The organism is Paenibacillus terrisolis (assembly GCF_056171975.1).
Map to the genome: position 1 here is coordinate 115343 of NZ_JBKFGG010000008.1, position 57671 is coordinate 173013.

The 57671-nt window shown below is 51.1% G+C and carries 44 protein-coding genes (2 of these 44 running past the window's edge); 7 read left to right on the top strand and 37 right to left on the bottom strand.

All coding sequences use genetic code 11. The features are described from left to right. The 8 genes from ACI48K_RS09875 to ACI48K_RS09910 form a co-directional block, all read right to left on the bottom strand. Nucleotides 1–648, bottom strand: the 5' portion of a protein-coding gene (locus ACI48K_RS09875) for a hypothetical protein (protein WP_475027432.1). 972 nt of this gene lie to the left of the window's left edge; only the first 648 of its 1620 coding nucleotides appear in the window; the start codon lies at nucleotides 646–648; its stop codon lies off the left edge, out of view. Nucleotides 649–893: 245 nt separating this feature from the next. Next, nucleotides 894–1358, bottom strand: coding sequence for a phage tail assembly chaperone (locus ACI48K_RS09880; protein ID WP_475027433.1), 465 nt, complete (start codon nucleotides 1356–1358; stop codon nucleotides 894–896). Nucleotides 1359–1378: 20 nt separating this feature from the next. Beyond that, nucleotides 1379–1795 (bottom strand): phage tail tube protein, encoded by a 417-nt coding sequence (locus tag ACI48K_RS09885; RefSeq protein ID WP_475027434.1) that lies wholly within the window; start codon nucleotides 1793–1795, stop codon nucleotides 1379–1381. A 22-nt stretch (nucleotides 1796–1817) separates the two neighbouring features. After that, the gene (locus ACI48K_RS09890) at nucleotides 1818–3275 is read right to left on the bottom strand and encodes a phage tail sheath family protein (protein WP_475027435.1); all 1458 of its coding nucleotides are present in this window, start codon (nucleotides 3273–3275) and stop codon (nucleotides 1818–1820) included. A gap of 1 nt (nucleotide 3276) precedes the next feature. Continuing rightward, on the bottom strand, nucleotides 3277–3621 hold the full coding sequence (locus ACI48K_RS09895) for a YqzN/YkzM domain-containing protein (protein WP_475027436.1): 345 nt from the start codon (nucleotides 3619–3621) through the stop codon (nucleotides 3277–3279). A 5-nt stretch (nucleotides 3622–3626) separates the two neighbouring features. Then, nucleotides 3627–4496, bottom strand: a complete 870-nt coding sequence (locus ACI48K_RS09900; RefSeq protein WP_475027437.1) for a hypothetical protein — start codon at nucleotides 4494–4496, stop codon at nucleotides 3627–3629. A gap of 204 nt (nucleotides 4497–4700) precedes the next feature. Further along, nucleotides 4701–4856, bottom strand: a complete 156-nt coding sequence (locus ACI48K_RS09905; RefSeq protein WP_475027438.1) for a hypothetical protein — start codon at nucleotides 4854–4856, stop codon at nucleotides 4701–4703. Between the two features lie 1051 nt (nucleotides 4857–5907). Beyond that, a complete protein-coding gene (locus tag ACI48K_RS09910) occupies nucleotides 5908–6402 on the bottom strand; it encodes an ArpU family phage packaging/lysis transcriptional regulator (RefSeq protein WP_475027439.1) in 495 nt (164 codons plus the stop codon). A 331-nt stretch (nucleotides 6403–6733) separates the two neighbouring features. On the opposite strand from ACI48K_RS09910, the gene ACI48K_RS09915 reads away from it, so the two are divergent. From ACI48K_RS09915 to ACI48K_RS09925, 3 genes are all read left to right on the top strand, one after another. Beyond that, nucleotides 6734–7090: a helix-turn-helix domain-containing protein gene (locus ACI48K_RS09915; protein ID WP_475027440.1), complete on the top strand. Its 357-nt coding sequence runs from the start codon at nucleotides 6734–6736 to the stop codon at nucleotides 7088–7090. A 225-nt stretch (nucleotides 7091–7315) separates the two neighbouring features. After that, nucleotides 7316–7888, top strand: a complete 573-nt coding sequence (locus tag ACI48K_RS09920) for an ImmA/IrrE family metallo-endopeptidase (protein WP_475027441.1) — start codon at nucleotides 7316–7318, stop codon at nucleotides 7886–7888. A gap of 1 nt (nucleotide 7889) precedes the next feature. Continuing rightward, a complete protein-coding gene (locus tag ACI48K_RS09925) occupies nucleotides 7890–8225 on the top strand; it encodes a hypothetical protein (RefSeq protein WP_475027442.1) in 336 nt (111 codons plus the stop codon). Nucleotides 8226–8227: 2 nt separating this feature from the next. Here the strand turns inward: ACI48K_RS09925 and ACI48K_RS09930 are convergent, their stop codons facing one another. The 8 genes from ACI48K_RS09930 to ACI48K_RS09965 form a co-directional block, all read right to left on the bottom strand. Beyond that, nucleotides 8228–9415 carry an oxalate decarboxylase family bicupin gene (locus tag ACI48K_RS09930; RefSeq protein WP_475027443.1) on the bottom strand — a complete coding sequence of 396 codons (1188 nt, stop codon included), beginning with the start codon at nucleotides 9413–9415 and terminating at the stop codon, nucleotides 8228–8230. Nucleotides 9416–9861: 446 nt separating this feature from the next. Continuing rightward, nucleotides 9862–12681, bottom strand: coding sequence for an alpha-mannosidase (locus ACI48K_RS09935; RefSeq protein WP_475027444.1), 2820 nt, complete (start codon nucleotides 12679–12681; stop codon nucleotides 9862–9864). Between the two features lie 23 nt (nucleotides 12682–12704). Next, nucleotides 12705–13688 (bottom strand): HAD family hydrolase, encoded by a 984-nt coding sequence (locus ACI48K_RS09940; protein ID WP_475027445.1) that lies wholly within the window; start codon nucleotides 13686–13688, stop codon nucleotides 12705–12707. Between the two features lie 40 nt (nucleotides 13689–13728). Further along, complete coding sequence (locus tag ACI48K_RS09945) at nucleotides 13729–14553, bottom strand: carbohydrate ABC transporter permease (protein ID WP_475027446.1); 825 nt, start codon at nucleotides 14551–14553, stop codon at nucleotides 13729–13731. A 6-nt stretch (nucleotides 14554–14559) separates the two neighbouring features. Further along, the gene (locus tag ACI48K_RS09950; RefSeq protein WP_475027447.1) at nucleotides 14560–15444 is read right to left on the bottom strand and encodes a carbohydrate ABC transporter permease; all 885 of its coding nucleotides are present in this window, start codon (nucleotides 15442–15444) and stop codon (nucleotides 14560–14562) included. Between the two features lie 36 nt (nucleotides 15445–15480). Further along, a complete protein-coding gene (locus ACI48K_RS09955; protein WP_475027448.1) occupies nucleotides 15481–16821 on the bottom strand; it encodes an ABC transporter substrate-binding protein in 1341 nt (446 codons plus the stop codon). 302 nt (nucleotides 16822–17123) lie between these two features. Next, complete coding sequence (locus ACI48K_RS09960; RefSeq protein WP_475027449.1) at nucleotides 17124–18230, bottom strand: GntR family transcriptional regulator; 1107 nt, start codon at nucleotides 18228–18230, stop codon at nucleotides 17124–17126. A 370-nt stretch (nucleotides 18231–18600) separates the two neighbouring features. Beyond that, on the bottom strand, nucleotides 18601–19944 hold the full coding sequence (locus ACI48K_RS09965) for an extracellular solute-binding protein (RefSeq protein ID WP_475027450.1): 1344 nt from the start codon (nucleotides 19942–19944) through the stop codon (nucleotides 18601–18603). A 418-nt stretch (nucleotides 19945–20362) separates the two neighbouring features. Between ACI48K_RS09965 and fucO the strand changes: the two genes are divergently transcribed. Then, nucleotides 20363–21514 carry a lactaldehyde reductase gene (fucO, locus tag ACI48K_RS09970; protein WP_475027451.1) on the top strand — a complete coding sequence of 384 codons (1152 nt, stop codon included), beginning with the start codon at nucleotides 20363–20365 and terminating at the stop codon, nucleotides 21512–21514. Nucleotides 21515–21861: 347 nt separating this feature from the next. On the opposite strand, the gene ACI48K_RS09975 is transcribed toward fucO, so the two are convergent. From ACI48K_RS09975 to ACI48K_RS10000, 6 genes are all read right to left on the bottom strand, one after another. Next, nucleotides 21862–23958 (bottom strand): FtsX-like permease family protein, encoded by a 2097-nt coding sequence (locus ACI48K_RS09975; RefSeq protein ID WP_475027452.1) that lies wholly within the window; start codon nucleotides 23956–23958, stop codon nucleotides 21862–21864. Next, on the bottom strand, nucleotides 23955–24713 hold the full coding sequence (locus ACI48K_RS09980) for an ABC transporter ATP-binding protein (RefSeq protein WP_475027453.1): 759 nt from the start codon (nucleotides 24711–24713) through the stop codon (nucleotides 23955–23957). Before ACI48K_RS09980 ends, ACI48K_RS09975 begins: the two co-directional genes overlap by 4 nt. A gap of 83 nt (nucleotides 24714–24796) precedes the next feature. Beyond that, nucleotides 24797–25801 carry an ATP-binding protein gene (locus tag ACI48K_RS09985; RefSeq protein WP_475027454.1) on the bottom strand — a complete coding sequence of 335 codons (1005 nt, stop codon included), beginning with the start codon at nucleotides 25799–25801 and terminating at the stop codon, nucleotides 24797–24799. Next, nucleotides 25776–26456, bottom strand: a complete 681-nt coding sequence (locus ACI48K_RS09990) for a response regulator transcription factor (RefSeq protein WP_475027455.1) — start codon at nucleotides 26454–26456, stop codon at nucleotides 25776–25778. The genes ACI48K_RS09985 and ACI48K_RS09990 overlap by 26 nt, the downstream gene beginning before the upstream one ends. A gap of 339 nt (nucleotides 26457–26795) precedes the next feature. Continuing rightward, nucleotides 26796–27374, bottom strand: a complete 579-nt coding sequence (locus ACI48K_RS09995) for a TetR/AcrR family transcriptional regulator (protein WP_475027456.1) — start codon at nucleotides 27372–27374, stop codon at nucleotides 26796–26798. A 23-nt stretch (nucleotides 27375–27397) separates the two neighbouring features. Next, nucleotides 27398–28126 carry an MBL fold metallo-hydrolase gene (locus ACI48K_RS10000; RefSeq protein ID WP_475027457.1) on the bottom strand — a complete coding sequence of 243 codons (729 nt, stop codon included), beginning with the start codon at nucleotides 28124–28126 and terminating at the stop codon, nucleotides 27398–27400. Nucleotides 28127–28309: 183 nt separating this feature from the next. On the opposite strand from ACI48K_RS10000, the gene ACI48K_RS10005 reads away from it, so the two are divergent. Next, nucleotides 28310–29290 carry a glycoside hydrolase family 43 protein gene (locus ACI48K_RS10005; RefSeq protein WP_475027458.1) on the top strand — a complete coding sequence of 327 codons (981 nt, stop codon included), beginning with the start codon at nucleotides 28310–28312 and terminating at the stop codon, nucleotides 29288–29290. 143 nt (nucleotides 29291–29433) lie between these two features. Next, nucleotides 29434–29880, top strand: a complete 447-nt coding sequence (locus ACI48K_RS10010) for a hypothetical protein (RefSeq protein WP_475027459.1) — start codon at nucleotides 29434–29436, stop codon at nucleotides 29878–29880. A 2-nt stretch (nucleotides 29881–29882) separates the two neighbouring features. Here ACI48K_RS10010 and ACI48K_RS10015 read toward each other — a convergent pair whose 3' ends face one another. The 9 genes from ACI48K_RS10015 to ACI48K_RS10055 form a co-directional block, all read right to left on the bottom strand. Beyond that, a complete protein-coding gene (locus ACI48K_RS10015) occupies nucleotides 29883–31064 on the bottom strand; it encodes an SGNH/GDSL hydrolase family protein (RefSeq protein ID WP_475027460.1) in 1182 nt (393 codons plus the stop codon). A gap of 68 nt (nucleotides 31065–31132) precedes the next feature. After that, complete coding sequence (locus ACI48K_RS10020) at nucleotides 31133–33595, bottom strand: glycoside hydrolase family 95 protein (protein ID WP_475027461.1); 2463 nt, start codon at nucleotides 33593–33595, stop codon at nucleotides 31133–31135. After that, complete coding sequence (locus ACI48K_RS10025) at nucleotides 33588–34253, bottom strand: SGNH/GDSL hydrolase family protein (protein WP_475027462.1); 666 nt, start codon at nucleotides 34251–34253, stop codon at nucleotides 33588–33590. The genes ACI48K_RS10020 and ACI48K_RS10025 overlap by 8 nt, the downstream gene beginning before the upstream one ends. A 508-nt stretch (nucleotides 34254–34761) precedes the next feature. Then, nucleotides 34762–35526: a response regulator transcription factor gene (locus ACI48K_RS10030; protein WP_475027463.1), complete on the bottom strand. Its 765-nt coding sequence runs from the start codon at nucleotides 35524–35526 to the stop codon at nucleotides 34762–34764. A gap of 45 nt (nucleotides 35527–35571) precedes the next feature. After that, nucleotides 35572–36063, bottom strand: a complete 492-nt coding sequence (locus ACI48K_RS10035) for a hypothetical protein (RefSeq protein ID WP_475027464.1) — start codon at nucleotides 36061–36063, stop codon at nucleotides 35572–35574. A gap of 146 nt (nucleotides 36064–36209) precedes the next feature. Beyond that, complete coding sequence (locus ACI48K_RS10040; protein WP_475027465.1) at nucleotides 36210–37157, bottom strand: type 2 periplasmic-binding domain-containing protein; 948 nt, start codon at nucleotides 37155–37157, stop codon at nucleotides 36210–36212. Between the two features lie 43 nt (nucleotides 37158–37200). After that, a complete protein-coding gene (locus tag ACI48K_RS10045) occupies nucleotides 37201–38082 on the bottom strand; it encodes a carbohydrate ABC transporter permease (protein ID WP_475027466.1) in 882 nt (293 codons plus the stop codon). A 46-nt stretch (nucleotides 38083–38128) separates the two neighbouring features. Further along, nucleotides 38129–39115 carry an ABC transporter permease gene (locus ACI48K_RS10050; RefSeq protein ID WP_475027467.1) on the bottom strand — a complete coding sequence of 329 codons (987 nt, stop codon included), beginning with the start codon at nucleotides 39113–39115 and terminating at the stop codon, nucleotides 38129–38131. Nucleotides 39116–39206: 91 nt separating this feature from the next. After that, the gene (locus ACI48K_RS10055; protein ID WP_475027468.1) at nucleotides 39207–41018 is read right to left on the bottom strand and encodes a sensor histidine kinase; all 1812 of its coding nucleotides are present in this window, start codon (nucleotides 41016–41018) and stop codon (nucleotides 39207–39209) included. A 416-nt stretch (nucleotides 41019–41434) separates the two neighbouring features. Here ACI48K_RS10055 and ACI48K_RS10060 point away from each other — a divergent pair, with 416 nt between their 5' ends. Continuing rightward, nucleotides 41435–42673: an RICIN domain-containing protein gene (locus tag ACI48K_RS10060; RefSeq protein WP_475027469.1), complete on the top strand. Its 1239-nt coding sequence runs from the start codon at nucleotides 41435–41437 to the stop codon at nucleotides 42671–42673. Nucleotides 42674–42873: 200 nt separating this feature from the next. On the opposite strand, the gene ACI48K_RS10065 is transcribed toward ACI48K_RS10060, so the two are convergent. The 6 genes from ACI48K_RS10065 to ACI48K_RS10090 all read right to left on the bottom strand — a co-directional run. Next, nucleotides 42874–46365: an S-layer homology domain-containing protein gene (locus tag ACI48K_RS10065; protein WP_475027470.1), complete on the bottom strand. Its 3492-nt coding sequence runs from the start codon at nucleotides 46363–46365 to the stop codon at nucleotides 42874–42876. A gap of 289 nt (nucleotides 46366–46654) precedes the next feature. After that, nucleotides 46655–47776 (bottom strand): response regulator, encoded by a 1122-nt coding sequence (locus tag ACI48K_RS10070; protein ID WP_475027471.1) that lies wholly within the window; start codon nucleotides 47774–47776, stop codon nucleotides 46655–46657. A 36-nt stretch (nucleotides 47777–47812) separates the two neighbouring features. Then, a complete protein-coding gene (locus ACI48K_RS10075; protein ID WP_475027472.1) occupies nucleotides 47813–50752 on the bottom strand; it encodes an ATP-binding protein in 2940 nt (979 codons plus the stop codon). 735 nt (nucleotides 50753–51487) lie between these two features. After that, nucleotides 51488–52612: a response regulator gene (locus ACI48K_RS10080; protein ID WP_475027473.1), complete on the bottom strand. Its 1125-nt coding sequence runs from the start codon at nucleotides 52610–52612 to the stop codon at nucleotides 51488–51490. Nucleotides 52613–52831: 219 nt separating this feature from the next. Continuing rightward, nucleotides 52832–56710 (bottom strand): S-layer homology domain-containing protein, encoded by a 3879-nt coding sequence (locus ACI48K_RS10085; RefSeq protein ID WP_475027474.1) that lies wholly within the window; start codon nucleotides 56708–56710, stop codon nucleotides 52832–52834. Nucleotides 56711–57038: 328 nt separating this feature from the next. Then, on the bottom strand, nucleotides 57039–57671 hold the final stretch of the coding sequence (locus tag ACI48K_RS10090) for a carbohydrate-binding protein (RefSeq protein WP_475027475.1). It continues 2010 nt past the right edge of the window; the window shows 633 of its 2643 coding nt (coding positions 2011–2643); its start codon lies beyond the right edge, outside the window — the gene reads right to left on this strand; it ends in the stop codon at nucleotides 57039–57041.

The window sequence follows — 57671 nt, forward strand, 5'->3', positions numbered from 1 at the left end:
ATATACCGATCCGTTTTGAACCGGCAGAGTGTTTTTCTCTAAGATGTTGTTTTTCTGACCCGTTATGATGGATTTGGAGAATTCCTCAAAGAAATTCGGTTTCCGATAATAACCGCCCTTTTGCCCTAAACCAGGGAACTTTAATAAAGGTGACAATTGACTCGGGGGTAAGTTGGTATCCTCCATCTTCGGGGCATCCCCCAACCCAATCGCATCCATAATAAAACCCTTCATCCCGCTTCCGAGCGCGGTGCCGATGGAAGATGAGATCGCCTGCATCGTCTTCTTCCCGCCGGATCCCATCCATCCGTCAAACGAGTCTCCGACTACCGCATCCCAATCCACCCCTGCGACCGAAACGCGCCAGGGCGTGCCGGTGAGTCCGGCCAAGGAAGAGCGGATTCGCCGGGCGACTGCGGATGCGTTATCCAAAAGCGTCACGACCGGCTTTGCCGTCGTGCGGTTAATCCGTCTTAAGGTATCGTCGATTTTGCGGGCAACCGGGGTAAAGCGGTCGTTCAGCGTAATCGACGGTTTGATCCTGGTTTTGCCCAAAAGCCCGGCACGACGCTGGGTTTGCTGAAGCAGCTTGTCCAGGCCGCGGAGCTTTTTCTCCGTATTGTCGATATCCCGGCTGTCGATGTTCACGTCAAGCTCGTAAATCTCTTTGTCAGGCATAGGTTACCTCCTTTCTTGCATGGTGCGCCCAGCCCGGCCTGAGCCGGAAAGAGGGATGTCCGGAGCGGGCAATCAAGCCTACATCTCCAGTTCCCTCTCCGAAAAAGCCCGGAGCAGCAGGCGCTCTCCCTTAGGGAGCGACCAAAATTCCCCGGGGCGAAGATGATGCCGCGTCCACATATGGAACAGCAGCGTCATCATGCCGCCGGAGCCAATTAGTTTTTTATGTCTTCGATATCCACCCCGAAGCCGGAGATCTCCAACACCTTGTCGCCCACGGCGTCCAATTCGCCGGCGAGAAGCAAGCGGCGGACCGCTTCTTCTCCTCCGGAAAGCTTCAGCCGGCTGGTCAGGCGGTCATCGCCCCAGCCGCTCAGCTTCACACTTTGCTCCTCCTTGCCGTCCCCGCTCTTTTTGACGACCTCAAGCTGAGAGGTGGCTTCTTTGATCAACGCGGCATTGAAGAGCTCGCTGTCGATCTTTTCCGTCACCTGGCCTTTCGTCGTCTTGCGGATCGTGCAGCGCTCCCGGATGGCGTCCACTTTGCTGGAAGTTAACCCCCGCAGCGTTACGCGCAGACCCAGGCGCCCAATAAAAACGGCCTCTTCCGGCAGATTGGCTGCCGTTTCGAAGAGACCGTCCAAAATTTCCTGTTCGTTGAAAAGCTCGTTTTGACTCAAAGCTTACTCCTCCTTAAAAATTAGGATGCGGAGATCGGATCCTGCAGCGCGTAGGACTCAAAAGTAAACGGCGTTTCCTCGGTAACCTCTTCGCCCGCGGTCCAGTTTGCCAGCTGGATTTTGTCCACGATGCAGCCGTCCAGTCGGATTCGCTCAAAGCCGTAGGCTTCGGGGTCTTCCAGCTTGTGAATGATCGAAAAGCGCTGAAAACCCCGCGCGATCATATCGGAGGTGACTTTGTAGCCGCTCATCGTTCCGGTGCCTTTTTTGCTGCCCAGTTTGTGTACGGTATAATCCGCGCCGACGAGCTTCAGCTCCCGCTTGTCCACCTCGACATTTGCTTCCAGATGGTTCAGGTTGGACTGCCAAGCCCCGTCGATAAAAATTTGCCCGAACGTGCCCATAATGACGCGGCTGGGATCAAGATATTGTGCCATCGTTTCATTTCCCCCTTATCGATTATTGCACGTAAAACGTGCCGAAAATTTGCTCCATAACGTCCGTATCGTCCGCCGTCCAGGCCAGGAACACCTGGTCATCTTCAGGCACGAATTGCGGAGCGGTGCCGTAAAAGCGCGGATCGAGCGTCACGTCGAAGCCGCTCGCTTCAATGACGCTTTCGCTCGCCAGGGTTTGCAAGTACTGCTTCCCGGCGCCGATCAACGCGAGGCGTCCTTCTTCGGTGTTGTTCACCTTGCCGATGTAATAGTCCTCGGCGGTGCGCTGCAGATCAGAGTTGATCTGGTCGATCACGCGGATTTTGCGGATTTTTTTCCAGCCTTTGTTCTGGCCTTCGCGAGGCGAAATCAGGCTGTTCACGCCGCGCAGCACCTTGACTCTGCGGCCGTCATGCACAAGCAGGAATACGCCGCCCTTCACCGCTTCCTCCTGTTCGGAACGCGTCCAGCGGCGCGTCACGTCATCGAAAGGAGCCGGCGCATAGGTCGATGATTCCTTGAGCGATTGACCGGCAACCAGACCGGCCACCCAGGCGGCCACCTGAGCCGAAGAGTAAGTCTTGCCGTTCAGCTTCGCGCCGGTACCGACGTTGACGATGCCTTCATGGTCCATGACCGCACTGCGGGCAATGGTTGCGTTCACGGCTGCCGGACCGCTATCTTCAATTTCGGAACCGCCCAGTACGGCAATAGCCCCTTTACCCTCTTCGCGAATTCGCTTCACCCAAGCCACAACGCTTGTATGGAGCGCCGGATCGGATACGCCGTCAAGGGTCAGCACATGGAAGTCCTGCGTTTCAATGGCATCCAAAGCCGCTACGTATTCTGCATTCGTAATGGCGGAAATACCGCTTAAGCCGCCCGACAAACTTACGCCTGAGATGTCCTCCAGCGTTCCATCGCCGATTTTTTCGGCAACAACCCACTTGTTCCCGGTATCCCCGTTGATGGCGGCCACCGCCTGATCCACCGTGCCGTCACCGATTGGAATTGACCGCAGCAGGGTGGCCCCTTCGTACAGCTTCAGTTCTTTCGTCCCTGGAACCGCAAGGCTTGGCTGAATGGTCACTCTCAAAGAGTTACCCCGGCTGCCGGGATGCTTAGCCTTCACATTAGCTGCGTTTTGGGACACCGCGTTTTTAAGAGGGGTCAACGCTTGAGCTTCCGTACCGTCGGCAATGCGGTAGGCGAGCAGTTTCTGCGGCCCGCCCAGCAAGGCCAGATACAAGGTAGTGAATGCCGTTGCGCCTTCGGACTCGTCATCCGAGAACAGTTCCTTAATCGCAGCCTCGCTGGCCACCTCCACGAATTGCCCTACCGGACCCCAATGTGCCTTAACCGGAGCAACAACCACGCCGCGCGCTCCCGCTTGAATCGCGGTTCCCGCCGCGCTTACAAAATTCATATACAGCCCGGGTAATACCGGCTGATCCGTCAAACTCCAATTTCCTCCTGCCATCTTACTGCACCTTCTTCCCCAAAAATTGTTTTACGAGCTGTTTGGCTTCATCTGCCCCGATCTCCGTTTGGTCGATCCCCGTCAACGCTCCGGCCAGCACCTCGGGCTTGACGCCCAAAATCGTTTCAGACCCCGACATCAGTTCCTGAACCGGATACCCCGAAAACGAGGAAACGGAAGCGGCCAATGCCGCGGATCGAGACGCCGATTTCAATGTCGGATGGTTCGCGGATTTTGCCGCCGATTTGGAACCCTGCTTGCTTGCGGGCTTCGCCAGCGTTCCGGAACCCGTCTTGGAATGTGCTGTCACCGGGTTCGTATCTGCTTTTCCTTTTTTGTCTGCCACGTGATTCACCTCATCTTGGATTGATATTGAACGAACTGCATAAGCGGCCCCGTCTCAGGGGAATGGTTCGTTACACGGCTTATCGTCACGCTTAGCGGTCCTTCGGCAATCGCACCGGGAGCGGGAACGGCCGCGGGCAAGCTCATCTTGGGATCGCTGACCCGAATATAACGCCGTTCCACGCCATCCAGCGGGATTTTCGGCGCCGCCCCGAGGGCTTCAAGAAGCTTCAGGATCGCCGCATGCTCCTGATCGGCGTTTGCCGTCCGAAAATAAGCGGTCAACCGTTTCTCGATTTCAAAAGCCGATGCCCCCACAGGCCGCGTGTCCATGCCGACAATCCGCCACATGACGGAGGGTACGGTTGCCGATTGCGGCCAAGCGCCGCTGTACGCCGACCATTCCGGGCCAAGCTTCCCGGCCGACCACGAGCAGACGGCCTCAAGCCAAGGATCGCTCGTAATCGGAACCGGTTCGGAGATCGGCTGCGGCAGCAGGGCGGCAAATCGCAGGCCGCGTTTCAGCATGTCTCCCTCAGGGGCTGTGACCGTGGCTTCGCCTTCATCCGTCTGTCCCAAATAAAAAACGGCATAACCTCCACTTTCACTGGTACCCGGTTGCAACAGCTGCTTATCGAACGCGCCGATCACCAGTTGCGCCGAAGTGTTCAATTCATCCGGCATGGACGAAGGGACATACAGATCAAGTTCAAAAAGCTGCCTGAGTCCCTTCCACGGACTGCCGCCTCCCTCTTCGCCGCCAAGCAGCACCGCATATGGGCTGTTGCTTCCCGCATCGGAAGGGGGAGAACCTTCGTAAACCTCCTTCAGATTCGGAACGGCGTCCAGCAGTTTGCTGCGAATGATGTTCATCATAACTCCAACAATGATTTTCACCTCCTCTCAGGCAAATCGCCGGATTTTGGATCGGGAACTGCGTGATCCACCGGAATGCGCGATGACGCATTGCATTTCCTGAATAAGGCACACCCGGTATACAATGTCCTCAGTTCGACGTTATTCAATTTGAACACAGTAGCCGCTGTCATGAAGCTAAGCTATTGAGCATAGCCGGCTCTTCTACGTGCGCCATGCAACTTCTTCAATCACGCAGCGCGGAAGGCTGCAAAATTGCTTGCTTCCTTCCATACGTCCCCAAATGCAGCCTCGGCAGCGTTCCGGCTGGCTCCAGTCTTCCAGGGGCGGCAACGGCGGAGTTTTGTTCTTTTTCGTCATCCCGGTCTCCTCCCAAAAGAAAAACCGCTGAAAGCTTCAGCGGCTGATCGTTATTCGTGTTTGTCATCCGGCGACGATTTCTCTCACCCGATTCCCACAATACAAATTTATCACGGCAAAAGTCGAGCGAACGGACAAGCAGCGGACAGTGACCGGACAAGTATGGGACAGACAATGGGGAGACTGATCAGCGACAGGCAGGCGACGGAGTACGAGAGCAAGAGTGAGAATGATCAGCAACAGGCAGGCGACGGAGTACGGGAGCAACAGAGAGACTGATCAGCAACAAGCAGGCGGTGGAGTGCGAGGGCAACAGTGAGAATGATCAGCAACAGGCAGACGACGGAGTACGGGAGCAACAGAAAGACTGATCAGCAACAAGCGGGCGGTGGAGTGCGAGGGCAACAGAGGGACTGATCAGCAACAAGCAGGCGGCTGAGTGCGGGGACAGCATACTAACATATAAACAGCGGACGGCATCGGGCAACAGATAAATACTTAAGTGGATACTTCTACAAAGTACTGCCCTTCGCGCTTTTACCGGCCTATGCCGAAACCAAGCTGTCGGCCTCCGGTCTCAACTAGTTCAACAACAGCTTATAAGGGACCTGGCGATTCAATTTTCCGGAGTACGCGCGCTTTAAGTGGTTCAACAACACTCCCGGCAAAAATAAGCGCCTTCATTACCCTTATTAGTTTGTTTTCAGACCCTTTCTTCATAATAAGGGTAATAAATGGTCCTATTTTCCCTTCATCCAAAGAAAAAGGACCCTTTTGGCATTTCTGTGCCGAAATAGGGCCATTATTTGCCTCTATTGCATGGATTGTCGCACGCATCCTTCAAATAGAGCCATTTGGGGGCGCTATTTTTCATTCGTCTCTCCCATTCTCTCTTTCCGTTTCCTATTTCGTGCCCTATCTCGTCTCCTCTTCCGTCTCCCATCCCATCGGATTTCGCTTGAGCCCGCCCGGGTTTCATCAGCGTACCCCAAACGTTCCATATTTGACCTATCTTCCTCCGTATCTCTTCATCCCGCAAAAAAAGCCGGCATCAGCCGACTTCGTGTTTGGCGCTCCTACGTTCTTCTCTGTCCTCGTACACCTCAAGCTTCATGGCTGCCGCGAGTAAACGGATCGCGCTGGCCTTGATCCGGCGGTAGGTCCGGTCGCTGATGCCCATCTCCCCGCAGCTGATGAAGTCGTATTCGCCTGCCGGATCGAGATAACTGCGACGGATAACCTCATGCTGGTCCGGCGACAAGCCGCCCATGGCTTTGTCCAGCAAATGGGATTTCCGAATCAGCTCGGCTTCGCTGTCCGCGTTCCGGATGGCCAAGCGCTCGGTCGGTTTGCCGACGGTATTCGTAGAACCATGAAACCGGGGTTCATAGGCAGACGTGATGAAGGCTTCCTGACGGACGAACCCGATCTGCCGGTACAGCCGGACCTCTTCGAGCCGTTTTTCCACCGCGGCCCGGGTCGCCGCCTCATTCACCGGCAAAGCGCTAAACAATGCGGAGTAGACATGAATCCGTTTTTTTCCCATATAAACCCCTCCGTTCGAATGTTTGTTACTATAGTGGTGCGGTTTACCAGAGCAGATCACTAGACCGGGTTGCCAAAATGGTAATCCCTAATTCTAGCTGCATTAACTTGCTTATGTCCTTATAAACATTACATCAAGTCGCAATTGGAACGTATGTTCGTTTTATGGCGATAAAAGTTCCTCTTCTTACCAAATTGGTAAGTACATTCCGATTATATGTTACCAATTCGGTAATGTCAATCGATAAAATTACCGTTTTGGCAACATTCACCTCTTTACCGATTTGGCAATAAGTGCTATGATTTTCTAAACGGATAAAAGAGGAGTGCCTATGCAAACGCTTGGCGATCGGATTAAAAATCTTCGCGAACAGAAAAATTTGACGCAAAAAGATCTCGCGTCCAAAGCCGATTTGTCGGTCGTTCAGCTGTCGAGATATGAGACGAACGATCGCAAGCCGGATCCTGATGCGCTCAGAAAAATCGTCGACGCTCTGGACACGAATGCCGACTATTTGATTGGCCGGACGCTTGATCCGTCTCCTTCCGAGGAAAAAGCCGTCAACATGTCTTTCTACGGCGGTCCGGAAGCATATACCGCGGACGAAATCGCCATGATGGAGGCGGCCCTTACAGCCTACCGGGAGCAGAAAAAGAAGCTGCTTGACGGAGAACAATCAGCCCCCTAACCCGGGCTTACCAAAAATAAAATGATCGTGCCCACCAGGACATCGCTCTTGCGGCGTGGATCGGCCCCAATCATTCGGTCTAATCGTTTAGCTTAATATTCAGCCAAATCATTCAATCCAAATAAAAAGGCCCCTACTCGGGGCCCTTATTTCCGCCATATAACCGAACATATATTCTTGTATGAGGTGATAACCTTGTTATTTTCCTACTATCAGGAAACCCCTTTGGAACAGTGGATAACCGCAAAATGCCTAACCCATGGCATCGCGAGCATCTCCGACCACGAGATCGACAAAATCGCCGAGGCTTTTGGCGTAGATCTGGTTTACGGGGATCATCCTTCTTTTTCCGACAATGAGGATAAGGTGATTTTCCTTAATAAACACACGGACGACATCACCGCCCGGTTGATTTTTTTTCATGAGCTATGCCATGTGCTTAGACACTCCGGAGATCAGCGCCACATGACCGAGCTGTTCAAAAATGCCCAGGAAACCGAAGCGGAACAGTTCGTGCTGTATACCGCCGTTCCTTTTTACATATTCGCCAAATTGCCCGTCCCGGATCATCGCGGCGAAGCGATTCCTTATATCGCCGAACAATTTCGCGTTCCGCCGGATTTGGCCGAGCAGCGGCTGGATCAAATCCAGCGCAGGGTTCTATACGGCAGCTTGATCGCCGCGGCTCGGGAAGCCGACCGGCAGCGGCAACGGCAGCCTGAGCCCGCCTGGTCCAGCGAAACGCGGCGCATGCTGACGCAGCTCGAACGCCAGCTCAACAAGAAGGGAGACGAATAGAATGAAAATCGCCGCGTATTGCGATTTTTACGGAGATGCTTTGCGGCCCCTGCAGCTGATTATTCGGTTATCTCCCGGCGAACTGGATTGGACCGGTACGTTGTACATTCCCATTGAAGGCCCCTTTGAGCCGTTTGAAGCCGAAGAGTTCGGCGACCTTCCCGGAGTCTCCGTGGTGCTGGAGGACATGGCGGTGAGAGAGACGGATACGGACGGTAAACCAACGATAGGCCTACTGCTGCCGCAAATCGCGGCTCGGCATCCGGTCTCCGAAGATATCCGACAATTGATCCTGCAAATGGATGATGTTGAGGAAGCGCTCCGTTACATACGTTAACGCTAATATCTGACCACGGGCCACTTTTGCTTGCGTAAGGCGTTCATCAGCTCCGGACCGACATTCAAGTTGCTTTCGACCAGTTCATGAGGCGTTAGCGCCATCCATTGGTTTAAGGAGACGTCCGCAAACCGGTCGCTTTTGAACATTTCGAGAAACCATAACGTTTGATCGCCGGTATTTTGGATGTAGTGGCCGAAGGCAAACGGTACATAACCGACGTCGCCCGCCCGGACATCAAAGGTACGTGCCGCGCCGTTCCCCGCAAACACCGTCATGCGGCCTTTGCCCGTGAGATAATACTGCCATTCGTCATTGTTCGGATGCCAATGCAGTTCTCGCATGGCGCCGGGCTGAATTTCCACTAGAGCGGCGGCAATTGTTTTGGAAATGGGAAAGTTGGTGGAGTCGACGATTCGCACGCTTCCGCCCGGTGTTTTTAGCGGCTTTTGCGCGAACAAGCGGTGTTTGAAGCTTAACGGCACCTCTCCGTATGGAGATTCAACCCTTTGGGTTTCAATCGGCCCCGGAACCTTGTCTTGGTATATATAGACCTGCTGATTCGGAATGTTGGCAAACGCGCTCTCGGGGACTCCGAAATTGGCGGACAGCACGTCTTTTGGAGTGTGCGCGAACCAGTCCGATATCGACAGCGTGTTCAGATCCGAGAAATGCCCGTCGTCAAAAACCAGCAGAAATTCGCAGCCTCCCTCAAGACCCTGAATCGAGTGGGGAATGCCGGGCGGGAAATACCAAAGATCGCCCTGCTCGACATCCGCGATGAAGTTTCTCCCGTTCTGATCCACCGCCGTAATCCGCGCTTTCCCCAGGATCATGAAGGACCATTCGGCCTGCTGGTGCCAATGCAGCTCCCTTACGCCTCCCGGCGTCAGCCGCATATTTACGCCCGCCATCGTTGTTGCGATCGGCAGCTCCCGGATGGTGACTTCCCGCGACCAGCCGCCATGGTTCAACTGCATATGAGTATCGGAAAACGAAAATCTCAGGTTGGGAACCAACCCGTTGTCGGTAACCGGCGGAACGAGCATGTTCGGGTTTTCCATATCCCGCATAATATCCCGAGGCCCCAAATCCGTGGCTCCGCTGCCATCCGCGCGTATCGGCTGGGGAATGGCCATGGCCATTTGCCCATGCATCGGCTGATTCCGCATCCCTTCATCCATCTTCATTCACCCCTTCTTCGAGGAATTCACAGCTCCAGTTCTAATCTAAATAGATACCTATTCATTAAAAACGGAAGTTATGAGTGCCCAAGCGGGTGAATAACCTTCGGAGGATTGAATCTCTTCCACATCTATGGACGAACCAAAAAAGGCAGAAAAAGATACAACCGATTTCGATCAAACCGGTTGTATCTTTATACTTCATCCGAAACAAAGTGCGAGATGGAAATCCTCCCGTTATTTTGCACAAAATCTACTTCTATGCCTATTTAACGGGAAAAGCTCCGGGTAATCATCGAAATCATTCCCCGGGAAGCTTTTTTAGCAAGAAATAAATGGAGCTTTTCCAGTTAATTGGCGCTGACAAGGGGAATATTCAACTATTAGCGGGATGATTTCCATCTAACTCCATCTAAATAGAATAGTCGACAACGTCAAGGCGGCGGGCCGAACTAAAACTCGAATTCGATCGTTATGATTTTTTTAGCCGCAGCCCCAATACGGACTCGTCTGCTGCCGTCCAGCGGCAAAGCGTGCTGTCTTTCTTCGTTCAGATTGGTGAGATAGGCGCACTTGATATCGCCCGCAAATTCAATGCTGCCGCTGATTTCCTGATCCGTCGGATTGAAGAGCCTCATGATGTAGGTGTCGCGATCCTCCGCTTTTTTGAATGCCGATAAGATCAAATTGTCCGGCTGGACCGAAAAGAAACTGTGTTTCTCCGGCAGGCTGCCTTTGGTTAGGCCGCTGACTTGATAAGGTGCAGCAGGTACATTCAGGCTCTCCGCTTCCGCATATACCTTTCCTTCCGCCCAGTCGCCTTCATGCGGATAAACGGAATATTCGAATTCCATGTCTCTCAACAGCTGGCTGCCTTTTTTCCCGGGAAATACGCCAACCGCTTCCCACCAGGTCACGATCATGTTGCCCATCGCCCGGAACAAAGTGAGGTACAATGTCGAGTTTTCGTCATCCTTAAGTTCATATTCAGTGAGCCCGTTGTTCAACAGAGCGAGTCCTTTTTCTCCGTCGCTGACATCCACAAAATGCTGCATCGGAAGCGTCTGCATCTCCGGCCAATATTTGCCGTCCGTTCCCTTTTGCGGAACCCGCAGTCTGTCGTCCACCGTAAAATGCCCCGAGGAAGAAGCATATTCCGCTTGAATCCCAGTCGGAAAAGCAACGCGCAAACGATGATTCTGCACATTGTTGCTCATTGTGGTTTTGATATCTACTCTTTTGGCGCCTTTTTGGAGCGTCACCCGCGAAACGATCTTCAATATTTCGGTCTCGTCGCTCCGTTTGCTTTCTCCCTGTATGCCGTACGTCGCTTCATGCGCATATTTCGGCAGTTCCATATTGTATTCGATCGCGATGGTCGCGGAAAGGGGGCCGTTATCCTCGCACCAGGTTTTAACCTGACCCGTAAGCGTCGTGAAAGTCTTGTTATGGTACGGAGGGTAATACGCCCAATAGTTTCCGACGTCTCCCGCATCCTCGAAATAGTGAAGGCGGTCGTACACTCTGCCGCTTTGCTTGTCATGCACCTTCAGCGTTCCGTTAGACTGAACCTCGACCCGCAGGTTTTCGTTTTCGAGCACATTGTCCGTTTTGGAGATCCATTCGCCCGTGCTCTTTCGCATGTCCATCCAATAAAAATGATTGCGGTTGAAATGCTTCTCCGGAATAAACCGGATCACCTTGTAGCCAAAGGCCGGAATTTCGCCGGTTTCGAGATAGATGAAATGCCGGTCGGCAAAATAAGGCCATGGGCGCGCCTCCAAATCGTGCACCGGAAACGGTTTTTCGTCCCGGGAAATTTCCTGGATCTCGAGCGGGTTTCCGTCGGAGTCGATGGCTTTGAAGCTCCAGACGCTTTCCTCCTGCGGCGTACAGACGCAAGCCTTTACGATTTGACTCATCGGTCTCGGCTGGGAATTGAAGACAACCAGCAGCACATCGTCTTCTTCATATTTGGAAAGATCGATCATTTTGATCGTTTCGGAGACGGCCTTGTCGTAGGCTACATTCCCGATCTCCAGCGCCTGGTTTAGCCGGTTCTCAACGTCGTCGGCCGTTTTGTCCTGCGTAACTCCGTTGATCGAATCATGCGGATGGGCTTCCAGCGTATATTTCCACGCCGTATCGAGAAAGCCCTTCGGATATTTGGCGCCAAGCATTCCCAAAACGGAAGATAACGGCTCCGCTTTATGGATCAACACGTTTTGGACCTGCTTATTGAGCTGTTTCAGGTAAATTCTTGAGGCCAGCGCGTTCCCCGAGCAATCGCTGGCCGGACCGTCCCGCAGCTCCCCTTCAATAACCCGAAGCCGATCCTTGTCCACCAGTTCATGCAGCTTGCCGGCGTATTCCTCCAGGCTGCAGTTGATGAATTCCGTGTTTTCGTCCAACTGGTTCAAATCCTTGATCATTCGCGACAAATCGGGATGAGGCGTTGAAAAGTCGGTCCCGTTTAAAAATAACCGGTGGTTCTTCAGCACCGTGGCATCCGTGGCTTCCCAAGCGTCCTTCAGGCCTTTTTCCAGCAATTCCGGGCGATAGCCTTTTTTCGCTTCGATCATGAAAAAATCTTCGTCGCCGTTTTGCGAAGCGGCGTTATGCAGCGCGACCCCCGACAAGCCGGGACTATACTTGTACTCGCTGCTCAAGCAGTTTATTCCATACTTCGCATAGAGATGGGCGTGAAAATAAAAGTTCGCCCTCGCATGCTTTCCTAAGCGGCTGGTGAGGACCGCGGTCCCGTCCGGCGCTTTCCACATAAATTCGCTTTCCGGAGCGCGTTCGTCGGACACTTTTTTGGCGCAGATAATAAAATCCAGGCCAAACCCGGCGTAGATCTGCGGGAACTGAGCCGTTTGTCCCCACCCGAAGGAGTTGTAGCCCACCTTGAGCGGGTTGCCGTATTTTTGCGAGACGCGGATGCCTTTCAGCAAATTTCTAACCAGGCTTTCCCCGTCCAGCGGGTAAAGATCGGGCAGCGTGTACCAAGGTCCTATCCCGATCCTCCCGTCTTTGATATACTTCGTCACGATTTCCCGGTTTTCGGGCACGACCTCTAAATAGTCCTCAATAGGCGCGGCCTGGCCGTCCATGAGGAAAAAATGGTACTCCGGATCGGTGTCCAAAATATGCAGCAATTCTTCCATAAACTCGATCAGCAGCATCCGGTTTTTCCAGATGGGGTAACGCCATTCTCTATCCCAATGGGTATGGGGTACGATATATCCTACTTTTTTTTCGTGGTTATTCATGTTTCGGTCCTCCCGGGTCTCCCCTACTTGATGACGTTCAGAATCTCCGTAAACGTGTCGCCGTAATAGTTGCAAAGTCCTTTCGTTCCGCTTTCGAGGATGTTTCCTCCGCCGATCCCGATCGAAGCGAAGCCGGCCAGGCGGATGGAGCAAATTCCCGCCCCGCTGTCCTCAATGCCGATCACGGCGCTCCGCTCTTCAAAAGGAATGCCAAGTCCCACTCTGCAGGTTTCCGCATACAGCCAAGGGTGCGGCTTAGGCGACAATTCGCCGAGTGTTCCCGCCGCGCCTTGTCCAAGCGGATAACCCGCCGTAATGATGCAATCGTAAAAATCCTTCGGGTCGCCCAAATTCAAAGCGTCAAAAGCGGATAGAATTTCGGGGTACGCTTTTTCGTACAACCCCGAGGTCACCAGACCGATTTTGACCTTCATCGCTTTAAGCTCCAGCAGGAACTCCTTGATTCCCGGCGCGGGAGTGAAAGCTCCCTTTTTCCCCCGCCCTTTCATGATTTCATCCATCTCCCGGCGGGTATGCTCGAAATAGTGTAGCCTTGCTTCCTCCACGCTTTTCTCGGGACAATATTTATGGATGCAGTATTTGAGGTGCTCCGAGACACTGTGCCCCGAAACGAAAGGCAGATCCGCATTCTCCAGCGAAAATTTCGGATTGCCCAATAGACTTCCGCAGGTTTGTTCAATAATCCAGATCCAGAACTCTTCGCTTCTTACGGTTGTGCCGTCCAGATCCATGAGGACCGCCTTCGCCGGCTTTTCAAAATGAACCGGGTGAACCGGATAATAGGCGGGATATCCCATCTCGGATGTGACGTAAGCCAAGGTTTTCGTTTCGAATACGATAAACTCGACTTTGCGGTCTCCCGTGGCGATGATGTCCAGCACGCCGTTTTGCCCTTTGATATGATGGCCGTCGCCGGACGCCTGCAGAAAAAGAAAACCGTCCTCCGAGCTAAGCACGCCCAGGTCCGGCGCATAGGTTTTCAGCATGACTTTCTTACCCCTTTTTCGTTATTCTTCTCCGTGTGTTTTACCCTTTAGTTGATCCTGCGGTTAAGCCTTTGACCAACGCATTCTGGAAGATAATGAAAATCAGGAGAACCGGCAGGGTCGTAATGATCCCCGACGCGTTCAAGGGGCCCCACTGAATGCCGGAACGCGTGATAAAGGTGTTGATCCCGGCCGGAAGCGTTCTCATTTCATCCGAGGTAACGAAGGTCATCGAGATCATAATTTCCTGCCATACCGTGATGCACACGGTCAGCCCTACGGCAACCAGTCCCGAACGCGCGAGCGGCATGACCATGCGGAGCAAAATTCCCAGCGAACTGCAGCCGTCGATTTTGGCGGCTTCGTCGATGTCCTTCGGAATGCCTTTGAAATATCCCGTCAGCAGCCATATCGCCATCGGAAGCAAAATCGCGCAATAGGTCAGAATGATGCTCGTATAGGAGTTCAGCAAATTCAGCTTACCCCAAACGATATACAGCGGAACGATGAGCGTTGTCAGCGGCATGACCTGAGCAAACAAAATAAAAGTCAGGTAGGAGAATTTCCCTTTGAATTCGTATCTCGTCATGGCGTAGGAAGCCAGGCTGGCGATGAGCAGCACAATGACCACAGATACGGCCGTAATCACGATCGAATTGAAAAAATAAGTCGGTATATTGGAGGTGCGAAAAACATTCGAATAATGCTCCCAGGTAAACTGCTTGGGAAACAGCGTTGGCGGCGTCGAGAAAATTTCCTTCGATGGCTTGATCGACGTGACGAACAGCCAATAGATCGGAAACAAAATGACGACCGAAATGAACAAAAAGACAACAATATGAAAAGCCGTCCGTATTCCCTTCATCTCTACTCACTCCCTGATTGACTTCAGCATCGCCCGCATGTAAGGCAAGCAGATAATCGCGATGATGATCAAGCTGACGATGGCCATGGCCGACGATTTGCCGAAATCGTAAAACTCGAACGCAAGCCGGTACGTATAAATCGGCAGGGTGGATGTGGCGTCCAGCGGGCCGCCTTTGGTAATCACCCAGATCAAATCGAAGTAGTTCAGCGTCCATATGGTCGTAATGACACCCGTCGCGCCGATGATCCCCTTCAAATGGGGGATTTTCACGTACCGAACGATGCCGAACCAGCGGGCGCCGTCGATTCTGGCCGCTTCGACCTGATCGTTCGGGATGTCTTGAAGTCCGGCCAGCAGCATCAGGAACCAGAAGGGAAAGGCCTTCCAGGTATTGACGAAAATCAGGGTTCCCAGCGCCATGTTTTTGGAGCCAAGCCAGGACAGATTATGATCCGTAATATGGAGCAGCTGCAGCACATGGTTCACGATCCCCATATCGGATTGCAGCATCCAGCTCCACATCAAAGCGGTTACGACCCCCGGCAAAATCCAGGGGAGCAGCAGCAGCGAACGCAAAATTCCTTTGCTTCTACGTCTCTCGTCCACATATAGAGCGGCGATGAGGCCGATCAGCATTTGCAGTACGACGCCCACAACTGTCCAGACTACCGTCGTCGTCAAAACCGTCTTGAAGATATCGCTCGTCAATACTTCCTTGAAATTGCCGAAGCCCACGAACGGCTTATCCGCCCGGCTTAAATCCCAGCGATGCACGCTCACATACAAGTTGTACACGAGCGGATAGGCCAGCAAGCTTAAGATGACGACCATGGAGGGCAACAGATACATGTAGGGAACAAGTCCGCGGTACAATCGATTTTTATTCATCTTCATTACTCCCGGGTTAGATTCTTATGCAAACGGCTACTGCTGGGCAATATCCTTGATCTTACCTTCCAGCTCGGCTATGCCGTTGTCCACGGACTTGCCGCCGATCACGACGCCGGATACTGTGTCATACACCGCCGAGTCGATCTCTTTGTAATACAGCGTCTTCGGCTGCGATTGCCGCGCCGACTTGATCTGCTCCATGAAGATCTTGTACGCCGGATCGGTCGCAAACTTCGATACCGCCAGCGATGCGTTGTTCGCCGGCACATCCGTCATCGTCTTCGCGTTGAAGTCCACCGACGTCAGCATTTGCGCCAGCTTCACCGCCGCCTCCGGATGCTTGCTGCTTGCCGATACCGCGATCCCGAATCCGCCCCCGAACGATCCGTCCGGCGCACTTTCGTTAAACTTCGGCACCAGCGCCTGACCGTAAAACGCCGCGTTTTTCAAATCCGGGTTTTGGTCCGTCACCCATGTTCCGGCGATAACCATCCCCACCTTTTGCTGCGCAAACAGCGTGCCCACTTTCAGGTGATCCATCGTGGCGTAATCCGCCTCGTAATCCGGCTTCATATCCGCCAACAATTGCAGATAACCCTTGAATTCCGGCGTGTTGACGTTCGGCGTAATCTTCCCGCTGTCATCCACTTGAATAATCGAACCCTCCGAAGCGGTAAACAAGCTTTGCGCCGGGAATTCCTTCAACCCCAGGTCCAGCCCGAAGCCCGCCACCTTCCCGTCGGTCGCTTTCGTGATCTGCGCCGCATCCGCTTTCAGCTCATCCCAGGTCTTCGGCGGGTTCTCCGGATCCAGCCCGGCCTGCTTGAAAATCTCCTTGTTGTACCACAGCACTCTCGCATCCGTCGTGTACGGCAAGGCCATATGTTTTCCGTTCCAGGTGTACATCGAGAGAATGCCCGGGAAGAAATCCTTGAAGGCATCTTCGCCGCCCAAGGCTCCCCCTAAGTCAAGCAAATACCCCGAGTTCGCGAACGTCGGAAAATCCGGGTTGTTCACGATAAACACATCCGGCGCGTTCCCGCTGGCGAACATGACCTTGTATTTCGTTTCCCAGGTTCCCCACGGGTCGCTTTGAAACTCCACCTCGTACCCCGGGTTTTCGCTTTCGAACTTCTGCTTCAGCTCTTCGAATACCGGCGCGAAGCTCGGGTCCGACGTCCACTCCGAAAATCCGTAATACACCAGCTTTTGTTTCTTGCCCGAATCGCCCGAATTTCCCGATGGCGCATTCGATGAATGGCCGGATGAAGAGGACGAGTTGTTTCCTCCTCCGCATCCCGCCGCCGTCACGGCCACCATCAGAATCACCAGCAGCAACCATGACCGTCTTCGAATTCCTTTGCCTTTTTGCATCGTGACTTCCCCCTTGCTAGGCTTTTTTATTGCAGCGCCCCGTTCGTCGCACGATTTCGAAAGATAGCGCTTACAATCTTGCTGTGACGCCAACTGCCGAAGCTGTGGCATTACGAGGGAAATCTGTATTAACTATGTAATACAGATTTCAATCAATTCATACTCGTTTCATATTTAGATCATAATCTTACCTATTATCTGTGTCAATATATAATGTTAATATACATTAAAATTTAATACAGATAATACAAAAAAGAGCAGCTTTTCAGCTGCTCTTTACCTTTAGGTTTCAGGAATTTATTTTATGCTTTCACCTTGCCAATAGAGGTACCCACATTAATTTCCGCCTTGCAAATTTGGCCCATAACGAATAAGTGGTCCTTATCCTCCAATAAATTCATGAGCTGCAGAGCGGCCGTTCGCCCCATATCATAAAAAGGCTGGTTAACGCCGGTAATATCAAGCTTATGTTTGTGGTTCAGATTCAGCGCGTCATAGGTAACTAACGAAATGTCTGCCGGTATGGACAAATTCAGGCGGTCCAGCGCGGAAATAACCGCTTCGGCAATTTGGTCGTTCGCAGAGAAGATCGCCGTACACGGGACTTTTTGGATCACATCGGCGAGCCGGGATACATAAATCTCAAACTCGTCGGAGAAGTTTTCGTATTCCGACGGAAGCAGCACGTCCAGATTCGGATCAAAATCGATGCCGGCGTCCAAAAAGGCCTGCTTCACGCCGAGAAGGCGCTCGTTCAAAGTGCTGAGATCGGAGTTGCGAATGAACATAATCCGCCGGTGCCCGTTTTCGATCAGCATTTTGGTCAGTTTATAGGCTCCCGCCGTATTATCGCTGGTCACAAAAGGAATGTCGCTGTTATAAAAGTGACGGTCGAGGAAGACCACTTTGATTCCATTGTTCTTTAGCAGCTCGTATAAGTGCTGGTTGCGCGAATCATGGGATTTGTCGTAGATCGGACTTAAGATCACGCCATCCATCCGCTTGGCCACAACGCTTTTGACCAGGGATTCCAGCTTGTCCAAGCTGCGATCGTCGCTATAGCTCAAGAGATGATAACCATGCAAATCCAGAACATCCTGAATGCCGCGAAGCGCTGTCGCCCAAAGGGGGTTGTCGATGCCGATGACGGACGCGGCAACCAGCCCCGAACGATTTGAGCCTTTGGGAGACGAAATCCCGTTTTCGATAAAGGTTCCCCGCCGGCTGTCGCGTTTGAGCAGTCCTTCCTCGCATAGTTCTTTAATCGCTTTTTCCACCGTATTTACGCTGACCTCGTAAGCTTCGGCAAAGTTCCGGCTGGAGGGCAGCCGCGTATTTCCCAGCCACTCGCCTTCAAGCACTCTTTTCTTAATATCTTCCTTGACTTTGATATAAGGATAAGTTGACATAGAAATCCTTTCCTTCGGATTAAATTATTTAGCTATATAAATTGAACCAAGGTTTGAATATGTATAACGGCAGCCGTGTGGATTCTTCTTTCGATCGCGCAGAAATCCGGTCACAAAGGCGAACGAAGCCTATGCTTCCGATGCAGCTTTCTTTCAGAAAGCTTTTAGCTTCTGCCAGAACATTTCACACTCTTGCCAAATTACTTTTTCATTAGTTCAATTTATATAGTAAAATTATATCATCTGTGTCAACTGTTATACAATGATTGAGCAAAAAGGCTGTCATCACACGAGTTTCACTTTTTTCTCTGATAATACAGAACAGAAGGAGCGAACCTCCTTCTGTTCCTTAAGTTTCCAGTGTATGCGGTTATTTCTGCTGGGCGATATCCTGGATCTTGCCTTCCAGCTCGGCGATGCCATCGTCCACGGACTTGCCGCCGATCACGACGCCGGATACCGTGTCATACACCGCCGAGTCGATCTCTTTGTAATACAGTGTCTTCGGCTGCGATTGCCGCGCCGACTTGATCTGCTCCATGAAAATCTTGTACGCCGGATCGGTCGCAAACTTCGATACCGCCAGCGATGCGTTATTCGCCGGTACATCCGTCATTGTCTTGGCGTTGAAGTCCACCGACGTCAGCATCTGCGCCAGCTTCACCGCCGCCTCCGGATGCTTGCTGTTTGCCGATACCGCGATCCCGAATCCGCCCCCGAACGATCCGTCCGGCGCGCTTTCGTTATACTTCGGCACCAGCGCCTGACCGTAAAACGTCGCGTTTTTCAAATCCGAGTTTTGGTCCGTCACCCATGTTCCGGCGATAACCATCCCCACCTTTTGCTGCGCAAACAACGTGCCCACTTTCAGGTGATCCATCGTGGCATAATCCGCTTCGTAATTCGGCTTCATATCCGCCAATAATTGCAGATAGCCCTTGAATTCCGGCGTGTTGACGTTCGGCGTAATTTTCCCGCTGCCGTCCACTTGAATGATCGAACCCTCCGAGGCGGTAAACAAGCTTTGCGCCGGGAATTCCTTCAGTCCCAAGTCCAGCCCGAAACCCGCCACCTTGCCATCCGTCGCTTTCGTGATCTGTTCCGCATCCGCCTTCAGTTCATCCCAGGTCTTCGGCGGATTCTCCGGATCCAGTCCGGCCTGCTTGAAAATCTCCTTGTTGTACCACAGCACTCTCGCATCCGTCGTATACGGCAAGGCCATATGTTTTCCATTCCAGGTGTACATCGAGAGAATGCCCGGGAAGAAATCCTTAAAGGCATCCTCGCCACCCAAGGCTCCCCCTAAGTCAAGCAAATACCCCGAGTTCGCGAACGTCGGAAAATCCGGGTTGTTCACGATAAACACGTCCGGCGCGTTCCCGCTGGCGAACATGACCTTGTACTTCGTTTCCCAGGTTCCCCACGGGTCGCTTTGGAACTCCACTTCGTAGCCCGGGTTTTCGCTTTCGAACTTCTGCTTCAGCTCTTCGAATACCGGCGCGAAGCTCGGGTCCGACGTCCACTCCGAAAATCCGTAATACACCAGCTTTTGTTTCTTGCCCGAATCGCCCGAATTTCCTGAGGGCGCATTCGATGAATGGCCGGATGAAGAGGACGAGTTGTTTCCTCCTCCGCATCCCGCCGCCGTCACGGCCACCATCAGTATCACCAGCAGCAACCATGACCGTCTTCGAATTCCTTTGCCTTTTTGCATCGTGACTTCCCCCTTGCTAGGCTTTTTTATTGCAGCGCCCCGTTCGTCGCGCGATTTCGAAAGATAGCGCTTACAATCTTCAATTAAAAAATAATGACGGTTCCCTGTATCACATAAAATCTTATAATTTGATACAGATTGTGTCATTTACTAATCGTAATTCTATCCTCGGCACCACTTAATGTCAACAACATTGAATGAAATCATATAAAAATTGATTCAGATGATACAGATATTATTTATATTCTTAAGCTCCCCTGGAGATATTGACAAAAATAAAACAAAACCACATAAAACAAAACCAACAATAAAATAGTGTGTTGTTTTATGTTGACTTCGAAGATTAATCCCCACTAAGATGGAGTCGAACGTTTGACCATGCGCCAAAACGAAACCAATTTAAAAGGGAGACGGTAAAATGGAACACCGCATGATTTTAAATCAAACTTCTTATTTCGGTGCCGGAGCAATATCAAATCTCGTCAATGAAATCAAAACCCGAAAATTTTCGAAAGCATTAATCGTTACCGACAAGGATCTGGTCAAATTCAATGTCGTCGCAAAAGTAACCGCCCTGCTTGAGAGCCATCAATTGGCCTATTCGTTGTTTGATGAAACCGTTGCCAACCCGACGATCGAAGTCGTCAAAAAAGGACTGGCCGCCTTCAAGGTTTCTTCCGCCGATTACCTGATCGCCATTGGAGGCGGTTCGCCGATCGACACGGCCAAAGCGATCGGGATCATTATCAATAATCCCGAATATGACGATGTACGCAGCCTGGAAGGCGCGGTCGCTACGCCGAACAGTTCCGTTCCGATCATCGCCATTCCCACGACGGCCGGAACCGCAGCGGAAGTTACGATCAATTATGTGATTACGGACACGGAGAAAAAACGCAAATTCGTCTGCGTCGACCCGCATGACATTCCCGTTGTGGCGATTATCGATTCCGAGATGATGAGTTCCATGCCCAAAGGATTGACGGCGGCAACCGGCATGGACGCCTTGACCCACGCAATCGAGGGGTATATTACAAAAGGAGCTTGGGAGCTTACGGACGCGCTGCATCTGAAGGCCATCGAAATCATCGCCCGCTCCCTTCGCGGTGCCGTGAACAACGATCCGGAAGGCCGGGAGGGCATGGCCTTGGGGCAATACGTGGCGGGCATGGGTTTTTCCAATGTCGGGCTGGGACTCGTCCACGGCATGGCTCATCCGCTGGGCGCGTTTTACGATACGCCGCACGGCGTGGCCAATGCCATTTTGCTGCCCTCAATTATGGCCTACAACGCCGATTATACCGGGGAAAAATACCGGGAGATCGCCAAAGCTATGGGCGTAAGAGGAACCGAGCAATTGAGCATTCATGAAGCGCGTGAAGCGGCGGTAGGCGCCGTGCGCCAATTGTCGGCGGATGTTGGCATTCCGGTGAAGCTGCGCGAGGTTGGCGTCCGGCTTGAGGATCTTCAAGACCTCGCCCGCTCGGCATATGAGGACGTATGTACCGGCGGGAATCCGAGAGACACCTCCATCGCCGAAATCGAGGAATTGTACCGCGCCATCTATTAAATAGGCATTATGCAAAAAACGACGGTTACCCGAAACCCGGATAGCCGTCGTTTTCTATTGAATAAGTTACTCCATGAGCTGAGCTAATTTCTTTGATTTTTCCGCTAACGGACTGTAGCGCACTTATTTGCCCCCAAAAACCGATTTTTATTTTCTAACGGACCGGAGCGTCCTTATTCGGCCCCATTCAGTGTAAAATTTGTGTTAATAAACCAAATAAGGACTTTGGAGTCCGTTACATTCCTCAGGCACCTGATTTCGCCGGAATAACGTCATTTCAATCCGTCAGAATGTGGACGTTCGCCGCATTTCTCTGAACAAACGCCGATTTCGGTTTTGAACCTATTTTAGTACGACAAAATCTCCTTCAGGTACCTTCTTCTTACGGCATAATAGAACAATAGCTGAAAAACGGCATAAACCCCGGCGACCAAGGCTGATCTTAGCACCAGAAAGAGCATTAATTCGGAATTGCTGTACATCACAGATAAGAAATATAGTCCTAGAAATCCGCCCACTATAATAGGAACGAAAAATATGATCCGCAGCTGCTGCCGAAGCACTTTCGCGGCCTCTTTCACCGTAATGCCGATCCGGTCGATATATTGGAACCTCCGTTTTTCCTCTTCAATGTCATTGACGACCTTATAATACAAAACTACGGCAGCCGCTATCAGGAACAGCAAACCAAGGAATATCATCGAAAAGAAGTAAAAGCCGTAATTCTCCAGACTGATCTTCCGCTCCTCGAATTTGGCAATCGGACGATGTCCTTCGAGCAATATCCGGTCCGTCGACGCCCCCTGCCACATCCCGTTGCTGCTTTTCGCCCATATGGCGGGATCGGGGTCATTCGTATTTTTCGCTTTCACGTAGCTGAGCAGCGCCTCAAAAACCTTTGAACGGTCCCCGCTTTTCAGCTTGATCAAATGATATTTCGAAACGGCGTCCGTACCGATTAAGCTTTTGATTCTCTCGTAATCCGGATCGCTCAAAACGTTGGCGCTTCCGGAGTCAAACGCGGCACTGTTCGCAACGTTCGTGAATGGCGCATAAATCACTTCCATACTGCCTTCAGGTATGGTGAATGAACGCCCTGGAGCAACGGAATTATCGAACGCCTCTTTTGAAACATTAAAATGGTCGTCCAATAGGTTCCTCCGTTCCTCCACCTTCGCCTTCCCGTCGAGCGTATAGATCTCCTTATAGTCAAACGCAATTTGCATGTTCTGCTTGTTCACTCTGACCATAACGGCATGCCCCGGCTCAACCCGCAGATTCGTCTTCATATGATTGTTGTAATGACTTGCGCTCAGGACGACGGCGTGCTCGGACCAAAAGGACACCGTCCCGTTTTCCTCCCGGTACTCCGGAAGACTCAGATATTCCAGCACGTCATACTGTTCAATCTCGCCCCCGCTCGCCCGGATGACCCCGTTAACCTCTTCCCGGGACACGTTATTGTATTTGCCTTCCTGAACAAACATAAATTCATAGGGAAAATGCTTTTCGATGTCCTTATCGACACCGCTGTACATGCTGTAGGTCATCCCTACAAAAAAGATGGCTCCCGCCGCCAAAAGGGAAACGACATACAATACGATTTTGTAGGCAAAAAAACGATGCGCAAGATTCGTCAGCACCAGCAGGTGCCTGTGATAGAAACCGGGAAACCTCATGGCGGTCCTTCTCGCAAATTCAAGGCATCCCCCGATTATAAAATAAGGGCATATTAATATAACGGCCACAAGCAGAACAATCGACTTGCCGTTCCACTGGGGAAAACGGTTAAACAAGACCTGAGGCAATGCATACAACGCGGCCGCAAAAATGACCAGCGAAACGACGGCCAGCCATGGACGGGATTTGGAAACTTCTTTTTGAGCGTCGGATTTGATGATCTCCACGATGGACAAGCGGCGAATTTTGATGTTGATCATGAGCTGATTGAACAGGAATATACCCAAAAATACGCCAGAACTGAGCAAAAACGTCCGGTAGCCGATATCGAAAATAGGCTCCTGCAGATTCAGGATTTCGCCGATGATCATGTAAAAAAATCTGGAAAACAAAAGGCCCGTGACCGTACCGAGTACAAGGGAGCTTACAGCTATAATCAGGTTCTCCAGAAGGGTTAATCTTCGCAAATTTTTGGCCGTCATTCCCAAAGTGAGGTATACGCCGAATTCCCTGCCCCTGTACTTCATGAAATAAATGCTGGTGTACGAGATGAAAGCAATGGAGAACAGGACGATCGCCGCAAACGCCAAACGTATATTTTCAAAGATGACGCTTTCTCCCAAGGCCTTGGACAAGGCTTGGTTATACAGCAAGCTGCCGTACATGAACAGGACGGACACGATAAAGCTGTTCACCAGAAAATAAGCGAGATACTTGTGGAAATTATACTTGAGATTCTTGAAAATAATCGCGGAGAACGTCATGCTTCTTCTCCCCCTATGAAACTTTCCGTCTCCAGAATGCGGTTGAAGAATTGCTTGCGGTCTCCGGAGGAGGCGATTTCCATTTTGATCTTACCGTCCTTGATGAACACGATACGTTTGCAAAACGAAGCGGCGAAAGGATCGTGGGTCACCATCAAAATGGTGCTGCCAAGCTCTTCGTTCATTTTCTGAATGACATTCATAATGTTGCTCGACGATTTGGAGTCCAGATTGCCCGTCGGTTCGTCCGCATAAATCACCGCAGGATCGTTCACCAGCGCCCTGGCCGCGGCAATTCTCTGCTTTTGCCCGCCGGAGATATGGTATGGGTACTTATCCTTTAAGTCGTTAATGTCGAAGAACTCCAGCAGCTCCTTCACTTTACTTTCAACCTCGCCGGCAGGTTTCTTGTCCAAAATCAGCGGCAATGCGACGTTTTCCCGCAGCGTCAAGCTGTCGAGAAGATTGAAGTCCTGAAAAACATAACCGATGCTCGTTCTGCGAAAAAGGGCGAGATCGTCTTTTTTCATCCCGCTGATCTTTTGCCCCTGAATGTAAACCTCGCCCGAAGTGCATTTGTCTACGCCGCTCAGGATGTTGAGCAGGGTCGTTTTGCCGCTGCCGCTGGGCCCCATGATCCCGATAAATTCGCCTTTCCCGATGCTCATCGTGATGCCGTCCAAAGCCCGGACTTCCTTGACGCCCTTGTAAGCGTTGTAGATTTTCACCAAGTCGTGCACTTGAATGATTTCCATGACCCAACCTCATTTCTTCCGGTTTTCTCCCCTCATCATAAAAAGAAAACGCACCCGGACCCATGCATTTTCCTTACGTTCCCTTACATTTTTGCAAGAAACCCAAGCCGGACCTCGGTGCCCCGGCCTTTTTCGGAAATCACGCTGACCTGATGGCCCAGCTTGCCGCAGATTTCCTTGACCATGTACATGCCGATGCCTGTGGCGCTTCGATCGTCTCTTCCGTTGTTGCCGGTGAAAAAAGGGTCAAACACCCTCGGCAGATCCTCCGGATCGATGCCGATCCCTTCGTCCTGGATGCGCAGCGTAATTCCCCGGCTCTCTTTGACTGCGGAAATATGCACTTTTCCCTCTCTTGGCGAATACTTAATGGCGTTCGACAGGATTTGCTCCAGAACGTAACCGCACCATTTCTTGTCGGTGTAAATATGTATGCTTTCATCGATATGTACTTTGGGATAAATCCCGCTATAAATAAAATCCCGCTTTCGGGCATTGACGGCAGCCTGAGCCAAAGCATACAGCCCCACTTTTTCCGGTACGTAATCCCTTGAAAAGTCGTCCAGCCGGAGCATATTGAGGTTTTCTTCCAGGTTCGTTCTCAGCTTGCGGTTTTCTTCGCCGATGTCTTTTAAGATTTCACCGGGGGTGCCGCTCTCCCGGGCCATCCTCTCGCAAGCAAGGTCGATGACGGTGATGGAGGTCTTCATATTATGAATCCATTGCGAATACAAGCTGTTCCGGGCTCGAACCTCGCGGTTCAGCAAGGAGAGCTGCTGCAGATAATTGGAATGGATGCCGCGGATATGGTCGAACACGAGCTTATCCGGGTAGCCCTGGAGATTCGTTTGAAACTCAGGGCTGGTTCTGGCATCTTCCAGCGCAGCGGCAAAGCCATGAAGCCTGAACGCTTCGACCGTCAAATACACGGCGAGCATAAACAAACTAATCAGCGCCGGATAAATCACCTCATGACCGCCCAGCAGCAGATCGTAAAAAGAAATCAGCAGCGCCGTATTGACGGCAAAAACGAAAATCACGCTCTTTTTGGCGATAACGACCCTATGCATCCGTTTTATGAAATACATACCCTACCCCTCTTTTGTTCACAATGGCCTGATCCATGCCTAAAGCGCTTAGTTTTTTCTTCAGCCGCGTGATATTGACGGTTAACGTATTGTCGTCCACGAAGGACATGTCGTCCCACAACGCTTCGAGCAGTTCTTCCCGGGTGACGATTTCTTCCGCTTTGCGGAAAAAGGTTTTAAGCATCTTGAATTCGTTCTTGCTAAGCTCGACGATTTGGTCCCTTGCTTTCAGCCTCATCGTCGAATCGAATAAAGTCAGCTCGCCGCAGGTCGTTTCCTCGGAATCTGACATATGGTCCATCCTCCGCAGCAGCGCGTTGATTTTGGCCAGGAGAATGCCCGTGCTGAAGGGCTTGGTCATATAATCGTCGGCACCGAGATTCATCCCCCGGATCTGCTCCCCTTCCTCGCTGCGCGCGGACAGGATGATGATAGGCGCCTGGCAGCTTTTCCGGATCATTTTCAAAAAATAAAAACCGTCGAATTTCGGCAGATTGATATCCAGAATGATAAGCTGCGGGTTCACTTCCCGAACCTGCTCGGGCACCGAGCCGAAATCCTCCACAGGCACGACCCGGTAATCGTAAGCGCTTAAATATTCCGCGATATACTTTTTGACTTTAGGGTCGTCCTCGATCAGAAGTATCGTGTTCATTTCCGTTCCTCGCTAAATGAAATAATGAAGACAAATGCCTGCCTATAGCTCAATCTAATTTATCTTGCTTTCATTATAGCGCAAAAAAGAGAGCGAAAACGTTTCGCCCTCTTCATAATCAAACCGTAAATCTGTCATTTTCGCAAAACCTATCAACCCCCGATGCCGAGCACATCCGTGATCAGCGACAAAGCCAGCAGCGCGCCCATGACATGCCTGACGCCTTAGGCAAACATGCGGCCTCACGATCCTTTCCCTTGAATTCGTTGATCCAACCAGCCGCCAAGCAGGGTAAACAAAAGCACGAATACAAAGAAATTCATCTTCGCTCCTCTCCCCTTAAGAGTTAACGTTCTTTTTGGATCGGATGCCCGCTATAAACGTATTGATGATCAATTCAAGACTATGGTCCGGATCCAGCGGAATATTGAAGTTACCCGTCCGTTCCAGGGATGCGAATCCGTGCAGAAAGCTGCGAAAAGCGCGGACCATATGCACAGCGTCATCTCCCTGCAGGCCATACGCTTCAAGAATCCTGACGATGAGTTCCACCGGCTCTTCCGCGGCTTTTAGGGTCTCCTCATCCTGCCAATCGGGAACGCGTACCGAGGCATCATATAATCCGGGATGCTCGCGTACGAATTCCACATAAGCCTTGGCGGTGGCACGCACCGCCGTGTCCTCCGATCTCCCGACCGCCGCAAACGTCAGCTTTTCATTGAGCTTTCTCATCCCGTACAACGCCAGTTTATGGCGCAGCCCCGGAAGTCCTTCGATGTGGTTATATAAAGATGGAGAGCGAACCTTCAACTTTTGGGCCAAGGAAGCCAGCGTAACCTCGTCAAGTCCCTCTGCATCGGCAATTTCCGCGGCTGCTTCCAAAATTTGCCGCATATCCAAACCCGCTCTAGGCGACATGCCTTTCAACTCCTTATCTGTAATTAAACCGTGAGCGTGACTCCAAGGTGACGTTCGGCTTCGGCGATGGCCTGGGATAACTTGGCTTTCGGCTCCTTAATCATTTCGCCGTGTCCCACGGCAAGCAGCGAAGGCGCAAGGTTCGCCAGCTTGCGGGCGCTCTCCAGCGCGGCTTGCTTATTCCAGGTCGCCATCGCCGGGAACGGAAACAGCGGCCGAAGCTGACCGGTAACGGCCAGACCGCCGCGGGTCTGCATAGCGTCTCCGGCAATCAAGGCTCCGCTTCGCGTATCGAAGAACCCCATATGACCCGGCGTATGGCCCGGGCAGCTTACCGCCAGCAGCGAACCGACCCGGTCGCCTTCCTGAAGCAAAACATCCGGCTTTGTTTTTATCTGGCCCGGCTTCGGAACGCCGCCTTTGACGCCCGTATCCGGTTCGGAAGGATCAAGCGACCGGTCGCCGGCCAACAGCCGCGCATCCCGGGCGGAAATAAACACGGGAGCTTCAGGCAGCGCCTGCTTCAGTAAATCCAGCGCCCCGATATGATCGCTATGAGCGTGGGTCAGCACAATTCGCGTAACGGGTTTGCCAATCGCCTCCGCCGCCTGCAGAATGGCCTTTGTCCCAAAGGACAGCGCGGCGTCGATCAATGTCAGACCTTCGTTTTCCTCCACCAAATAACAGTTTACGGGAAAAAAACGCGGCATGAACGTCAATTGAACCAGTTTTCCCTCTTTAATGACACGCATGTTTCCTCTCCCCTTCCTTCTCGTTTACTAATGATGATATCATTATAACTAATGTTATTAGTTTAAGTCAAGACGTCTTGCCCACGTATGATAATCTTCTTGATTGTTCCGACCGCATGGGTATAATTGAGATAGTAAGTAAGTTTAATCAACAAACTAACTTTGCAAAGGGGAACAATTTTAATGGAAAAACCAGTGCAGCCTAAAGAGCCTTTAGTTACCCATATTTTTACGGCAGACCCTTCAGCTCATGTATTCGAAGGCAAAATTTATGTTTATCCTTCCCACGACCTTGACCATGACGGACCCGATAACGATAACGGCGACCAGTACAAAATGGAAGATTATCACGTCCTTTCCCTGGACGATTTCAACTCCCCTTGCGTGGATCATGGCGAAGCTTTGCATATCAAAGACGTTCCATGGGCTTCGAAGCAAATGTGGGCACCGGATGCGGCATTCAAAAACGATACTTATTATCTGTATTTCCCGGCCCGCGACAAAGACGGGATTTTCCGGATCGGCGTAGCGACCGGCGCGTCGCCTGCAGGTCCTTTCAAAGCCGAGGAAAATTACATTCCGGGCAGCTTCAGCATCGATCCGGCGGTATTGGTCGATGACGACAACCGCGCTTATATTTATTTCGGCGGCCTTTGGGGCGGACAACTCGAAAAATGGCAAACCGGAGCCTATATCGAAGACGCAGAAGGCCCAGCTTTAACTGCGCCGGCAATCGGACCGCAAGTCGCCGAGCTGAGCGATGACATGCTTACGTTCAAATCCGCGCCTCAAGAAATTTCCATTGTCGACGAAGACGGAAAACCGCTTCTTGCCGGAGATGAGGACCGCCGTTATTTCGAAGGTCCATGGATGCACAAATACAATGGCAAATATTATCTGTCCTACTCGACCGGCTCAACCCACAAGCTGGTGTATGCCGTTGGCACAAACCCACAAGGTCCGTTTGTGTTCAAAGGAACGATCCTGACTCCGGTCATCGGCTGGACCACGCATCACTCCATCGTGCAGGTCGAAGACAAATGGTATCTGTTCTACCACGACAGCTCCTTGTCCGGCGGCGTCAACCACAAGCGCTGCGTGAAATACGCCGAGCTGAAGTACAACGAGGACGGCACGATCCAAACGATTGATCCTTATAAATAAGCTTATGGCTTAAGCAACATGCTGAAGGCTTCCGAAGCCGCCCTGGTTGGCGGTTTCGGAAGCCTTTTTTCACTTCAGCGAGCTTCTTTAAACCCCTGAGATATGGTAACCTTGTCTTATCTTCCCGAGGAGGCTGCATTTTTATGAAGTCTATGCTTGGCAGAAACAAACGGGTTGTAGGGCTTGTCGTGTTGGCCGTCCTAATCGCCGCTTTTGCTATACAATATGAAGCAGTCTTGTCCGTCAAAAAAGCCCATGCCCGCGAAATCCTTCACGATACCTTGATTCAAGCGTCGGGCACTGTGCTGCGTCGGTTGCCCTTAACTCAAGTTACTTCCGACGAAGAAGGAACCTTTAACACTCCCGCCGTCACCGATCATCCGCTGGAAACCAAAGCCTTGTTTCAGGATCAAATGCTGGCTTTACTCAAAGATAACCGTCTATTTGTTAAGAGCACGGAGCTGAGCTTTCCCGATTTTCACAGCGGCATTGCCAGTGTACGGGTTAAAATCCCCGTCGAGCTTGGCCTGGACGCTTCCGTGACCGAGACCATAGCGGTGCCGGTTCCGCATGCCCCCCAAAAACCGTAAACTCAAGACAGGCCGTTCGCGTGATGCCATTCCAGATAGCGTTTGGCGACAGCTTCGCCGGCCAGCCCGTTCGGATGCGGATCATCCCAGTTGCTCATATACTCCGGTTTGATCCGATGGGCCTGCGGCTCCGGCTGGGATAAGACGGCAGCCATGTCAAAGACGCAATCCGCTCCCGCCGGGGGAGAGCTTAAGATCGTCTTGTTCACCGTTCTCCAGGTTTGCTCCCGCTCTCCCTCAAAATTAAAGGGCGGGACGGTCCCAAGAATGACGGTGCCGTCCGGCTTATTCGCCTTGATCGCCGAAACGATCGTGCCAAGATCTCGCAGCAGTTCCTCCGCGGAACGGGCCCCGATATCGATGTCATTGACTCCAAGAACGACCAGCACCTCGTCGCCTTGTTTGGCTTTGTGCAGCCATGCCCCTTGTGCGGCTCCATCATAAGCTCTTCCCCAACCCGAGCCGATATCCCATACCCCGTAATCGGGGCCGAGACCATCCGCGATTCGGGCGCCCCAATATTCGTAGGCGTCTTTGGCCGTGCGCACGCCTTGGGTAATCGAGTCGCCGAAAAGAACGATATTTCTCACCGTCGTTTTCCGATATCCGATAAATGCAGGCAGAACCAGCCTTTTTTCCGATACTTGCAGCCCTTCAGCGGACTCCTGCCCGGCTAAACATCCTGCGCCGTCATAGGCGGTTGCTAGCATGTCCTCCACATTAAACGGCACGGACTTGCCGGGTCCTTCCGCCGAGATGGTCCAACTGAACACGAGATCGTGCCCGGACGCAACCTCTACTGCAATTTCGTCACTGCAGAAAAGCTCGCCAGGATGAACGTCTTTGCCGGAGAGGCCCGCAAACGTAAACGGCACCTGCGAACCCGGCAGAACGCTGCCGTCGCGGCTTGTCCCTCCGTCGCCCATATAAGCCGCTTCAATCCGCCACGTTCCGCCCGGCTCGCCGCCTTTAGCATCAGCCCCCAAATCCCACGTGGAATCCACCGCGTTGCTGTGCCAAAACCTGAGCCGCAAGCTTCCCGATTCCCCGGGACGAATATAAGTGCGAAAGGTGCGCGTAAATCCCGCCTCTTCATTCATGATAAAATTGGCGGCCGACGAAAGCGCCGTGATCGAGGCGTAGGCCCCGCCTCCAAATACATCGGATTGCTTGCGTTCCTGCATGGTATCCATCCTCTACTTTTGTTGTTCGTTCATTCTCTAAACCAATGTCCCGATATACGGACAGGAAATCAGCCGAATTCGATCAGATAACGGCAGCCCTCGGACGTTTCGAAACAGGTTTCTTCTCCGGATGCAACAAAAGGAACACCCTTGGAGTGAACCTCGGAATCGGCACTGACACCCGTCGTGGCTGCGGCGTCCGAATCGTTGCCAAGCTCTACCACGGAAACGGCCAATGCGTTCAGGATGCGACATCGGCCGCCAAGCCCCGAGAAGATCTCGGCCCGGACGGGCTTGCCGCTGTGCCATCTCAAATGGATTTCAAAGCCGCCGCGGACGCGCAGCCCCCTGAATTCCCCATCCCGCCAAACGTCCGGCAGAGCGGGCAGCAGTCCGATACCGTCCAGATGGGATTGCAGCAGCATTTCCGCAATTCCCGCGGTTGCGCCAAAATTTCCGTCGATTTGAAACGGCGGATGCGCGCCGAACAAATTCAAATAGACGCCGCCGTGTCCGCTTCTCTCCGAAACGGGCTCCAGCATCCGCGACAGCAGGCGGAATGCGTGTTCTCCGTCGGCGAACCGGGCCCACAGACTGATCTTCCAGCCCAAGCTCCAGCCCGTACCCGCGTCTCCCCGGCGTTCCAGGCTGACCTTGGCCGCCTCAAACCAATCGCCATGCCGCTCCGCCGTAATTCCGTTCCCCGGGTAAACGGCATATAGATGGGACAAATGACGGTGATGCGGATCTTCCTCTGCAAAATCCTCCAGCCACTCCTGCAGTTCTCCGTTTCGCCCGATTTTCAGCGAAGCCAGCGACTCGAGGGAGCGTTCCAGTTCGCCCCGCAGTTCAGCATCCCCACCCAAGACATCCAGGGCTTGCAGGCAATTCGCAAATAAATCCGCCATCAGCTCCAAATCCATGGACGCCCCTTTGCTGACGCCGTGAAGTCCGCCGCCTATACGGAACTTGTGCTCCGGCGACGTGGAAGGCGCCGTAATCAGGCGCCCCTCTTGATTTTCGGTGAGCCAGTCCAGACAAAACAAAGCAGCCTGCTTCATGAGCGGATAGGCTTCGTCCCGCAAAAATCGCCGGTCGCCGCCAAACTCGTAATGCTCCCACAAGTGCCGGCAGAGCCAAGCCCCTCCCAGCGGCCACAAAGACCATACGGCTTCCCCGTGGCCCCAGCCGCCCGACGGAGAGGTTTGCCGCCAAAGGTCGGTATTATGATGAACCGTCCAGCCTCTGACACCGTAATGAACCGAAGCCGTTTCCCGGCCGTTCGCTGCAAGTTCCGCAATCATGTCGAACAAGGGGCGGTGGCATTCCTGCAGGTTGCAGATCTCCGCCGGCCAGTAATTCATCTCCGTATTAATGTTCAGCGTCCAGTTGCTGTTCCATGGCGGCCTGGTGTCGGCGTTCCAGATTCCCTGCAGATTCGCGGGCTGCGTTCCCGGCCGGGAGCTGGAAATCATCAGATATCTGCCGTATTGAAACAGCAGCTCGTTCATTTCCGGATCGGCGGCGCCGTACTGCTTCAATCTTTCGTCCGTAGTCATGCCCGCCGGAGCCAGCGGCTCGCCCAAACGAAGCTCGGCCCTGCCGTACAAACGGCGGTAGTCGGCGATATGCCGCTCGAGAAGCGCGTCATAACCAAGCTTGACTGCGCGCCGCAGGTCCTCGCGGGCCCGGCGGACCGGCGTCTCCCGATCCTTGCCGGGGAGCTCGTTGTAACCGGCAAAGCTCGTTGCCGCGCTGAAGATCAAGGTAACGGAGCTGGCGCCCTGGACCCGGATACCGTAGTCGCTTGCTTCCATCGTACCGTCCGGGGCAATTGCGGCCAAACGGCCTGAGAAGGAGATCGCGCCGCTTTCGCCCGATTCCCCGTATTTCAGCGGCCTTGCGGTGTCCATGTAATTCGGGTCCGCATGCTCCGGCGCAATTCCGCTGAGGACGAGCTCCTCTCCCTCAGCAAGGCAGCCGTGCCGCAGTGGACTCGACAGCCCGGCGGTCAGGTCCAGCATCCCGGGCTGATCCGTTGTCAAATGCAGCACGATGACACGGTCCGGATAAGACGCAAACGCCGTCCGCGTATAACGGACCCCGCCGATTCTATAACTGACGGCGGCAATCGCCCGCTCGAGTTCAAGCTTACGCTCATAAGAGGTGCAGTAATCCCCGTGATCCATCCGGACCGTCAGGTCGCCGAATGGCAGATAGTTCTGAATGTAAGGCCCCAGCATCCGCCGAGACAATTCGTCCGCCTCTGCATACATGCCGTCTTCAAGCAACCGGCGTACTTCCGCAAGCAAACCGTAAGCCGCCGGATTGTTGCTGCCATAGGCCGGCAATCCCGACCACAGCGTATCCTCGTTCAGCTGCAGCACTTCCTTCTCCACGCCGCCGAATATCATAGCTCCTAGCCTGCCGCTGCCAATAGGAAGCGCCTCCGTCCACTGGCGGGCCGGTTCGCCGTATAACAACCGGCGCTCCCGGCGCCGAACATCCCCGTTTTCGTTACCGCTAAGCATGCGCCTCCTCCCCAAACCATCCGTAAGGTTTCACCGCCGCCAACCAGGCATCCGCCAGCAGGGCATGTCCGGCTGCCGTTGGATGAACGCCGTCCCATAACCAATAAGCGGCGTCCGCTCGCAGGGCAGCTTCGTTAAACCGGTGCTGAACCGGTACATGGACGGCCTTAAATTCGTCGGCTAAACGCCGGACGATATCCTGTTGCGTCAAGGTTTGCTTCTCCCACCGCCCCCAGTCCTCCGCCGGCGCGCCGGTCTGCAAAACGAACGGTTCGCACAATACCAGCCGGGTATCCGGCAGCACTTCCCGGGTTTCCTCGAGCACATGCCGGTAGGACCGCTCGAAGCGGTTCGTTACGCCGCGGGTCTCCCCCTTGACGATGCTCCAGGAATCGTTGACGCCGATCAAAATACTGAGCACGTCCGGCTTCAGGCTGAACACGTCTTCGTTCCAACGCGCGTACAAGTCGGACACCCGGTCGCCGCTGACTCCGCGGTTAAGGAACAGCGGCTGCTGTTCAGCCAACAAAAGGCCTATTCGGGCGGAAATTAAATAAGCGTAGCCATGCCCCAAAAAATGGTTGGGATCGTCATCCCGGCTGCGTCCGCCGTCCGTGATGGAATCCCCCTGAAACAAAACGGTTAATTGCTCTCCCATAGTCCTCATCCTTTAGACAGGTTTTATAATAAATGAGGGCGTCCCAAAACCGGATAGGATAGCTTCGGGGCACCCTCTAAAATTAATGAAGCGGAAAACTCTGCCGGAGCGCTGCTCTGCATCTCTTCGCGCTACTTCGCCTCCTCCGACACTTAAAATAACGGTCTTTAATGGCCTTATTTCGACGAGAGAGGCCACTTTCTGAAGGAATAGCGCCGTTTAATGGCCTTATTTCTTCAGAAGTTGTTCCTTTTCCCCCGGTTTAGGACGTTCTGCCAAAAATAAGGCCCTTTTGCGCCGCTATTTTCAGGAAAATACGGTTTCGGAGTGAAATAAGACCCTAACATGGCGCTATTCAAAAAATCGCGGCAGAGCATTATCACCCGCCGGGCCCGGGCCACGCATGAGCCCGTTTACTTTTGGGATCCCCTCGCAGCTTCAAAAGGAAAGCCAGGCAAGGAGCCAGGCGCCGACCCAAAAACCTATAGGCAGGCTAACATCTAGGCGGCTAACGCCTAGCCCCCGCCGCTTCGCGATAGCTTCCCGGCGTCTGCCCGACGCACTGCTTGAACACCTTATAGAAATGGCGCGGATTTTCATATCCTACCTTGCGGGAGATCTGCTCAAGCGGAAGTTGGGGATTTCCGGCGATCAGCGCCTTGGCCTTATCGATGCGCACTATTCTTAAATACTGCACAAAGGTCATGCCGGTCTTGTTTTTCAGTAGCGTGCAAAAATAATTGGGATGGAGCCCCAAATGCTCTGCGGTTTCCTCCAGTGAAATATCCCGGTTGTAGTTGTGCCGAACAAACTCGTTGAAAGCGCTTATATAATCCGGCAAATCGGCTCCCGTCCCGCCAACTTCCGAATCTTCCGGACCGCTTGCCGCAGGCTGCTCTTCCATCAACTGTTTGGCCAGCCTATGCAGCAGGGAGGTCAGCTCCAGCTGATCTACCGGTTTGAGCAAATAATCGTCGATTTGCAGCCGCAGCGCGCCGCGCACATAGGAAAAGTCGTCATATCCCGAAATTACCGCAAAATGCCGGGGACGCGCCCGTCCGCTTGCCGCCCGGATCAGTTCCAGTCCGTCCATCTCAGGCATTTGTATATCCGTGAGCACCAAATCCGGGTTAAACGCTTCCATAAGTTCCAGCGCTTCCAACGCATCCCCTACGCCTACCACTTCGGTAAAAGGAGTTTGCGCTTCCGCAACCATCTTTTTTAATCCGTTCAGTATAATTTCCTCGTCATCGATGATCATCAGCTTCAGCAACTTGTTCTCCCCCTTCACCGGGCCGACAAGCCTTACTTTGGATGTTTACTTGTTGAACAGCTTTTGGACATCCGCGTATTTGGTGTTGGCCCACTGTTCCAAACTGTCCATGCCCATTTTCTTGGCTTGTGCCACTATTGTATCATAGGCTTTTGCAGCTTCGTCCGCCGAATTGGCTAAAATGACCTTCGTTTCTTCATTCGTAATCAAATTGTCGATGTTGTTTTCGATAATTTGCTCCGGCGAGTCGCTGTCCGGCGTAACCATGCCGATCGCCGGCTTAAAGGTCGTTAGCGCGCTGATCTCTTGATTGGACTTGGTTGTCTGTGTGCCCGGATTGTAGAAAGCAAGCTGCTGCGTTACGGCGCTGCCGGCCAGTAGCCCCCAATAGAAGGACCCTTTTTGCGCCCGGATGTCTTCATTGGTGAATTCAAACGTAAATACCGGATATTTGCCGTCCGGGCTATAATTCCAGTCGGTGCCTTCTTTGCCCCACAACCCGAGCTTTTGGCCTTCATCCGACGACAGGAACTGCAAGAGCTTGATCGAAGCTTCCGGATTTTTGTTGTTGCGGGTAATAAAGACGCCCTGCCAGCCGTTGTCATACCGTTCATGTTTAAAATTGTCGGAGACTTTGGTCGGCAGGTTTACCCAGGTGTAGCCGGAATCCTTGGTTGCCGCGTTCAGCCGGTCTGCTCCCGAGGTATCCCAAGTATAAGCGAATGCTTGCCCGAAGTGGCGAGCTGTTTGGCCTGATCTTCGCTTTTATAGGCCAGGTTTTCGGCTTTGATGTATCCATCCCGGTAAAGCTCGTTCATGAACATGTACATATTTTTAAGCTCGGGCGTGTTTAAGGCATGAACCAATTTTCCGTTCTGATCCACCAATCCGCTCATGGCAGCCCCGAAATTATAAGAGAGATACCCTTTAGACCAAGTGTCGGTCGTATTCAACGCGAGCGGAATCATATCCGGGTATTTGGTTTTGACCTGCTGCAACAGATTCTTAAAATCATCTAGCGTTTTGATTTGCGGATCCCCAAGCTCCTTCATGATATCAGCACGGACCGCGATAGCCGCTCCATCCGACAAGGCGTACTGCTCGCTCGCCTTCCAATCCTCGGCGGTGGAGAAGTTGTTCCGCAGCGTATAATATTTGCCGTCGCTCACCGTGTTGACCGCAATGTGTTCCGGGTCCGGCTTAAAGTCCGGAGCGTATTTGTCGATCAGTTCCTGCCAAGGGTAGGACACGTTTCCGTTGGACATTTGCTGGAACTGCGTACTTGTGACGACGAGATCCGGCAGATCGCCCGAAGCAATCATGATCGGCAGCTGCTTTTCATCCGAAGCTACCGTAATGTTCAGCTTAACCCCGGTCTGTTTGGTGATTTCCTCGGGAATTTCGCCCGTCCAGTCCTTCAGCGGCCACCAGGGCTGATCCACGAACAGATTCAAAGTAATCACATCGCCGCTGTCCGCGCTTCCGTTGCCGGACGAAGCTGCCTGCTCCGACGAATTGCCGCCGCCACTTGCGTTATTACCGTTATTTCCGCTATTGCCGCAAGCGCTCAGGAGCGAAACGGATAACAACAGGGCCGAAGCGGAGAGCAGCAACTTTTTGATTTTTACCATAAAATGAACCCCCTTGATCTTCTCGAATTTAATAAATCGAATCTCATCCTTTTACCGAACCCAGCATCATGCCTTGCACAAAATACTTCTGAACAAACGGATATACACAGATGATCGGAAATACGGAGATAATCATGGCCGTCGCCTGTACCGAGAACGAAGTCACTTTGGCCTGCGCGGTATATTGAGCCGCTCCCGCGTCCGCCGGCATGTTCGCCTGGTTGATGACTTCCATCATGCGGTATGCAAGCGTTCTCAAATGAGTGCTCTGGACGAAGTAAGCCGAGTCCAGCCAGGAGTTCCATTGCCCGGCTCCGAGGAACAAGCACATGGTAGCGAGCAGCGGCAGCGATACCGGCAAAATGATACGAAAGAAAATGCCCAGTTCGCTTGCCCCGTCCATACGCGCCGATTCGGCCAGCTCCGATGGGATTTCTTGAAAGAAAGAAACGGCGATCAGCAGGAAAAACAGACTTAACATCGTTGGTATAATGTATACCCAAAACGTATTGAGCAAATGGATGTTGCGCAATACCACGTAATAGGTAATCAGGCCGCCGGAAACGTTCATGGCGATAATGACAACCAGGTAATAGAATTTGCGGAACAGCAAGTCCGGCTTCGACAGCCCATAGGCCACCAGACAGGTAAACAAAATGCTGATGAAAGTGCCCGCCAGCGTGCGAAGCGCGGTGATTCCAAAGGCTTCGACCCACTGTCTTTTACTAAAAAAGTATTGGTAATTTTCGAAAGTGAATTCCCGCGGGAACAAGACAAGCCCGCCCCGAGCCGTGTCGGTCCCCGTATTAAACGATGCGATCAAAATGTAATAAAACGGATATAGTGTAACGAACGCGATCAGGATCAGCAGGACGGTATTTACGGAATCCACCCACCTATCCTCGCGAGTTCTTTTTTTATCCAAGTACAGCTCCTCCTTTCCACTCCCCCTCAGCTTTCCGTCAGAAGCCCTAGAACAAGCTCGAGCCGGAAACCTTTTTGGCGACCGTATTGCTGGTAATGATCAAAATGACAGAAATGACGGATTGGATCAAATCCATAGCCGCGGCAAAAGCGTACCGTCCTTGGGCCAAACCGATGTTGAACGCATAGGTTTGCAGAATTTGCGACCTATCGTTGTTGAGCGAATTGCCGAGCAGCATGACCTGCTCGAAGTTCGAACCCACCAGGCCGCCCCCGAGAATGCTGCCGATGGACAAAATCAGCACGGATACGATGGCCGGTTTCATATTCGGCAGGGTGATATGCCAAATTCGCTTCAATCTGCCCGCTCCGTCGATTTCTGCCGCTTCGTATTGCGTCGGATCGATCCCGGAGATGGCGGCCAAGAAGATAATCGTCCACCAGCCCGCCTCTTTCCAAATCGCCGATGTCACGGCTAGTCCCCAGAAGGAATCGGGACTTGTCAGCACGGCAATCGGCTTGCTGATGATGTGCAGGGATTGCAGCACATCGTTCACGATGCCCGTTTCCGCCGAAAAGAAAGCGTAGGCCATGCCGCTTACGATAACCCAAGAAATGAAGTGCGGCAGGTAGCTTGCCGTTTGCACGAAACGCCTCATGAAAGAGCTGCGCGCTTCCGTCAGCATGATCGCCAGCAGGATCGGTACAGGGAAGGAAAAAATCAGCTTCAGGATACTGATGCTAAGCGTATTGCGGACCAGGTCCGGAAAGTTGTAATCGTTGACGAGTTCCCGGAAATACTGCAGCCCCACCCAATCGCTCGTGAAGATGCCGCCGATGCCGGACGTTATTTTGTAATCCTTGAAGGCGATCAGAACGCCAAACATCGGCGTGTACGAAAAGACCAGCAAAAAAGCGATTCCGCACCATACAAACAGTTGGAACGGAAGCTGCTTCCTGAACCTCCTGCCCAGAGATTCTCCTTTCCGCGTATCAGACAAAACGGCGGGCTGAAAGGCTGTATTCGCTTTCATAACAAGCCTCCTTTCTTGTTGATACGTCAATTATAGGACCCGCCGCGAGCGCGTGAAAACGGTTCATTACTCAGAAAACGGGTGTCCGATTTTAAGGTATGCGGCGTTTTCCCAAGGTAAGGATACAGCTTGTTCCTTCTCCTTCGGTGCTTTCGACGGATACGCCGAACTCCTCGCCGTAGAATGCTTTGATTCGTTCGTTTACGTTATTGAGGCCGATCCCCCCGGCAAACGGAATCTGCTCCGGCGGAATTTCACCCGCCAAAATGCCTTCAATCACCCGAAGCCGTTCGGGCGGGATACCGGCTCCGTTGTCCACGATCCGTATTACGATTTGCCGGTCCAGCACGTCCAACGAAATTTCAATTCGCCCCATTCTGCGTTTTTTGGATATCCCGTGCTGAAAACTGTTTTCCACCATTGGCTGCAAAATGAACCGAGGACATAGCCATTCGGCCAATTCGTTCTCCGCCGCTCCGCTGATGTTCAGTTCGGTCTCCAAGCGTGTGCCCATACGGACCTGATGGATGGCGATATAATGTTTGATATGAGTTATCTCGCTCAGCAGCGTCGTATCGCTGTCGCTTTTGGACAGGCTGTAGCGGAGCAGCTTGCCCAAGGTTCCGGCCATATCTGCGACATCGATGTCATCGCTTTGCAGAGCGTGCATCCGCATCGTTTCCAGAGTGTTGTATAAAAAGTGCGGATTGATCTGGGCCTGCAGCATTTTGAAGTCGGCTTCCTTTTTCATCAACTCCACTTTATGCACCTTATGCGTCAGCTCATCGATCCGCATAATCATCGAATTGTAGGAGGAGATCAGAAAGCCGACCTCATCCGGTCCCGACCGCCCCGCATAAACGGAGAAGTTCCCCGGCTGAATTCTTTTCATATGCCTGGACAACCTCAGAATCCGATTGGTAATCGAGGAGACCAGCACGTAATAAACGGCCGACAGCAGTGCCAGCAGCAGACCGCCGACCAGCAGGAAAAACCGCTCCTTCTGATGCCCAAGCGGTTGGGTGCGGCCGGTTTCGCCCACATAAACCGCGGTCAGATTCAGCTTGTTCAGCCTGGCGGCGTTTGCGATTTTCTTGCCTCCTTTTAAGAATAAAGAGGAGTAGCCATCTGAACCGCCGGATATTTGCCTCATCATACGTTCTAGCTCGAATACGGATAGTGTACCGGATGGAGAGCTGTATATGGGGCGTCCGCCCTGCGCCGGATCGACCAAAATGACCTCCGATTCCGATCCGGACTGGGCCAGCATCTCCAGGAACTGCCCGAGGATGCCGCTGCTTGCCTTGATTTCCAGATAGCCCAACTGCTGCGAGTAATTCTCCGAATAAAGCTTATGGTAGTAGGACAGTTCCGGCAGTCCTCCGTTGTTGCCCTGATCGTATAGCCAAATGCCTTCCTCCGGTTTCAGCGCGTCGATACCCGCCCTTTTGGCAGCCTCCGGCAGCTCTTTGGCATCCACAATGTCGGGTGCCAGCGGCAGCACGTCGGGGTTCTTTTTATAAATTCGGATGCCCGTGATGCTGCTGTTGCTAAGCCTTGTAAAGGAAAAAGCGGGTGTAATGCCGTTTCTGTAGTTGTAAATCAACTCCCAATCACTGCTGTAGGTTCCGCTTAAATAATCCGAAAGGCTGCTGTTATTCTGAAACAGCGGATAGGCCGACTCTACTTTGGTCAAATCCGCCTGCAAACTGTTTACGGCCTGCTCCACCAATTGCTCGCTTACCAGCTTGTATTGGGCCCGAACATTTTCGTTCATTTCCCTGTAGTACTGCAGGCCAAATAAGGCAAACGGCACGATGACCATGACGACATAACCGATAATCAGCTTGGACACCAGCCGAAAGCCCTTGAACTTCAGCCAAATTCCCCGAAAAATCCCCACGCCTGTCCCTCTCTTCGACTTATAGTAATAGGATTGTCCTTACCATACCATGCAGCAGACAAGTTAAAAACTGTTCGTTCTTTAGGCGGCGGAAAGAATAAGAAGCTGTTCCGGCGGAACAGCTTCTTATTAACTATATAGCTATGTGACTATCTAAGTTGGATTCAGGATTGAGAGATAAACTAACCTCTTATTTTATATATATCGGAAATAAGCATAATCTATAGTTCAATTCTCTTAATTTTGGAAATATATAATAAATTTGGTTGTAAATATATTACATCTCACATTATAATAGTACCGCAATAAATAATAGCGCTTTAATCTTCTGCAAATCAAAGCCTTGTGTTTAGGACGCTCCGCCAAGGCGGCGGCAGAATTTACAAGGCAATCTATCGCAAAAGGAGAGAATTAATGTGAGACGCGCAAAAGTATTGTCCCTGGTTCTGCTGTTAGCCCTGCTGGCCACTTTCGTCCCCGCCCAACATACCCGCGCCGCCGGCAACTGGAATCTGGTATGGTCCGACGAGTTCAACGGAACATCGCTGGACAGAAGCAGTTGGACTCCCGAAATCGGCATTGGAGACAACGGATGGGGCAACAACGAGTTGGAGTATTATACCGATCGGCCGCAGAATCTCCAGGTGACGGGCGGAAATCTTGTGATCACCGCTCAGAAGGAAAATTACGGCGGGAGAAATTACACATCCGCACGCATTAAAACCCAAGGTCTAAAAAGCTTCACCTACGGAAAAATCGAAGCAAGCATCAAGCTGCCTTCCGGGCAAGGGCTGTGGCCGGCATTCTGGATGCTGGGTTCGAACATCAGCTCCGTCAGATGGCCATGGTGCGGAGAAATCGACATTATGGAGCGAGTCAATAACAACGCCTCCATCAATGGAACCGTACATTGGGATGCCAATGGTCATGCCGATTACGGCCGGGCTTCGGGAAGTCTTGATTTCTCCAAATTCCATCTTTACACCGTTGAATGGGACGCGGATTATATTCGCTGGTTTGTAGACGGCAACCTTTATAATGAATTTTATATTGCGGGCGGAACCGGAAACACGGAAGAATTCCAGAAGCCGTTTTTTCTGCTGCTTAACCTTGCCGTCGGCGGCAACTGGCCCGGAAGCCCCAACTCGTCGACTCCATTCCCGGCACAAATGTTAGTGGATTATGTACATGTCTATCAATCACAACCCGGCAACTCGCCGGTCATCAGCGACGGCGTCTACTCTTTGACCTCGAAAATCAGCGGCAAAGCGCTGGATGTAGTCGATGTGTCGTATGCTGACGGCGCCAAAATACAGCAGTGGACCAATTATTACGCAACCAACCAGCAATTCAGAATCGAAAGCACCGGAGACGGCTATTACAAGCTGACTGCGTTACACAGCGGCAAAGCATTGGACGTGCCGGCCGCCAGCACGGCGGTCGGCGTTCAGCTCCAGCAGTATACCGATAACGGAACGGACGCGCAAAGATGGAAAATCGTCGATGCGGGCGATGGCTACTACAAGCTGGTATCTAAAGTCAGCGGACTTGTCGTGGATGTGGCTGCCGCATCTACGGCGGACGGCGCAGCGGTTCAGCAGTATACCGACAACGGAACCGATGCACAGAAATGGAAGTTGACGAAATTGAATTAATCGGCATCCGGCCAAAAAACAAAGCAGACCGCCCCCATTCTTCGGAGCGGTCTGCTTTAGATTATCGCAACTTACGTCCGGGACCGGATACTGTCTTTCGCCCGTCCCGGCACGTTCACCGTTTGGTCTTATAAAACTCGCGGGACAGCTTCATCAAGGCCTGCTCCTCAATGTGCGATACATAGCTGAGGCTATTTCATTTATTCCAAGGTATCCAGCATCGTCTTGATTTGGCCGTTCAGGTTCAAGGCGTTCAGGATAATAGTCAACGCTTCCGCACGGGTTGCATTGCCTTCCGGGTCGAATGTGCCGTCGCCGGGTCCGCTGATGATGCCGGCTTGCGCCGCCTGCTGGATGCTGCCCTCTGCTTTAGCTCCTTGAACGTCGCTGAAGCCGCCTTTTGTAGCGTCCATTGCTACGCTTTCCAGGTTGATCAACCGGCTAAGGACGATGACCATTTCCTCCCGGGTAATCATTTGGTTCGGTCTGAATTCGCCATTGCCGTAACCGTTGATGATGCCCGCAGATGCAAACTGCTCAATCGCCGCTTTGGCCCAGTTGTTGCCACTTACGTCCTTAAACGATACAGGACTTGTCCCTTCCACATCAAAGATGCGGGACAGGATGCCCACAAACTCGGCGCGGGTAATGGCCTGGTTTGGTTTCACCGTTCCGTCCGTGTAGCCTTTGATGATATTAAGCTTGAGGAACATGTCGATCGTTTTGGCCGCCCAGTTCCCCTTCACATCTGTTGGTTCTTGGAAACTAGCGGCAGGCGTGGCCGAAGATACCAGGTTTTGTACTTTGTTGACCACCGCCTCAGGACTTACCACCTTCGTGTTGAACACGTCCGTGTTTGATGGAGTCGACGGCTGGGCCGTCGGCCCACCACTAGGATTGGTCGCTGATCCACCACCAGGATTGGTCGTTGATCCACCACCAGGATTGGTCGTTGACCCGCCACCGGGATTGGTCGTTGACCCGCCACCGGGATTGGTCGTTGACCCGCCACCGGGATTGGTCGTTGACCCGCCACCAGGATTGGTCGTTGACCCGTCACCAGGATTGGTTGTTGATCCATCACCAGGATTGGTCGTTGACCCATCACCAGGAGACGTGCCTCCGCCCGACGTGTCATTCTCTTCAACAGAAACCCCTTGCTCAACCCTCAAACCCGCGTAAACGGCGGTCAATTTCGCCGAACCGGCGGATACACCGGTTACAACCCCATTATCAACCGTAAAAATACTTGGATCTGAGCTGATCCAAACCGAATCGGTCGTAACATTTTTTGAAGAACTATTATAATACCCAACAGTTGCAGTAAAGGAATCGGTTTCGCCAACTTTTACGATATTCGAACCCGATAAGCCAACAGCCATATAATATCGTACATCATTTACATCCGGATCTGGAGTAAAAACAATGACGTTAATCTCTGCTTTATAACTATTATATTGTGCTGTTATCGTTGCAACACCTTTGGCCAAACCAGTAATTTGACCGTTGTGAACTTCAGCAATGGAGTCGTCGGAGGAAGACCAAGTTAGTGCAGATGCTGCAAGTTCTTCTTGGGTGCCATCGCTATATGTTTTAAAAGAAGTTATATCTCGACCGTCGTGTACTGCAAACATAAGATCCTTAGAACTGAGAGCAATACCATTTTCAGTCTTAGGAGGTGAAGCTGTCAGCTTCATAATGCGGGCTGAATTTGTAGTATAGGGCACATTATCAAGTACAATTACATCTCCGCTGCTGTCTACATTAATTGCAGCCAACCCATGAAATGTTGCTGAACCGCTAATGTCCTCCCAGATACCATTAGAGAGTTTTTTAACTTTCATAGCATCGGTATCCAACGCATAGATATCCCCGTTGTCACCGACAGCAATATCATAAGCAGTGAACATATCACCCGAATATACAGTCGACCAAACCCCATTTGACCATTTGCTTATTGCTGAATAAAAATTATCGACTACATATAAATTCTCGCCATCTGCTATTACACGACTAGGTTTATTGAAATCGCCACCAATGTCGCTCCATACCCCGTTCGAGTATTTTTTTATGGCATTGTGCCCCATGTCTGTGACATACAAATTTCCTTCGATATCTACGTCCATGCCAAAAGGAGCAGAAAAACTCTCGGAACCGGTGATGTCTGTCCAAACGCCGTTAGAAAGCCTCTTGATTGTATTATCGATATTATCGGAAACAAATATATCTCCATTGCCGGCTACAGTTATACCTACCGCACCTCTAAATTCTTCTTGTCCGGCAATGTTTTCCAACGTGCCGTTTGTAAACTTTAGAATCCTGTTACTATCGACAGTTGAATCGGGCATATACAAATTATCGCTGCTGTCAATCGCTAAAGCATGAGGGCTTCCAGCCGATTCTCCTCCCGGAATAACCACCCATTGCTTAGTTGGCTGATCCGTGCCTGTTGTAGGATCTTGACCTGATGGGTCATCGGACGGAGCCACGTACACACCTATTAATCTCTCATTTCCATGATACTCAGCCGTAATGGTTGCTTCCCCTTCTGCAAGGGCAGTAATTTTGCCGCTATTGCTAACACTGGCGATAGAGGAGTCTGAGCTGGACCACTCCATTTCAGTTGCATCAAGCGGACCCATTTCTCCATTCGTATACCTTATACCGGCTGAAATGTCTTTAGTATCACCAATGTTTAAAAAGAGATAAGCAGCGTCCAGAAGAAAGTCTCTTTCTATGTTAACCTCTCCTTGAGGTTGTGCAATATTAAAAGTCAAGGAGTCCGTTAATCCTTCATAACTGCCTGTTATCTGGACTGTACCCGCATCTGTGGCATTTAGCCATCCTTTAGTCACAAGGGCTTTTCCGTTATCGGATGATTCCCATTCCACATCTTTAGTGACTTCAGCAGTACTGCCATTACTGTAAGATGCTGTCCCTGTAATTTTAACCACATTACCAACTGTTATGTTGGTCGTGTATGTATCCAGTTTGAAATCGGTGATTGTTACAGACGGATTCGTCGTTGATCCATCCGATGGGTCGGAACCCCCATTAGCTGTTATATTCACATATACCGGATCAAAACCAATCTTGTTCATAGGAGCCGAGTTCTCGTTTTCATCCACGATTTCCGATTTATCACTATTAATAGTAATAGGAACAAGGTCGGAAATCGGTGCGTCGTCCTTAACCTTAAGTTTAAAGGTCAATAAATCCCCATTTTGAATAGGAGAGCTTCCTGTTCCCGAAGCATCCAAAAGGGAGAAATTGACTTCATTGTATACTGAACTCCCATCTGAATAAGAAAAGCTATCTACAGGGGGTTGAACCACATAATCCTGACCGGAAATCCCGCTCCCAAAACTATAATCCGCGGCATTATAGATACGTTTTCCATTACCATTATCCGTTACATAATCATCAGCACTGAAAACGGAAGTCGGATAATTAATGCCTAGACGGAGGTAAGCTAAACCTCCTTCCAATTCAGCATCCTCTACACTCTGAAGTGATACTGTAACGGAAACCTCATCACCTGGTACATATGACGCCTGATCTACATTTACAGCTAATATCATATTGCTGGTAGCTCCAACATGACCTGCCGCCCCAAACAATGATGCCGCCAACATAAAAGCCATAAAGCCAGAGATCAGGCGCTTGCCTCTGCCTCTAAAGAAACTCCCCATTCTTTTCCCTCCATGGATTTTTTATATTAAACACCTTAAAGGCGCTAATACCGTGAAGATAAACAAATTCTCATCCAAAGATGATGACAAATCGCGGAATCCCCCCCGATCTTTCGACAATAAGCTTCCCATGCTCATTCTATTCGACAATTCTTACAAAACGCTTACAGGATAACCTTTCAAACCATGTAACACGCATTGCCGGGTACACAAAAAAACTCCGAGAAATCTCCTGAAGACAAGGAGTTTCTCAGAGCTATTGAGAGCGCAGAGAGTATGGAACGCAAGATTAGGAGTCCTTCAGGATTTCTTGAAGCAGGGATTCTAGAAACACTGGCGGTTCAACGCCGATTTCCTGCTGCAAAGCTGCTTTCATTTTATCGTAATGCTTAAAAAAAGCTGCCCGATCCTTCCAGAGCAGATAGATGCGCAAAATCATCTCATGTGCCTCTTCATCGTAAGGAACAATGGACAGGATAAACTTCAGGAAGTCGTGGGCTAGCCGATATTCTCCCGCCTTCATATAAGAACGGGCCACGGCTTTGGACATATCCCTAAAGCTTAGATCGGCTTGCTCCCTTGCAGCTTCGCACCACGGGTAATCTTTGTGTCCAAATAACCGCCCTTTATATTGTCTAAGAATACGCTCCGCATCCGAAGTTGAGCTAACGAGTCGCGCTGCCCCCTCCTTCTGCAGTTTTTCAAAGCGAATGTAGTCACAATCTTCAAGCAGCCCAAAATGATAATAACCTTTTTTGGAGCTTAATTGGATGGAGATTCCGCCCTCCAGCAAAGTCTTCTTCATACGAAATACGGTCGTATGCAAATTTTGCTCCGCCTTATGGGGATCATGCTCCGGCCACAGACTCTCGCAAATGACCCACTTGGATACATTCATGTCCCTGTGAACCAGCAAGAAAGCCAAGAGCTCCTCCGACTTCGCGGTTGGAAAATCGACAGGGCCGATTCCACTCGATTGAGGAACGTAAAAATGTCCAAAACATTCGATTCGAGGCTTGGGATCACTTTTACTTTTGCTCATTTGGTTACGGCCTTTCCGTCTACCGATCCGTTGAATGGTTTGTGCCAAGGAACTTTCGTCAACCGGCTTCAACAAATAATCGACAGCGTTCACGCGGAACGCCTCAAGGGCATATTGATCGTAAGCCGTAATAAATACGACCTCCAAGTGCTCGTCCATCTCGATTAAAGAAGCGGCCAATTCCAGCCCGTTCATTCCGGGCATATCAATATCCAGAAAGACCGCATCAGGTCTCAACCGGATGAATTCCTTCAGCAGTTCGGAATATTGGGTGAACGCCCCAACGACTTCAACATCGTCACGGCACTCCAAGATTTGCTGCAGCCGCAGGACCGCCAGCCGTTCATCATCGACAATTACAACTCTCATGAATGATCCTTCCCTCTTCTGATGCTGCGCCCAAGGTTAAATTTTGAACTGAAACCGGACCCTTGTCCATTCCCCTTCTTCACTGGATACTTTTAAAGCTTCTCCATAAAAATGGCCCAATCTCCGCTGAATATTAGCAAGTCCGACTCCCTGTCTTTCGGAAGAAATGCTTTCGCTTTTCCAGAGGGCGTGGAGCTTGGACGGACTGATTCCGTACCCGTCATCCCACACTTCCACATAAACCGTATCCTTCTCTAATGAAATGGAGAGTCTTACCGTTCCGCCCTCCATCTTCTTCATAACCCCATGTCGGATAGCGTTCTCTACTAAAGGCTGTATCGTTAGCGGCAAGATCTTTTTCTTCAGAACCTTCGGGTCGACATCATATATAACGGTCAGCCTGTCCTCAAATCGCGCTTTCTCGATCTCCACATAAGCTTGGGCCAGCTGCAGCTCATCCTCAATTTGAACAAAGCTGTCAGGCCTCGGGTCAAAGCTTCTTCTTAAATAATAGCTTAAATGCGTCATTAACTTCTCCGCACGCGCGCCGTCTGTCCGGCATAAAGCAATAATGGAGTTCAAGGAGTTGAACAAGAAATGCGGTTTGATCTGCGACTGGAGAAAATCCACCTCAGCTTTTAAAGCAGCTTCCACTGACTTCTTAAGTTTTAGGAGCGTTTCCGTTCTGGCCCGGACCTCCGCTGCATCAAAAGGCTTGATGATAAAATCATTCGCCCCTGCCGCAAAGCCGGAGGCAATATCGCTGTTTGCGTAACGCGCCGTCAGCAATACAACCGGCAATTCAAACAGAGAGAATTGCTTGCGAATCTGTCTGCAGACTTCATAACCCGACATTTTAGGCATCATCACATCGAGCAGAACCAAGTCGATATCGGAGCGCTCCTTTAACATTTCCAAAGCCTCCAGCCCATTTGTCGCCCAGATCACATGGTACGATTCATTTGCGAAAACCTGGGACAGGACCTGAAGATTGGACGGTTCATCATCTACGGCCAGCAGCGTGAAGTTACTCTTGTTTCGGCTTGGCGATTCCGCCGTGCTCCACTGTTCGTTTACGGAAACGGATTCCTTGGTTCCTTCGTAAACTTGGAGCAAATCCGGGGCTTCTTTGGCAATAGGCAGCGTAAAAGCAATAGAGGTCCCCTGTTCCGGTTCCGACCATTCCACGTTTATAGTTCCGTCCATCAAATGCAGCAACCTTCTGCAAATAAACAACCCCAGTCCCGTTCCCCCGTACTCCTCGGGAGAGTGTGCTTGCTCGAAAGGCTGGAATATGGAATCCCAGTCGGATGATTTCATCCCGACTCCGGTATCCTCGACCAGAACTTTGACCCGCCCCTCTACCACCTGAGCAGAAATTGCAATCGTGCCTTCATCAGTAAATTTTACCGCATTGCCGACCAGGTTATGGATGATTTGTTTCAGCCGATCCTCGTCCGCATAGACAAGGGGCAGATGATCCGGTACGGCATTGACAAACCTGATTTTTTTGCCTGTAATCAAATACTGAAATAAATCGAAGACAAGGGAGACGGTCACCCGAACGTCAACACCGGTCAGATGAACGTTCAGCTCGCCCCTTTTGATTTTGTCCAGATCAAGAATGTCATGAATCAACGCAGAAAGCCTTCTGGAAGTATCTCTGATCAGGAACAGGTTCTGGATATGGCTTGCACTAAGTGTTCCTGCTTCTGCCCCCGCCCCTGTCTCCAGCATGGATTGAGATAAATTAATGATTCCATGAAGCGGGGTTTGGAACTCGTGAGAAGTATGAAGCAGAAACTCGTCTTTTTGCTTATCCGCTTGCTGCAGCTTTACAGCCATTCCTTCGATCATCTTATAGGCTTCCGAATAGCGGTAAGACAAGAGGAATGATCCCAGAAAACAAAACATCAATATGGAGCAGTATCCTATGGTGTAACTAAGCGTCAGGCTGCTCAGGTACAGCGCATAATCGAACAACCCTACAATATAACCGCTTAAGGCCAATATAAAGAGGCCGAGCGTTCGCTTGCTGAATTCTCCGTACCTGCCCTTTAGGTAAGCAAGAATCATCAATCCCAAAATGATGACATAGACGGTCATTTGCAGATAGCTGAATAACAGATTGAAGCGCGAATACCATTGAAACGGTGTGAACAGCACAAGGCCGACGTAAAATCCCGTTCCATAGACAACGCTATTAACTAACCACCCAGGAATCAGGCCTTTACACATGGTCTTGATAAACATGACCATCGTGATCAGGGAGAGGTACAGCGATATGGCTTGAATCTTATAATATATCTCATGAGGCAGATTCACGTACTCGACCAGAATCCGGTCGCCGTTGCTGGCGAAAGACCATGCGATAATGATGCAGCTTAGTCCAAAATAGAGAAGGCCTCTTTCCTCTTTTCGTATAATAAATACACTAAGCTGGTAGCTCCCGAGCATAAGAAGAGATACGATCAGAATTAAATTGAGGATGGTCGTATGGGTATTCAGCTTATGGATTCCGTCTAAGCTCCCGAAATAAAGGCTATAAGGAATTCCGCCTTGCGAATTCTCATAATTAGCCGCATGTATCATAATCTCCGCCGTATCGCCCTGTACCGAAAAAAAAGCATTATACGGCTTATTCTCATATGTATACAAGCTTTTGGATAAAGCGGGTTTGCCACTGCCGCCAACCCTGTTCCCGTTCACGTAGACCTCGCTGGCCATCCGGATATTGGATATTCTCAGCCCATAAATCGTTGTGGAAGGCTTAAGCTTAACCTTCAGACGGTAGGTAACGGCTCCTTTGATGTTCAGACTCCCGTCTTTATTTTCATTCTTCCAAAAACCGGGTACCCTCATATATCCAGGCGAAACAACCGGTTCTCCCCCCGACTTCAGCAGTTGATCCCAATAAAACTCCCATTGTCCGTCCAGCGAAACGACCTGATCTCCTTGAAAATCCCATGCGCTCAAATCCATTACCCCGTGCTGCGCAGGAGCGTGGTTCGGAGCTTTATTATCAGAGGCTTTCACTAAGCCAAATAATAATAGAAAACATCCGAGACCCACTACAATCAGAGCCATTATCATTTTTCTCATCTTTAAGTTCTACTCCGTTTCTTAATCCTTAAGGGAAAACGCCATTTCCTACATTTTATCAGTTTATTAGACGCGGGAATGAGGATGAACGAAAGAAATTGCGACAATCATCCCCCCATCAAACGGGTGGTAGTTTGCTCTAAGGCCAAAAGCCCATATTGCCGGCTTGCGTCTAAAGGCGCCGGCTTTTACTTCATCCTCGCCACTCTGCCATTATTTGTTTGCGCTCGATTACCCGGAGAACTTCCATCTGGAGCTTGAAATCAGATGATTTGCGACCTATTAAAGGGAAAAGCTCCTGCTAATTTAAGCGAAATGAGGATTAACGACGTTATAACTGGAAATAATCCCGCTAATTTTGGCAAACGAGGAAGTCTACGGCCTAAATCGATGATTTAGCTGGAGGATTTCCAGTTAGTGTTGGACTAGATTCGATAAGGGGCCAATTAACAGGAGAATTTCCAGTTAGTGTGGTTCCATCGTTAAAAAGTTTGTTCTGGCGCAAATTTTCGAAGTCGGCCCAGTACTTGGCAGCGATCTGGCAGGCTTTTTCTGCTCTGTTGTTATGATAAGGTTTTTAGGGTGCCCCACGTTTCGCGGCTCAACTGGCTAAGGATTATTGTGCATCCGTTCGATCAAACTCTTGAGTAGGGGACTCGGACCCATTCCGAGTTCTTGCCCCAGCAGCTTCTCCAATCCCCGGTAATACCTTAATGCTTCATTGACGCGGCCAAGTCCCAAATAAATAGTTAGAACTTGATAAGCGATATCCTCCCGCAGCGGGTCGATCTTCAAAATTTCATTAAAATAATGAAGTGCATCTTGCAACTGACCTTGCTTCAAATAAACGTCGGCGGCCAGTTCCAGCACTTTGGTATAATCCTGCTCGATTTGCCTTGTTTTTCCGGCTGCCCATTCATAGGATTTTCCTTGCAGCAAAGGCCCTGAATATAGCTGTTCCACTTCTTCGCACAAACCGAAGATGTCCTTCTTCGGCTGCCGGCGGACTTGCTTGACCATGTCCTCAAACCTGTACAAGTCACAGCTTAGTCCATCTCTGTCGATCCGGATTTCATTTCGGTCCGCAACGATCAAATTGTCTTTCTCCGAAACGCCAATCGCCTTTCGTATATAGTACAGCGTTGAATTGAGATTTTTCCAAGCCTTTTCCGTTTCCAACCCGCCCCAAAGGGTATCGATGATTGATTCGCGGCTGACCGAACCATGGCAAAGTAAAAAAGCAAACAGTTCTTCGGTTTTTGGACTTCGCAGCTTCAGCACTTCCTGGCGGCCGGAAGTAAACCCGCCCCGTACAATCTGGAGTCCGCCGAACAGCTTCACGGTTAAATCCGGCTCGGCGGCAGGTTGTCCTTTTATCTTATAAAATTTGGTCAACGTTTTGGCGACCCGGTCGGCGGCGATTGGCTTCAGCAAATAATCGAGCGCATCCGCTTCGAACGCCTGTACCGCGTAAGCGTCATGGCCGGTTACAAATACGACCTGCATGGATTCATCGAGATCACGAAGCAATTCTGAAAGCTTCATACCGTTGATTCCCGGCATTGAAATATCCAGAAAAGCAATGTCAACCCGATTGTTCCGGGCATAATCGTAAGCATCACGCCAATTCAAAAAGCATTTGCAGCATTCTTCGCCTATCCCATTTTCCGTTAAAAGAGTCGTTAAACGCTTTACCGCAAGCGGTTCATCATCCACGATCAAAGCACTCAACATGAAGCTCACCTTCCGCCCTATCATCCTTTTGGTCATGTCGTATCAAGCCCTTTCGTAAAGGACGATTTCCATGCTCAACTATTATATATGCTTTTTAATCTCTTTTTTTAGAAATTTCATCCGCTCACCTTTAAATGTTTCCGGACAAAAAAAACCGCCTTATTTCTGAAAATAAGACGGGTCTGATAAAACGGATATTGAACTTGCCTCTTAAGTAAATTAGATCAGACCGGATTGCTGCAGCAAGCGCTGCACGATCGCCGCTACTTCGGCGCGGGTCATTTCCGATTCCGGAGCAAGCAGGTCAACGCTTCTTCCGGAAATGATGCCTGCCCCAAGACATTCGGCTGCGCTGCTGCGGGCCCACCCGGATACTTTCCCGGCGTCTCTGTATGTCGAAAGCAAAGAATCCCCTTGTGCCTGGGGTTTCGAATCCAGGGCCGTGATCTTCATCGCATCCGCCACAATCGCCATCGCCTGCTCACGGGTGATCTGATCGTTTGGACGGAATGTTCCGTCTTCAAATCCTTTGATCAAACCGTATGCGTATGCCGTCTGTACCGAACTGCTGAACCAGTCTGTTTCTTTTACATCTTTGAACGATGCGCGGTAACTTTCCGGCTTCAGCCCAAGCCCGCGCACCACAATCGCTGCAAATTCGGCTCGGGTAATGTTCCGGTCAGGGCTGAATTTTCCATCGCCCGTTCCTTCAATGACCATTCGGGAGCCCATATCGTTGACGGCATTCTTCGCCCAATGGCTGACCATATCGGTGAATTCGAGCGGATGCCATACTACCGAATAGGTGCTATTGGTTAAGCTGTTGATAACGGCGTAATACTTCCCGTCCACTTGCGTGACGCGGGTCGGGACATGACGTACCGTTCCGTCCGGGTCGACCACGACACCGGTCGTGATTTTGGCTTTATCCAGGCCATCCGGAATGGCGATTGTACGCTCAACATAGGCATTAAACTTTGTTACCTCGACCGTTTTGTCGCCAAAGGAAACTTGCACGCTGAACTCAAGCGGAGGTGCAACCAGGCTAAATGTGCCTTTTTCTGCCGCAACATTTTCTACAAAACGTACCGTCTCGGCTTCCGGAACGGCTATTTCGATCTGCACGGTGACCGCCTTCAGATCGGCGGCTTGGCCGAGCTCTTTCGAGATGGCGTCAATGTTGATCTGGGCTGCTGGCAGCGTATATTCAGCTATTGCGGTCTGGATCTTCAAGACGGCTTGCTGGTTTTCCATATCCTTGACCATTTGCCCGTTCAACTCGCCAACGACGATATCGCTCTTCGAGCTTACAGGAATGGTTACGATTGCCCCGCTGCCTTCAGAAGCGAGCTTGGCTTCGAGCTTGTTCCGATCGATTTTAATTGTTGTCACTGTCTGGTCTTTGCGTTTGCTGTCGGTTGCCATGCCTGCCTTCTCCGCTTTACCGTTGACGAGTATGTCTACTCCGCCCGATACTGTTGATGACTGGTTAGCCGTAGCAGGGGAGTTGTTGCTGCCACCGGTACTACCGGTACTGCCGCTATTGCCGGTACCGCCACCGGTATTTCCTCCACCACCAGTATCGCCTCCGCCGCCGGTATCACCCCCACCGCCGATATCGCCTCCGCCGGACGAAGAAGCCGCTGGAACCGCACCGATTTGCGCTGACTTCTCCATCATTGTCCAGTCATTCACGGACAAGACAACAAAGTAATAAGTTATTCCATTCGTCAGATTTGACACGGAATAATGCTGGGTCTCACCGTCTTCTGCAAGCGCCTGATCGATAAGCGTGCCCATTTTCCCGGGAGCCGTGCTCATGTATACGAGATATCCTTTTGCGCCGACGGCAGACTCCCATGTCAAGTTCACTTCTCCGTTACCTGCTGTCGCTTCAAATCCCTCAGGAGGATTAAGCTCGGAATCCGGCCAAGGCTCCAACTGCCATTGAAATATGGGATATCCGTCATTTTGATCTTGCTGGAATGTCCAAACCGATGTGAAATCCCAGTTCGAATAAGTATCTATGCTCTTCATTTGCTGAGTGGAATAAGGCATACCCATCTCATTATTATTAATCGCGACTAAGCCGGAAGAATCCATGTCAAAATATACGCTATTAATTGTGGAAAGCGGAGGAATTTCACCTCTGCCTCCAAAGCCGTAACCATAGCCGTAACTAGTTGCGCTGCCTGCTGCATAAGCATTGGAGATTGTATTCGATCCGTTGTCATAAATGATAAACCCTGCTGTTGAATAGGCTCCCCCGACGTTGGTTCGTGAATAGTCGTCGGTTAGCGTAGACTCCACTGCCGTAGCGATAAAACCAGCCGAATCGGCAGCATCTACCCAAGAAGGTCCTGAGTACGACTCACTGATCAAGGAGCCGATAGCAACTCCGGCGAACCCGCCTGCCTGCTGGGAAGCCGTAACATTGCCGGTCGCGTAGCTATCACGAATAAAAGTATTCGTTGCTTTACCAATGAAGCCCCCGACCACACTGCTGGTTCCCTTTCCATCGATATCAATGGCACCGACATTGCCGGTCGCGTAGCTCCAATTAATGTCGGGATTGTGTTCATTCAAATTGACCGCTTCGCCGACCAAGCCGCCCCCAATTGAATCGGCTACAACTACGGCAGTTGAGGAAAAGGAAGATTTTACGGCAGATTTACCCGCAATCTTTCCGATCAGCCCGCCTATTGTATTAGCACCTTTTACGATTCCCGATGAACTGGAATGAAAAATATTCGTGTCCTGCGCATAACCGATCAGTGCACCTGCCATATCCCCATCCAGGTGCACTTCCTCGCTCAGCGCCTCAACATCTGCATTAGCGAGCACCACATTTACAATTTTCGCATTTTGGGTATAACCGAATAAACCAATTCCGCTCTTCCCGGATTTTATGGTCAACCCGCTGATTGTTTTCCCGTTTCCGTTAAAATAGCCCGTAAACGGCTGATTCCCCTCATAAGAGCCAATCGGCTCCCAGCCTTCTCCTGTATCGATTGGGGAGAGATCAATATCCTTGGTAACCAAAAAATAGCTGTCCGGATAATTTCTTACTTTATTCAACTGCTCCGCATTTTCGATTTGATATGGGTTCATCTCAGATCCGTCCCCATCAGCGAAGTCCTGCCGAATTTGCGGTTTTTTCAAGTAAGGATATCCGTCGTTGATCGCTGAATCTATGCCCCAGATCGTATCGAAATCCCAGTTTTCATAAGTTACCTGAAGCTTCATGTCACTAGTCGTCTTGCCCACGCCATATCCCATGCTACCGTTAAAGGTATCCGAGTTAAAGTAAGAATTCGTAATGGAAAGTACAGCTAATGAAGGAGCAAGAGCCCCTCGATCTCCGTTATTATTCACTTGAATCGTAGGTACCGCATAGGAATTTATAAGTTCCGTCTCAAGGGAACCCATTCCTTCTGCATATCCCAAAATACCGCCAGCCGAATCTCTCCCTGCGACTTGGCCGATCATATAGGAATTTTCGATTCGTGAAAAGCTGCTAAATCCGACGAGGCCCCCAATGCTCCCCCCGCCTTCTTTTTCGACCATCCCGGAGACCTTTCCGGTAACATAAGATTGCTGAATCGTCGCCCCAATGGTGCGCCCTGCAATTCCGCCAACCCATAGATGGGCCAGAACGTCCACATGTATAAGCCCGATGTTTTTGATCACGGCACCCGGTACCGCCATGCCAAAAAAGCCCACGGCTCTTCCCGACTCCTGATAAATCTTCAAATTGGAAATCGTATGCCCGTCACCATCGAACGTACCGCTGAAAGGTTCAGTCTCCGAGCCGATGGGGACCCAGCCCATTCCATCGTTGTAGCCTTCGCCACCATCTGACAAATATTCGCTAAGGTCAATATCATTGCCCAGCTTGAAACTACTGCTTAAATGCGAGCCGATGGCCTGCAATTGTTCAGGCGTAGTCACGATGTAGGGATCGCTTATCGCCCCTGTTCCTCCAGCAAAAGAAATCTCCGGGACATCCGCCTCCGTTGTTGCCGGCATTAGAAACACCAATAAATTAAGCACCATAGCAGTCGATAGCAGCCACCCCATGAATTTCTTTCGTTTCATTGTCTTCTCCCACATCCTGCCTGATTAATTTAGAACCGGTACATGATGACTTAGGCCTAATGGTCTAGTCCAAAATGACCGGATGCCGATCATTCGAAATTTATTATACGAATCCGGAATAAACAAATAATAAACAAGCTAAAAAAAGCGGCCTTACCCGGTTAGGTAAGGCCGCTTAACTTTTTAAACATTAAATAATCCAAGGCAAATCGGCCTTTGATTACTTCCTGCTCCCGCTCAACCAAAATGTCAAGGTTCCGGTAAATTTTGCTTTTTTCCAATTTAAACTGAACCTGGTCCACCATGTGTGCCGGATGATATTAATGATTTATTCCTTTCCTTTGGTGCCATTCGAATCCGGAGTAATTTGGTACAGCACAGATTGTGCTCCATCCAAGCTTATGTTTATCTCCCCGTTCCCGTTAGTATTGTACGAGCGATCCGTCCACAGGTCGGTTACTGTATAATTTTTTGCGCCTGAAATGCCCGCCCGGGCCAAATCAACGGTTTTGGTTGTAGGGTTTTGCGTAAAATTGAACACCGCCAAATAATAGTCGCCATTATCCTTAAGTACAAACGTATCCGCCGCGCTCGTATTCGTATTCCCCTCTACCGGCCGGAATGCTTTGCCCTTGATGGCTACCGCGTTCACTTTCGGATTCGTCAATAACTCCTTCATATATTGCTGGGCCGTAGGGTTGTTCACATCATCGGAATCCAGGAATACCGTTCCGGAGATCACGGCCGAATTCACCCGCGTCTGTGCCGCGGTTAACGAACCGCCCTTCAGCAGGGTCATATAGTCTGGATCGGTATACCGATAGATCGTACCGTTCTGCCACCAGCCATAGGTCAGGTTATTCAATTGGTATTCGGTTTGACCCAGCGAGCCGTCAATATCGCATGAAATCCGTCTCGAATGCCCATATTGGCTTGGGAAGATAGGCGCTATGGACTCGCT

Excerpts from the sequence above, each read along its gene's own strand:
- ACI48K_RS09885 (WP_475027434.1), bottom strand. The coding sequence starts at position 1,795 with ATGGCACAATATCTTGATCCCAGCCGCGTCATTATGGGCACGTTCGGG.
- ACI48K_RS09890 (WP_475027435.1), bottom strand. The coding sequence starts at position 3,275 with ATGGCAGGAGGAAATTGGAGTTTGACGGATCAGCCGGTATTACCCGGG.
- ACI48K_RS09900 (WP_475027437.1), bottom strand. The coding sequence starts at position 4,496 with ATGATGAACATCATTCGCAGCAAACTGCTGGACGCCGTTCCGAATCTG.
- ACI48K_RS09905 (WP_475027438.1), bottom strand. The coding sequence starts at position 4,856 with ATGACGAAAAAGAACAAAACTCCGCCGTTGCCGCCCCTGGAAGACTGG.
- ACI48K_RS09910 (WP_475027439.1), bottom strand. The coding sequence starts at position 6,402 with ATGGGAAAAAAACGGATTCATGTCTACTCCGCATTGTTTAGCGCTTTG.
- ACI48K_RS09915 (WP_475027440.1), top strand. The coding sequence starts at position 6,734 with ATGCAAACGCTTGGCGATCGGATTAAAAATCTTCGCGAACAGAAAAAT.
- ACI48K_RS09925 (WP_475027442.1), top strand. The coding sequence starts at position 7,890 with ATGAAAATCGCCGCGTATTGCGATTTTTACGGAGATGCTTTGCGGCCC.
- ACI48K_RS09930 (WP_475027443.1), bottom strand. The coding sequence starts at position 9,415 with ATGAAGATGGATGAAGGGATGCGGAATCAGCCGATGCATGGGCAAATG.
- ACI48K_RS09935 (WP_475027444.1), bottom strand. The coding sequence starts at position 12,681 with ATGAATAACCACGAAAAAAAAGTAGGATATATCGTACCCCATACCCAT.
- ACI48K_RS09940 (WP_475027445.1), bottom strand. The coding sequence starts at position 13,688 with ATGCTGAAAACCTATGCGCCGGACCTGGGCGTGCTTAGCTCGGAGGAC.
- ACI48K_RS09945 (WP_475027446.1), bottom strand. The coding sequence starts at position 14,553 with ATGAAGGGAATACGGACGGCTTTTCATATTGTTGTCTTTTTGTTCATT.
- ACI48K_RS09950 (WP_475027447.1), bottom strand. The coding sequence starts at position 15,444 with ATGAATAAAAATCGATTGTACCGCGGACTTGTTCCCTACATGTATCTG.
- ACI48K_RS09955 (WP_475027448.1), bottom strand. The coding sequence starts at position 16,821 with ATGCAAAAAGGCAAAGGAATTCGAAGACGGTCATGGTTGCTGCTGGTG.
- ACI48K_RS09960 (WP_475027449.1), bottom strand. The coding sequence starts at position 18,230 with ATGTCAACTTATCCTTATATCAAAGTCAAGGAAGATATTAAGAAAAGA.
- ACI48K_RS09965 (WP_475027450.1), bottom strand. The coding sequence starts at position 19,944 with ATGCAAAAAGGCAAAGGAATTCGAAGACGGTCATGGTTGCTGCTGGTG.
- fucO (WP_475027451.1), top strand. The coding sequence starts at position 20,363 with ATGGAACACCGCATGATTTTAAATCAAACTTCTTATTTCGGTGCCGGA.
- ACI48K_RS09975 (WP_475027452.1), bottom strand. The coding sequence starts at position 23,958 with ATGACGTTCTCCGCGATTATTTTCAAGAATCTCAAGTATAATTTCCAC.
- ACI48K_RS09980 (WP_475027453.1), bottom strand. The coding sequence starts at position 24,713 with ATGGAAATCATTCAAGTGCACGACTTGGTGAAAATCTACAACGCTTAC.
- ACI48K_RS09985 (WP_475027454.1), bottom strand. The coding sequence starts at position 25,801 with ATGTATTTCATAAAACGGATGCATAGGGTCGTTATCGCCAAAAAGAGC.
- ACI48K_RS09990 (WP_475027455.1), bottom strand. The coding sequence starts at position 26,456 with ATGAACACGATACTTCTGATCGAGGACGACCCTAAAGTCAAAAAGTAT.
- ACI48K_RS09995 (WP_475027456.1), bottom strand. The coding sequence starts at position 27,374 with ATGTCGCCTAGAGCGGGTTTGGATATGCGGCAAATTTTGGAAGCAGCC.
- ACI48K_RS10000 (WP_475027457.1), bottom strand. The coding sequence starts at position 28,126 with ATGCGTGTCATTAAAGAGGGAAAACTGGTTCAATTGACGTTCATGCCG.
- ACI48K_RS10005 (WP_475027458.1), top strand. The coding sequence starts at position 28,310 with ATGGAAAAACCAGTGCAGCCTAAAGAGCCTTTAGTTACCCATATTTTT.
- ACI48K_RS10010 (WP_475027459.1), top strand. The coding sequence starts at position 29,434 with ATGAAGTCTATGCTTGGCAGAAACAAACGGGTTGTAGGGCTTGTCGTG.
- ACI48K_RS10015 (WP_475027460.1), bottom strand. The coding sequence starts at position 31,064 with ATGCAGGAACGCAAGCAATCCGATGTATTTGGAGGCGGGGCCTACGCC.
- ACI48K_RS10020 (WP_475027461.1), bottom strand. The coding sequence starts at position 33,595 with ATGCTTAGCGGTAACGAAAACGGGGATGTTCGGCGCCGGGAGCGCCGG.
- ACI48K_RS10025 (WP_475027462.1), bottom strand. The coding sequence starts at position 34,253 with ATGGGAGAGCAATTAACCGTTTTGTTTCAGGGGGATTCCATCACGGAC.
- ACI48K_RS10040 (WP_475027465.1), bottom strand. The coding sequence starts at position 37,157 with ATGGTAAAAATCAAAAAGTTGCTGCTCTCCGCTTCGGCCCTGTTGTTA.
- ACI48K_RS10050 (WP_475027467.1), bottom strand. The coding sequence starts at position 39,115 with ATGAAAGCGAATACAGCCTTTCAGCCCGCCGTTTTGTCTGATACGCGG.
- ACI48K_RS10065 (WP_475027470.1), bottom strand. The coding sequence starts at position 46,365 with ATGGGGAGTTTCTTTAGAGGCAGAGGCAAGCGCCTGATCTCTGGCTTT.
- ACI48K_RS10070 (WP_475027471.1), bottom strand. The coding sequence starts at position 47,776 with ATGAGAGTTGTAATTGTCGATGATGAACGGCTGGCGGTCCTGCGGCTG.
- ACI48K_RS10080 (WP_475027473.1), bottom strand. The coding sequence starts at position 52,612 with ATGTTGAGTGCTTTGATCGTGGATGATGAACCGCTTGCGGTAAAGCGT.
- ACI48K_RS10085 (WP_475027474.1), bottom strand. The coding sequence starts at position 56,710 with ATGAAACGAAAGAAATTCATGGGGTGGCTGCTATCGACTGCTATGGTG.